This window comes from Dinoroseobacter sp. S124A, assembly GCF_049801015.1.
Lineage (GTDB): Bacteria > Pseudomonadota > Alphaproteobacteria > Rhodobacterales > Rhodobacteraceae > Dinoroseobacter.
Genome location: NZ_JBNAGD010000007.1, coordinates 111,716 through 156,527, shown reverse-complemented (window position 1 = coordinate 156,527; position 44,812 = coordinate 111,716). Strand labels below are relative to the sequence as shown.

Sequence of the window (44,812 nt, the reverse complement as noted above, 5' to 3'; positions counted from 1 at the left end):
ACGGCCCGGGGCGCGCCGCCACCCCCGGGGGGGGGACCGGCCGGGGGGGGGCGCCCCGCTGGGGGCGCCCGCGGACCCGCTCAGCGCATCCGCTTCGCCACAGATACCGACGACAGTCCAATAGCCCGCAGAAGACCTGCTCGCGCGTCCGCCGCGCGCTGCCGCAGGCAGGGCGCGGCCACCGGGCTTCCCTGCCCGCCAAAGGCTCAGCTGTCGCCGGGATCGGAGCCCGGCGTCTCCGGCTTGGGACGCCGCATCACCAGAGCCCAGACCACAACCGCCGCATAGGCCAGGCACAGAATCACAAGGGTCGTCCAGGCAAAGGTGAACACAGCCGCCACTACCGCCACGAAGCCCACGAGGAAGAATTTCACGTTCTCCCGCGAGACCCGCGTGGTCTTGAAGGACCATGTGGGGATCCGGCTGATCATCAGGTAGCCGATGATCATCATGTAGATCATGATCACGGGCCCCGGAACGATGGGCGCATCGGCCACCGCGAAAGAGGCAAACATCGGCAGCATCACCAGCATCGCCCCCGCAGGCGCGGGTACGCCGGTGAAGAATTCCGACAGTTTGCTCGCGCCTTCATCCGCCTTGCTCGTGGCGTTGAACCGTGCCAGCCGCACCACGCAGCACACGGTAAAGACCAGCACCGAAATCCAGGCCGCGCCCCGCATGTCCTGCAAGGCCCAGAAATAGATCAGGAGCGGCGGCGCCACCCCGAAATTCAGGAAATCGGCCAGACTGTCGAGCTCGGCCCCCATCTCGCTGTCACTGCCCAGCGCGCGGGCCAGGCGACCATCGAGCCCGTCCAGAACCGCGGCAAACAGGATGAGCAGCACCGCGCGCTCGTAATTGCCGTCCACCCCGAAGCGGATCGCCGTCACCCCCGCGCAGATCGCCGCAACCGTCAGCATGTTCGGCAAGAGCTGAACGATGGCGAACTCCTTGCGGGGCTTGCGCGGCGGGCGGGTCATGCGGGCTGCTCCTCCGCCGCCATCGGCGCGCCAAGATCGGCCAGCACGGTTTCTCCGGCGACCATGGTCTGTCCGACCATCACCGAGGGTTCGACCCCCTCGGGCAGGTAGACATCGACCCGGCTGCCGAACCGGATCAGTCCGAACCGGTCCCCGGTGGCGAGTGCCTCGCCGCCGGAGACGAAGCTGACGATCCGCCGCGCCACCAGCCCGGCGATCTGGACCACGGCGACTTCACGTCCATCGGCCATCTCGAGGCAAAGGGAGTTGCGCTCATTGTCTTCGGACGCCTTGTCGAGCGAGGCATTCAGGAACTTGCCCGGGCGATAGGCCACAGCCTTGACCGTGCCCGGCACGGGCGCGCGGTTCACATGGCAGTTGAACACGTTCATGAAGACACTCACCCGGGTCAGGGGCGTGTCCGCCATGCCCAGTTCGGCAGGCGGCACCGCAGGCTCGATCAGCGACACGACGCCATCGGCCGGGCTGATCACCAGCCCGGGGCGCGGCGGCGTGACCCGCTCGGGGTCCCGAAAGAAATAATAGCACCAGACGGTCGCCCCGACCCCGATCCAGCCGAGCGGCTCCCATAGCAGAAACAGCGCCAGCGCCACGGCGGCGAAGATCGCCACGAATTTCCGGCCCTCGGGATGCATGGGCTTGATGAAGGTATCGGTCATGCGCATGGGCGCTTCGTGCTCCGTTCGGGGTCCAGTCGCCCCAAGCGCTAGGGCCAAATCGGCCCTATTGCAACCGCGTTTGACGCAACGGAGCCCCCGTGGCGCGCCCCGCCCGACCTGCGCCTTGTGCGCCAAGCCCTTGACGTGGCGGCGGATCTGCCCCATCTACGCCACAGCGAAACTGGTCCTGCCGCGTGAGCAGAGCCGTCGGCCTCGACCCGAAGACCTTCGACGGACACCAGATCGCCACCCACCGGTTCCCATTCACGCCTGGGCCCTGCGGAGAGTTGACGGTCCGGGGAGACGCCCCGCCGCCCTTCGCACCCACCCGTGCCATGCGCCGCCCAGACCGGGCCGCATGGACCCAATGCCTGCGCCCCAACGGCGCGGAAAGGACATGATCCTTCATGGATTTTGATATGCTGGGGCTCTCGCCCCGTCTTGTGGCCGGCCTCGCCGCCCAGAACATCACCGACCCGACCCCGATTCAATCCCGAGCGATCCCGCACGGGCTGAACGGGCGCGACGTGCTCGGTCTCGCCCAGACCGGCACCGGCAAGACCGCCGCCTTCGGTCTGCCCCTGCTCGACAAGCTGTTGAAAGAGGGCACCAAGCCCGCCCCGCGCACCTGCCGGGGCCTGATCCTCGCGCCGACGCGCGAGCTGGTCAGCCAGATCTCCGAGAGCCTGCGGGGCTTCACCGAGGGCAGCCATCTGCGGATCAACCTGATCGTGGGCGGCGTCTCCATCAACCCGCAGATCAAGCGTCTGGAAAAGGGCGCGGATCTGATCGTGGCCACCCCGGGCCGGTTGATCGACCTTCTGGACCGCAAGGCCGTGCGCCTGTCGGACACCCGCTTTCTGGTGCTGGACGAGGCCGACCAGATGCTCGATCTCGGCTTCATCCATGCCCTGCGCAAGATCGCACCGCTTCTGCCGAAAGAGCGTCAGACGATGCTCTTCTCGGCGACGATGCCCAAGCAGATGGAAGAGCTGAGCCGCGCCTACCTGACTGATCCAGTCCGGGTAGAGGTCTCGCCTCCGGGCAAGGTCGCGGACAAGATCACCCAATCGGTGCATTTCGTGGACCAGAGCGAGAAGCCTTCCAAGCTGATCGAGCTGCTGGCCCATCACCGCGATGAGCTGGCGCTCGTCTTTGCCCGGACCAAGCACGGGTCCGACCGGCTGGCCCGCAAGCTTGCTGCCGCGGGCTACGAGGTCGCCGCGATCCATGGCAATCGCAGCCAGGGCCAGCGCGAGCGCGCGCTCAAGGCGTTCCGCGAGGGCACGCTCAAGGTGCTGGTCGCCACGGATGTGGCCGCGCGCGGGATCGACATTCCCGATGTGCGCTTCGTCTACAACTACGACATGCCGAACGTGCCCGAGAACTTCGTGCACCGGATCGGGCGGACCGCCCGCGCCGGGCGCGACGGACAGGCTGTGGCCTTTGTCGCGCAGGACGAGATGGGCGAGTTGCGCGCCGTTCAAAAGGTGATGGGCCTCACCCTGCCCGTGGCCGGTGGCTCCCCGTGGGAGCGGGATGAGGAACGCGCCAAGCCCAAGCGCAACGGCGGCGGTGGTGGTGGCGCAGGTCGCCGCCGCGGCGGTCCCGGCGGCAATGGCGGCGGGCAGAAGCGCAAGACCACAGCGGCCACGCCGAACCCGGGCCGCAGCGCCAAGGGCACCGGCGGGCCAGGCAAGGCCCCGGGCAAACCCGGCAACAAGCGTCGGCGGCCGCGCCGCGCGCGCAGCGCGGCCTAAGCCCTGCGCCCGCCTCAACAGGCGGGCACGGGCACGCCCTCTGCGATCAGGTCCAGCCGCGGCGCGACCGGCACGAACGGCCGGTCCGGCGCAAGCTGTATGAAAACATCCACAATTTGCGGCCCCTCGGCGCGCGCCCCTGCGATGCAAGGCGCCGCAGAGACCGAGAGCTGGCCAGCCGTGTCCGGATCCTCGGCCTTCAGGGCGAGGATCGCCTGACGCGTATCCTCCAGCCGGGCCGCGTCTTCCTCTGCGACCCCGAAGAGCCAGCGCGCCCCCTCAGCCGCGCGGCGCTCGTCGAGGATGAACTCCTCTGACACCGCGCGCCCATCGGACGCCGCCGCGCGCAACAGCATCACCGCCCCCTCGGGCGCCACGCGCAACCCATCGCTCACATCCACCGCGACCGTCACCGCCGCCAGATCACTGGAAAGCGGGTCAAAGCGCGCAAGCTCCACCATGCTCATCACGGGCACCTGCCCACATCCGGCGAGCCCGATGGCCGCCACCCAAGTCAGTTGTCGCATCGACACCTCGCTAGACACGAATCATTTATTGTTTTACATTAAACTATCACTGCGAGGATTGAAAACATGGGATCTGCTCTTCCACCAAATCTGGGGCGTCTCTGCCGGGGGCTCTCCCATGGCTGCGCGTTGGGCTGTGCCGCGCTGATTGCCGCCTATGGCGTGGTGCTGGCGGATCCATCCGCGTTCCTGCCGCCGATCGAGACCGCGACCGGGATCACCCCGGGCAAGTGGCGCGCACTTGCCCTGCTGACGGCGGTACTCTTTGCGCCTGCGCTCATCGCGCTCTGGACCGCGCGGGGTCTTTTCGCCCGCTATGGGCGCGGCGACGTGTTCAGCGCCGGGAACGCGCGCGCCATCCGGCGGATCGGGGTTGCCCTGCTGGCCGGCACGGGGCTGGCGATCGCCGGGCGGACGGTGGCGATCCTGATCCTGACCCATGACAACCCACCCGGCGCGCGGTCGCTGACAGTGTCGCTGGCCAGTCACGACCTTCTGCTGGCACTGCTCGGGGCGCTGTTGCTGGTGGTGGGCTGGGTCATGGCCGAGGCGACCCGGCAGGCGGATGAAAACCGGCTTTTTGTCTGAGATGGGGATTGTCGTCACCCTCGATGTGATGCTGGCCCGGCGCAAGATGCGCTCGCGCGAACTGGCCCGGCGGATCGGCATCACCGAACAGAACCTGTCGCTCCTGAAATCCGGCAAGGTGAAGGGCGTCCGCTTCGAGACGCTGGCCGCTATCTGCGCCGTGCTGGAGTGCCAGCCGGGGGATCTGTTGACATTCGAGGGCGATCCGGCGGCCGGGCCCTCTGGCCAATCCTCCCCATCCGCTCCATAACACCTATATGTGTCCAGCGGCCCCGCCGCATGGCCCCTCTCACGACACGCAGGCTCCGATGTCCAAGCCCGACAATCCCGTTGAACCGTTCAAGAAGGCGCTGGCCGAGGCGACCCGTGTGCTCGCCGATGATCCGGATATCGCCGTCACCTATTCGGTGGACCCGCCCGGCATGACCTCGGACGCCATGCGGCTGCCCCAGATCAGCCGCCGGATGACCCGGGACGAGGTGCTCTTTGCGCGCGGCACAGCGGATGCCTATGCCATGCGGCGCAAGTATCACGACGCGGGCACCCATGTGAAATATGAGCCCGCCGGGCAGATGGCGCGCGACCTCTATGAGGCGATGGAAACCGCCCGCTGCGAGGCCATGGGCGCGCGCGCCATGCCCGGCACCGCGGGCAATATCGACGCCAAGATCGAGGCCGAAGCGACCCGCAAGGGCTATGACCAGATCACCCAGGCCTCCGAGGCCCCGCTGGCCATCGCCGCGGGCTACCTGATCCGTCATCTGGCCACCGGGCGCGACCTGCCCGAGGGGGCGCAGAATGTGATGGATCTGTGGCGCGATCACATCGAGGACCAGTGCGAGGACACGCTCGCCTCCCTGCAGGAGGATCTGAGCGACCAGGCCGCCTTCGCCAAGCTCGCCCGGCAGATCATCGACGATCTGGGCTATGGCGATCAGCTGGGCGATGACCCCGACCAGCAGGAGGAGGAATCCGAGGACAGCTCCGAGCAGGAGGAGCAGGAAGAAAGCGCCTCGGATGAAGGCAATGATGGGGACGAGCAGACTGAGCAAGGCGAAGCTGCCCCCGACCCGACCGACATGCAGGAGATGGACCCGGCCCAGGCCGAAGTCGCCATGGATGACTTCGCGGATATGGAGCTTGGCGACGAGGCCGAGCTGCCCGAGGGCGAAGCCCCGCTGGACCCGCCACCCCCGCCCGCCCATTCCGATGCGGATCCGAATTACATCGTCTTCCAGACCGAGCATGATGAAGAGATCAAGGCCGAGGAGCTGGCCGAGGCGGCCGAGCTCGAACGCTTGCGCGCCTATCTCGACCAGCAGCTGGAACCGCTCAAGGGGGCGGTCTCGCGTCTGGCCAACAAGCTGCAGCGGCGGCTGCAAGCCCAGCAGAACCGCAGCTGGAAATTCGACATGGAGGAAGGCATCCTCGATGTGGGCCGCCTCGCCCGTGTGGTCGCCAACCCGACCACCCCGCTCAGCTTCAAGGTCGAGCAGGACACCGAGTTCCGCGATACGGTTGTGACCCTCCTGCTGGACAATTCCGGCTCCATGCGCGGGCGTCCGATCTCGATCGCGGCGATTTGCGCGGACGTGCTCGCCCGCACGCTGGAACGCTGCCAGGTCAAGGTCGAGATCCTCGGCTTCACCACCCGCGCCTGGAAAGGCGGGCTGAGCCGCGAGAAATGGCTCGCCGATGGCCGCCCGCAGCAGCCCGGACGCCTGAACGATCTGCGCCACATCATCTACAAGCAGGCCGACGCCCCCATGCGCCGGACCCGGAACAATCTCGGCCTGATGATGAAAGAGGGCCTTCTGAAGGAAAACATCGATGGCGAGGCGCTGGAATGGGCCCACCGCCGGATGCTCGCGCGGCCCGAGGCCCGCAAGATCCTGATGGTGATCTCGGACGGCGCGCCGGTGGATGATTCCACCCTCTCGGTGAACCCGGCCAATTACCTCGAAAAGCACCTGCGCGACGTGATCGCCATGGTCGAGAAACGCCGCGCGGTGGAGCTCATCGCCATTGGCATCGGCCATGACGTGACCCGCTACTACGACCGCGCCGTGACCATCACCGATGTGGAACAGCTCGCCGGGGCCATGACCGAACAACTCGCCGCGCTCTTCGACACCAATCCCCGCGCCCGGGCCCGGGTCATGGGCATGAAGCGCGCGGGCTGACCGCTCAAAAACCGCCAGACGGAGGAGACGCGCGCCCGGACTGGGCAGCGCGCCCTCCCCCTCATTGTTCCTGAAATACTCACATCCCGACCGTGCCGCCGCCGCGCCCGCCAGACGCGGCGCGCCGCGGACCCGCATGTGATAGGCTAAAGGCACCGCGCCCAAAGGAGCCGTTCACATGACCAAATTTCGCCTGTGCAGCTTCAACATCGAGAACCTCTTCACCCGGTTCGACTTCTCGGCCTTCTCCGACCCGGATGCCGCGCGCTACCTCTCGCCCATCGTGCAGTTCTACGGCGATTTCGGCGATGACGACCTGACAAAATTCGACGCCTTCAAACGCATGGTCGAGACCGCCGCCATCGCGCAGGATGACGACAAGCGCCAGCAGACCGCGCTCGCCATCGCCGAGGCCGACGCGCATCTCTACTGCCTGCAAGAGGTCGACGGCTTCGGCCCGCTGACCCGCTTTCTCGAGGCCTATGTGAAGAAGACCATGGGCGAGAGCTTCCACAACCGGGTGCTCCATGAGGGCAACGACATGCGCGGGATCGATGTGGCCGCGATCTCGGTCCGGAAATTTCCGTTCTACAGCCGCAGTCACGCCTGGCTCACCGGATCGGTGATCGACGACACCCCCACGGGCCGGGCCCTTCTGGAGGCCTACCCCCTTGCCAAATCGCGCGCCCGCTCCTTGCGCGCGGCGCGGGTTTTTCGCCGCGACTGTCTCGAGCTGGAACTGGCCGTGGGTGACGATCGCCTGTCGCTCTTCAACTGCCATTTCAAATCCATGGGCGGGCGCGACGCAGAGAAATCCCTCGCCACGCGTCAGACCGAGGCGATCCTCGTGCGCGAGCTGATCACCCGCAAATTCGCGGATCCGGCCACGGCCCTCTGGGCGATTTGCGGCGATCTCAATGACGCGCTCGACTACCGCTTCGTCAGCTCGGTCAAACAGCCCGATGGCAGCTTCAACGAGACCCGGAAAGACAAACCGCCCTCGGGCGAGGACGGCTCGGGCGTCGCTCCGCTGCTCGAGGACGGGTTCGGTATCAACCTCGTGGCGTCCCAGCCGGAGGCCGAACGCTGGACCCATTATTATGCAGGCGGGCGCTCAAAGACACAGCTTGACTACATCATCGTCTCGCCCGCGCTGGCCCAGCGCGTCCGTGGCACGCCCGAGATCCTCCGGGCCGGCATGCCCCACAGGGTCCCGAACCTTGCCACGGCCCGTTATCCCCGCATCGGCTGGGACCGCCCCAAGGCCAGCGACCACTGCCCGGTGGTGGTTGAGTTCGACATCTAGGGCACGCGGCACCGCGCAACATCCCGCAGACCGCGCCCTGCCGGGCGGCGGGGACCGCGCGACACCGGCCGGACCGATTGGCATGGCAGTTTCCTCGCGAAACGCTATCTTAGAACCTCTAGCACAAGACGTCGGACTCCATGTTTCAATCCTTTTCTGCCACCACCACGCCCGAGCAAGGGCCACCCCGGCTTGCCGCCCTGCGCGCGGAGATGACCCGCGCCGGGGTCGATGCCTTTCTCATTCCCCGGGCCGATGCCCATCAGGGGGAGTATGTGGCCCCGCGCGACGACCGGCTGGCCTGGCTCACCGGGTTCACGGGCTCGGCCGGGTTCTGCATCGCGACGGCCAAGACGGCCGGGGTTTTCGTGGACGGGCGCTATACGCTGCAGGCGCGCCAGCAAGTGGCGACGGAGGCCTTCACACCGGTACCCTGGCCCGCGACCCAGCCCGGGCCCTGGCTGACCGAGACGTTGGGCACGGGGGTGATCGGCTTCGACTCCTGGCTGCACACCCATTCCGAGATTGCGCGGCTCGGCAAGGGGCTGGGCACGGGGCTCAGCCTGCAGCGGGTCGAGAACCTCGTGAACCGGATCTGGCCGGACCAGCCCGCGCCCCCGCAAGGTGCGGTCATCATCCATCCCGACGCGCTGGCCGGACGCAGCTCTGCCGAGAAACGCGCCGAGATTGCGGCGACCCTGCGCGAGGACGGCGCGACCGCGACCATCCTGACCCTGCCCGACAGCCTGTGCTGGCTGCTCAACATCCGTGGCTCGGACATTCCCCGCAATCCGGTGGTCCATGCCTTCGCGATCCTGCATGCGGATGGGACCTGCGATCTGTTCATCGATGCAGCAAAACTGTCCGATGCGCTGCATGCCCATCTGGGTCCGGATATCCGGATCCATTCCCCCGACAGCCTGAACGCCGGGGTGATGGCGCTGACCGGTCCCGTACGCGTGGATCCGGCCACCGCCCCCGTGGCAATCTTCGATCTGCTCGAGAGCGCCGGGATCGAGGTCCAGCCAGCCGAGGATCCCTGCATCCTGCCCAAGGCCTGCAAGACCAAGGCCGAAATCGCGGGCACCGCCGAGGCGCATCTGCGCGATGGCGCGGCCATGATCGAGTTCCTCGCATGGCTGGATGCGCAGGATCCGGCAAACCTGACCGAGATCGACGTGGTCCGCGCGCTCGAAGGGTTCCGCGCGGCGACGGGTGCTCTGCGCGACATCAGCTTCGACACGATCTGCGGCGCGGGTCCCCATGGGGCGATCGTGCACTACCGAGTGACCGAAGACACCAATCGCGCGGTCACCCCCGGAGATCTCCTGCTGGTGGATAGCGGCGGGCAATATGCCGATGGCACAACGGATGTGACCCGCACCATGGCCACGGGCACTCCGCCCGAGGGGGCCGTGGCCGCCTTCACCCGGGTGCTGCGCGGGATGATCTCCGTCAGCCTTGCGCGCTGGCCCAAAGGGCTGGCCGGGCGTGATCTGGACGCGCTGGCCCGCGCGCCGCTCTGGCAGGCCGGACAGGATTACGACCATGGCACCGGGCACGGGGTCGGCGTCTATCTCTGCGTCCATGAGGGGCCGCAACGGCTCAGCCGTGTCAGCGAGGTGCCCCTGCGCCCGGGCATGATCCTGAGCAACGAGCCCGGCTATTACCGCGAAGGCGCGTTCGGGATCCGGATCGAGAACCTCGTCGTGGTCACCGAGATGCCCCCGCCCGAGGGCGGCGATCCCGCGCGTGAGATGCTGGGATTCGAGACACTGACCTATGTGCCCATTGACCGGCGGCTGATCGATCTCGACCAGCTGGCCCCGGCTGAACGCGCCTGGCTCGATGCCTATCACACCCGGGTGCGCAACCATCTCGAGGCCCGGGTATCCCCCGCGGCCCGGGATTGGCTGTTTCGCGTGACCGAACCGCTCTGAGCGGGACCGGCCAGACCATCGCAACAAAACTGATACAGTCCGCGTCCTACTACACGGGATACGGAGAACCGAAGGAAGGGGAGTGCCATGAGCGACCATATCAAGATCCACAAAGCCGAGGGGGTCTGGACCGTCCGGGCGGATGGGGCCGTTCTGGCAGAGAGCGAGAATGCCCTGGAGCTTGTGGAAGGCAGCAGTGATCCGGTCATCTACTTTCCGCGCGCCGATATCGGCATGGCCTTCCTTGAGCCCTCGGAGACCCGCTCCCACTGCCCGTTCAAGGGCGATGCGAGCTATTACTCGATCCACGCCTCCGCCGGGCTGATCCCGGATGCGGGCTGGTCCTATGAAAGCCCCAAGGACGGGGTGGCGCGTATCCGCGACCACATCGCGTTCTACCCGCATAAAGTAACCGTCGAACGCATCTAGTCTGACGGCCTCGCGGCCTGCTACGGGGTCGCGGGGCCGGATCAATGGGCCCAGAGCCGAAAGGGGGGAGTCGCGCCGCGCGCGACGGGGGCATCGCCCCCAAATCTGGCACGCAGTGCGCATGGACTTGCGCCGCAGGCGCGCATTTTGACAGCCCTGCCAGCCCGCGCATCCGGTGTTGCGATCAGGTCTCCGGGTCGTCCTTTTCCAGCGAATACCGCTCCAGCATCCGCGCCTGCGCGATGAAGAACGCAAACAGCGCCGCGGGCAGAGCAAAGGTTTCGAACTTCACCCAGAACTCGGTATCCATGGTCCGCCAGACGATCTCATTGGCGATGGCCATGGCCGCGAACATCGCCGTCAGGCGCTTGGTCAGCCGCATCCAGCCCTCCTGCGCCAGCGGCATCAGATCTTCCATGACGAAGGCCAGATAGGATTGCCCGCGCAGCAACCCGATCCCGAGGATCGTGGCGAACATGCCGTAGACGATGGTGGTCTTGATCTTGAAGAAGGCCTCGTCATTGAAGATCACCGTGAGCCCGCCGAAGACGATGACCAGCACGGCGGTCATGATCTGCATCCGGCTGAGCTTGCCCGTCAGCTTCCACAGGATCGCGATCGACAGAAGCAGAACCGGCACGAAGCCCGCGGTTGCGACGATGAACCCGTCATAGTCGCGGCCCCAGATCGGATAGACCTCATCCTTGATCCGCATATAGACGATGAAGAAGCCCAGAACGGGGCCCAGCTCCAGGGCCATCTTGACCCAGGGGTTGATCGGTTTCTGCTCTGCCATCGGGCCTCTCTCACTCATCCTGCGACTTCCACTATCACAGCCCCCGCCGCAATCAATGCCATCAGGCCCATCCGGCGCGGGCCCACGGTCTCCTTCAGGAAGACCCAGCCGATCACGGCCGCAAAGACGGTGGAGGTTTCGCGCAGGATCGCGGCCTCTCCCACCTTGTCGAGCCGCGTGGCCAGCATGATCGAGCCGAAACTGCCGATCGCAACCACGGCACCGATGGCCCCGCGCAGGGCGAGCGGTCCGAGTGCGGGCGCCGCCGCCATCCGGCGCCAGCGCAGGGCAGCCACCCAGGGGAACACGAGGCTATCGATGAAGAAGAACCAGGCGAGGAAGGTAAAGGGATCCGCCGTCGCACGAATGCCGTAAGCGTCAAAAGTCGTGTAGAGCGCCACGAAGAGGCCCGTCGCCACCGCCAGCCCCAGCGCCGGCACAAGCGTGTCCCGGTCCAGCTCGATATGGACCAGATTGTAAGCCGCAAGCCCGAAGATCCCCGCTAGCAGCACCGCCACCCCGACCCATTGCAGCGGGGCGAAGGTCTCGCCGAAGATCAGATAGGCCCCGAACACCGTGAAGAGCGGTCCTGTTCCGCGCACGACCGGGTAGACCACCGTGTAGGCCCCCTTGGAATAGGCAAAGCCCTGCAGGATCTTGTAAGCGGTGTGGATCAGGAACACGCCCGCGAAGATCGGCCACATATGGGCCTCGGGCCAGGGCACGACGAAGAGGGCGATTGGCGTTGCGATGACGAAGAGGGCCGCGTCGATTGCGCCCCGGGACAACCAGGGATCGTGGCGGCCCTTCTGCAACGCGCCAAAGATCGCGTGCAGGAGCGCCGCCGTCAGGGCAAGCATCAGGGCAAGGGACTTGCCGTCTGCGGTCCCTTCGAGGCTGATCAGCCAGTCGCTCACCGGTTAGTCCTTGCGGCGGGGGACGGAGGGGGGCTGTCTGCCCCCCGCGCGGGCAAGCCGCGCCCCCCCGAGGATATTTCGAGACTTAAGACCTCAGCGCTCGAGACCGGTGAGCGCATCGGCAAACTCCTCCGGGTCGAAGGGGGCGAGATCGTCGATCTGCTCGCCGACGCCGATGGCGTGGATCGGCAGGCCGAACTTGTCGGCCAGCGCCACGAGCACGCCGCCTTTGGCCGTGCCATCGAGCTTGGTCATCACAAGGCCCGACACATCTGCGAGTTTGCGGAAGGTTTCGACCTGGCTCAGGGCGTTCTGTCCCGTGGTCGCGTCCAGCACAAGCAGGGTGTTATGGGGCGCGGTCTCGTCGACCTTGCGGATCACCCGCACGATCTTGGCGAGCTCCTCCATCAGGTCCGCGCGGTTCTGCAACCGCCCGGCCGTGTCGATCATCAGAAGATCCGCGCCGGTGGACTGCGCCTGTTTGATGGCGTCAAAGGCGAGCGAGGCCGGGTCCGAGCCTTCGGGCGCGGTGAGCACCGGCACACCGGCACGATCCCCCCAGACCTGCAGCTGTTCGACTGCCGCAGCGCGGAAGGTATCCCCGGCGGCGATAACCACGGATTTTCCAGCGGCCCGGAACTGGCTTGCCAGCTTTCCGATGGTCGTGGTCTTGCCCGATCCGTTGACCCCGACCACCAGGACGACCTGGGGGCGTTTGGGATAGATCGGCAGGGGCCGTGCCACAGGCTCCATGATGCGGGCGATCTCATCCGAGAGGATCCGCTGGATATCAGCCGTGGAGACTTTGCGCCCCATCCGGCCTTCGGCGATATTCGCACTGACCCGCAGGGCGGTGTCCACGCCCATATCCGAGGCAATCAGCACCTCCTCGAGGCTTTCCAGCATGGAATCATCCATGACGCGGCGCATGGTCGGGCCGCTTGGGGTTGGCGCAGGAGCGGGCTCAGGGGCGGGTTTGGGGGCTGCTGCCTGCGGGGTTTCGGGGGCGGGCTGCGCTGTGCCTCCGCCGAAAAGACGACCCATGAGACCGGGTTTGCGTGCGGGCTCGGCCGTCGGGGCCGGTGTCTCGGGGATCTCAGGCTCAGGCTCAGGCTCAGGCTCAGGCTCAGGCTCAGGCTCAGGCTCAGGCTCAGGCTCAGGCTCAGGAGGTGTCGCGCGCTCTGGGCGGGGCGCAATCTCTTCGACAGGATCCGCGGGCGCGGGCAGCTCTGAGTCCGCGGCACCGGGCTCGGGCGCGATGGGCTGGTCCGCTGTGGCAGGGTCCGCCGTGGCAAACGGGGGCTCGGGGGTGATCTCCGGCTCCGGGATGGGCGCTGCGGGCGCGGGCGGCTTCGCCGTCTCGGCCTCTGGCGCGGGCACGGGGGGCGGTGGGGTCGCGTCAACCTCGCCCCCGTCCTCGACGATCGCGTCCAGCCCTTCCTCCAGCTTCGAGGAGGATTTGAACATCCGGGTCTTGAGCTTCTTGAAAAACGACATCGGGGGCCTTCTCGCGGGGTCTACACCTCTGGCTCACACCTAATCCCCCCTGTCCCGGAGGAAAAGCCCGCAGCCCGCTTCTGCGTGGATTCGCCCGGGCCTGATGCGGCCCTGCCGCCCGCATCGCCCCGCGCGCCAACAGGGATCGACGGATGCCGGGCGCATTGCTAGCCTGCGGTCATGCTGCGCGCGCTCTGCCTTTGCCTGATCACGGCCCTTCCTGCCACGGCCATGGCGGAAACGCCCCTCTCCGGGGTGGATTTCGCGGCGCGGGTGACAGGCAAGACCATCTATTTCGAGCAATACGGCCGCGCCTATGGCGCCGAAACCTATCGCGGCGACGGGTCGGTCACCTGGCGGTTCTCAGGGGAGGAGTGCCGCGAAGGACACTGGTACCCGGAGGAAGATGCCATCTGTTTCGTTTATGATTACGCACCGGACGCGCCGCAGTGCTGGCATTTCTTCGATCAGCCCGAGGGGCTGGTGGGGCGGCTGGTCGGGGCGGATCCGCTGGATGACCTTACGGGGCGTCGCGAGAGCCCCGCGCCGCTGATCTGCGACCAGCCCTATCTCGGGGCGTGACCCCTAGAAGAGCGAGCCCTGATCCGGTGCCGGTGGCTTGCGTTTGCGCGCGGCGGCGGGCTTGGGTTTGGGCGTGACCGGCTCTGCCGGGGGCGCGTCGCCGGTGGCCACGGCGAGGCGTCCATCCTGGAACTGGATCTCGAGCGCTGACGCCTTTGCCGCCCCGGCCCGGGTCGTGACGATCGCCTCGCCGGCGCGCACCACTGCATAGCCCCGTTTCAGCGTCGCCTCATAGCCCACGGTGGCGCGCACGCGCTCGAGCCCCTCAAGCGCCGCGCGCCAGCCAGAGACCTGGGCCGCAGACACCCGCGCCAGCCGGGCCGAAAGCGCGTCGAGCCGCTCGCCATCGCGACCCAGCTGCCGGGAGAGCACCTCGGGGCGCAGCCGTGCTGCGCGGGTCGTCAGGCGCTCGGATTGCAGGGTGACGACCCGGGGCAGCGCGGTATCGAGCCGCGTGCCCGCCTGCGCCGTCCGCTGCGCGCCCGTCTCGATCTGCGTGCGCAACAACCGGGGACGCAGGGCGGCCCCCGCCTCGGCCAGCGCGCCGCGCTTGGCCTGGGTTGCACTGCGCAAGGCGGTGGGCAGCCGCGCCGTCGCATGGTCGAGCCGCTGGGAAGGCGTGCTCAGCAACTCCTCGGCGCGCGGCAGGGCCCGGGACAGGTCGCGCACCCGCTGGCCCCGGGCGCGCACGCCCCCGGTCAACCCGGTCAGCATCCGCGCGCCCAACGTGTCGAGCCCCGCCAGCAGGTCGAGCCGCACGGGCACGGCCCGCTCGGCCGCCGCCGTCGGCGTGGGCGCGCGCAGATCCGCGGCATGGTCGATCAAGGTCGTGTCGGTCTCGTGCCCCACGGCCGAGATCAGGGGGATGTCGCTTTCGGCCGCGGCGCGCACCACGGATTCCTCGTTGAACCCCCAGAGATCCTCCAGGCTGCCCCCGCCCCGCGCCACGATCAGCAGATCGGGTCGCGGCAGCGCTCCGCCCGGTGTCAGCGCATTGAAGCCGCGAATGGCGTTCGACACCTCGGGCGCGCAGTTCTGCCCCTGCACCGCCACCGGCCAGATCAGAACCTTGCGCGGGCAACGCTCGCGCAGGCGGTGCAGGATATCCCGGATCACCGCGCCGGAGGGGCTGGTCACCACGCCGATCACCTCGGGCAGAAACGGGATCGGACGCTTGCGCCCCTCGTCGAACAGCCCCTCGGATGCGAGCTGCTTGCGCCGTTTCTCGAGCATCGCCATGAGCGCGCCGACCCCGGCCACGGCGATGCGGTCCACATTGATATTGTAGCGGGACGAGGGCGCATAGGCGCTCAGCTTGCCCTCGACCACGACCTCCAGCCCCTCTTCAGGCATCACGCCGAGGCCTGCCACCTGACCTTTCCAGGTGGTGCAATTGATCACCGAACGGTCATCCTTGAGGTCGAAATAGAGATGGCCGGACTTCGCCCGCATCACCCGGCCCAGCTCACCCTTCACGCGGACACGGCCAAACTCCCCCTCCAGCGTGCGCTTGATCGCGCCCGAAAGCTCCGAGACCGTGAATTCCGGCGCATTCTGGCCCGGCTGGGGATCGTCGATCAGATCGAAATCGGACATTTGGCCTCGCTTGCCTCGCTTTGCGTCGCATCTTAGAACGCGGCAACCTCGGGTAAAAGTCAAAGGACGCGGCAGATCATGAACATCCTCATTCTCGGCAGCGGCGGTCGTGAACATGCCCTGGCCTGGGCGGCATCCCAGAACCCGAAATGCGACCGGCTGATCGTGGCACCGGGCAATGCGGGCATGGCCGAGATCGCCGATTGCGCCGCGCTGGATATCGAGGATCGCAACGCGGTGGTGAGCTTTGCCGAGGAAGCCGCCATCGATTTCGTGATCATCGGGCCCGAAGCGCCCCTGGCCGCCGGGGTCGCGGACCGGCTGCGCGAGGCGGGGATCCTGTGCTTTGGCCCCTCGGCGGCGGCGGCCCAGCTCGAAGCCTCCAAGACCTTTACCAAGCAGGTCTGCGATGCGGCGGGCGCGCCGACGGCCGCCTATGCGCATTTCACCGAGGCCGCCGCGGCCCGGGCCTATATCGAGGCGCAGGGCGCGCCCATCGTGGTCAAGGCCGATGGTCTGGCCGCCGGCAAGGGCGTGATCGTGGCGATGACCGAGGCCGAGGCGCTCGCGGCGGTCGACGACATGTTCGGCGGGGCCTTTGGCGGGGCCGGAGCCGAGGTCGTGATCGAGGAGTTCATGACCGGTGAAGAGGCCTCCTATTTCGTGCTCTGCGATGGCGAGACGGTTCTGCCCATCGGAACGGCGCAGGATCACAAGCGCGCCTTTGACGGCGACAAGGGGCCGAATACGGGCGGCATGGGGGCCTACTCCCCCGCCCCGGTCCTGACCGATGCCATTGCCCAGCAGGCGCTGGACGAGATCATCCGCCCCTCCATGGACGAGATGGCCAAGCGCGGCATGCCCTATCAGGGGGTGCTCTATGCCGGTCTGATGATCGAGAACGGGCGCGCGCGGCTGGTGGAATACAATGCCCGCTTCGGTGATCCGGAATGTCAGGTCCTGATGATGCGACTCGGGGCGCAGGCGCTGGATCTGATGCTGGCGTGCGCCGAGGGCGAGCTGGCCGAGGCCAAGGTCAACTGGGCCGAGGACCATGCCCTGACCGTTGTGCTCGCCGCCGAGGGCTATCCCGGGTCCTATGAGAAGGGCACCGAGATCCGCGGGGTCGAGGATCTGCCCGAGGACAGCGCCAACATGGTCTTCCATGCGGGCACCCGGCGCGAGGGAGGACGGCTTCTGGCCAATGGCGGGCGGGTGCTCAACGCGACAGCCCGTGGCGCAAGTCTCGCCGAGGCGCAGGCCAGGGCCTATGCGCTGGTGGACGGGATCGACTGGCCCGAGAGCATGGTGCGGCGCGACATCGGCTGGCGCGCGCTCTGAGGCGTGCTCAGGGCGCGCAGCGCAGCGCCTCGGCAAAGCCCGCCGGGGTGGCCGGATAGGGCAAGGCCTGCCGCGAAAGCTGGCCTGCGGTGAACCGGACAGCAACCGTGCCGGACCAGTTCGCCTCGGCCACGATCATCTCCAGCGCACCGGCGCAATCGCGCACCCCACCCGAGATGAAATCTTCGCCGATCCGGTGATTGGTGACGCCAGGCATGGCGGCAACTTGGGTCAGGGACCGGTTCTCGTAGCGCCAGAGCAGCAATGTCTTGGCCAGATGCGGACGGTCGATATAGCCGATCTCCACCGCGCCATCGCCATCGAAATCCGCCGCACCAATGGGCGCAAGCCAGCGATTGGCACGCCCGATATGAGGCGTGGCGGCAATCTTGCCCTTGGGGCCATAGATCGCGAGTTGCCCGCCGAGATCCCGGTGGCTCTCGACCACCACGACCTCCGCCGCGCCATCCCCGTCGAGATCCACCACCCGCGGGGCCAGATCCTCGAACACGGAATGCTCCGGCAGCACGATGCGCAGGCGACGCCCGCGATCCGTCACGATGGACAGGCTGCCATATTCGATGGCATCGCCCAGAACACCATGGGCATAGCGGGTGGTCTCATCCCCATACTCGGCGGACACTACCCCCTCAGCGGCCTGAGCCGCGCCGGAGGCCAGCCAGGGGGCGGCCATCGCCACAAGCGCGGCGGCCCGCAACGCGCCGCGGGCCCGCGCGGCCCACAAGCGCGCCGCCCGACGCGGCGCCCGGTGGATCATCAGATCTGCTTCTCGGGCATCTGCACCACGAGACCGTCAATCGCATCGCTCACCTTGATCTGGCAGGTCAGGCGCGAACGCGCGGGATCCGGCTCGAATGCAAAATCCAGCATGTCCTCTTCCATGGCTTCCTTGCCGGGGATCTTCTCGACCCAGTCGGGATGGACATAGACATGGCAGGTCGAACAGGCACAGGCCCCGCCGCAATCGGCCTCGATGCCGGGGATGTTGTTGTCCCGTGCGCCTTCCATGACGGTCAAACCATTGGCCACCTCGACCACATGCTCCGTCCCATTATGCTCGATATAGGTGATCTTCGCCATTCTGACCGTCGTCCTTTGCTCTGCAAAACAAGTGTTAACTCTCACATAGATCAGCCATGCAGAATTGGCCAGCCTTGCGAAACCCGATAGATGTTCTACTTATGTTCTCATGCCGCCATCCAGCGACCTCCCGGCCCCTGCGCAGCCCCCCTGGCCCCGGCCCCCGGCCTGTATCCCGGCGGACCTGATGCACCGACCGCCCAATGGCGCGCGGGTCTGCGTGGCCGGGCTGGTCCTGCTGCGCCAGCGGCCGGGCACGGCCCATGGCGTGATCTTCATCACGCTCGAGGACGAGACCGGCACAATCAATGTGGTGGTCTGGAACAAGATCTACGAGCGTTACCGCCGCGCCGTGATCGCCGGGCGGATGCTGCGCGTTCGGGGCCGGATCCAGCGCGAGGGCGCGGTGCTCCACCTGATCGCCGATGAGATCGAGGATTGCTCCGACATGCTGGACGCCCTGCTCCGCCCCGAGATCTGCCGCGCCGCCGACCAGCCCTGAGCCCACGAAAAACGCGCCCCCGGTCTCCCGGAGGCGCGTCTGTCTCTCACGTCGAGACCTCGGTCTCGCGCGGCTCAGTTCAGTGCGAGCGCCACGAAGCGCGGCTCGTTATCCCGCCGCACCAGCAGCAGGATCGAGTTGCGCCCGGCCTCTTTCGCGGCGTCGATACGCGCCTCGAGATCATCTGCCGAGGCGACCTTCTCCTGGCCGGCTTCGGTGATCACATCCCCTGCCCGCAGACCCTTTTCATAGGCCTGGGAATCTTCGTCGACATCGCTGACCACCAGACCGGCAAGGCTGTTGGTGATCCCGAGCTGCTCGCGCAGCTCATCGTTCAGCTCGGTCACGGTCAGCCCCATGATCTCCCGCTCGATGGGCTCATCGGCAGGGGCCGAGACCGGCACGGCCCGCTCGGCATCCTCGCGGCGACCCAGGGTCACCAGCAGGGTCTGCGTCGCGCCGGACCGGAACACGACCACGCGCACGGCCTTGCCGACGGCGGTGTTGCCGACGATCTGCACAAGCTCGCGCGTATCTTCCACATCGCGCCCGTCAAAGGTCAGGATCACGTCACCCGCTTCCATACCGGCATCGAGGGACGGGCCATCCGGCACATCCGTGACCAGCGCCCCGGCGGCCTTTTCGAGGCCCAGCGCCTCGGCCACGTCATCGGTGACATCCTGAATGCGCACGCCCAGCCAGCCGCGACGGGTCTCGCCAAACTCCTTGAGCTGGTCGACCACATTGGTCACCACGCCCGACGCCATCGAGAAACCGATGCCGATCGAGCCGCCATTCGGCGACAGGATCGCGGTGTTTACCCCGATCACGTCTCCATCCATGTTGAAGAGCGGACCGCCCGAGTTGCCCCGGTTGATCGCCGCATCGGTCTGGATGTAGTCGTCATAGGTCCCGGACAGGGCGCGGTTGCGCGCCGAGACGATCCCGGCAGACACCGAGAAGCCCTGGCCCAGCGGGTTGCCCACGGCCATCACCCAGTCGCCCACGCGGGCCGCGTCGCTGTCGCCGAAGCTCACGAAGGGCAGCGGTGTGTCACTCTCGACCTTCAGCAGGGCGATATCGGTGTTGGGGTCGGTCCCGATCACTGTCGCTTCGAGCTCTTCACCAGAGAAAAACTCGATCAGGATCTCATCCGCCTGCTCGATCACGTGGTTGTTCGTGACGATGAAGCCATCCTCGGAAATCACGAACCCCGAGCCCAGCGCGTTGGAGCGGCGCTGACGCGGGGCGGGACGCCCCTCTTCCTGCTGGCGGTCCATGAAGTCGCGGAAGAAATCTTCCAGCGGGGAGCCTTCGGGCACGATGGGCTGCGGACCACCGGGAGTGGCCACATTGGTCGACGTGGTGATGTTGACCACTGCCGGGCTCACGCGCTCGGCCAGATCGGCAAAGCTGCCGGGCATGTCGCGCGCCTGTGCGACGAGGGTCTGTGCCAGCACCAGCGCGAGGGCCAGCAGAGCTGCCGCCATCGCGTGAAGTGGGGTTACCCGCCGGGACGCGGGGGTCGCGACTTGCGCAATGACCTGCGGCTCGCGTCGCTGTAATTCGTGTCTGTTCACTCTTGGGGTCCTCCTGAACATCCGCCACGGGGGAGCGGGTCTTTAGGTCTCGTCACGGGACAGAGCCCATGCTGTCCCAGATGTTTTCATTGCCTGCGCCATATTCAAGCGGTCTGACTCTCGCGCGCCGTCACGTAGACGTGACCTGCTCGGGCGGAAGTCTTCCATGGGACGGCTATGCGGCCAAGCTCTTTCCCACCCAAACCAAGATAGTACCTAGGGCAATCGCGCCCAAACCCAAGCCGCGTCGTGTGGTAACGGGCATCCGGGCAAATGCGGCCAACAGATCCTCGATACGCGAAGGGGCCAGTGCGAACACCAGCCCCTCGATCACGAAGACCAGCCCGAGGGCGGTCAGCAGCGTTTCCATCACCGATCGGCGCGTGCCGCAGTGCCGTCCAGATAGTCGAAGAACTCGCTGTCGGGTGCGATGACCATGGTCGAGTTCGAGCCTTGCAGCGCGCGCTCATAGGCGGTCATGGAGCGGTAGAATTCAAAGAATTCAGGATCCGCGCCAAAGGCCCCGGCAAAGATGGCGTTCCGACGGGCATCCGCCTCACCTCGGGTGATGTCGGCTTCCTTCTGGGATTCCGAGACCAGCTCGACCACGGTCCGGTCGGCCTGGGCGCGCACCCGCTGGGCGGCTTCCTCACCACGCGCGATCTCGTCCGCGGCTTCCCGTTCCCGTTCCGCCCGCATCCGGGCGAAGGTGGCATCCAAGTTCTGCGTCGGCAGGTTGGTCTGCTTGAGACGCACATCGACCACGTCGAGGCCGATATCAAGCGCACGCGCCCGGGCGCCGGCCGTGATCCGCGCCGTCAGCGCGCCACGATCCGAGGACAGGATAGTGTTCGAGGTAACCCCGTCCGAACCGAGTACGGCCCGGATCTGCGGGTTGAGAATGGCTTCGAGCCGCTGCTCGGCCACCCGCATCCCGCCCACGCCGACCGCTTGCCGGAACTGGACCACGTCCGAGATCCGGTACCGCGCAAAGGCATCGACGACCAGACGCCGGTCATCCGACGGCGTAACTTCGATCGGTTGGGTGTCGAGGCTCAGGATCCGGTCGTCATAGCGCACGACCTCCTGAATGAAGGGGATCTTGAAGGCGAGACCCGGGTCTTCCTTGACGGCCTTGATCTGACCGAACTGGAGGACGAGGGCTTTCTCGCGTTCATCCACGATGAAGAGCGAATTGACCGCGACGAAGACCACGGCTGCAGCCGCGATGAGGGCGACAGGACCTTTTTTCATCAGTTCGTCCCTCCGGCCGGACGGCGCAATTCGTTCAGGGGCAGATAGGGCACGACACCCTGGCCGCCGCCATCCACATTATTGTCGAGGATCACCTTGTCGATCCCGCCCAGAACACGCTCCATCGTTTCCAGATAGAGACGCTTGCGGGTCACTTCCGGGGCGTTCTGATACTCGGACAGAACCGCCGTAAAGCGGCTGGCTTCACCTTCGGCCTCGTTCACGACCTGCGCGCGGTACGCTTCGGCCTGTTCCAGAAGCTGCGCTGCTTCACCACGCGCGCCCGCGAGAACACGGTTGGCATAAGCGTCGGCCTGACGTTCCAGCCGGTCCCGCTCCTGCTCGGCGGCCTGCACTTCGCGGAACGCATCGATCACCTGCTCGGGCGGGTCGGCCCGGTCGAGGTTGAGACGGACGATGTTGATGCCGCTGTCATAGCTGTCGAGGGTCGTCTGGATCAGATCCTGCACCTGTTGCGCGATCAGTTCGCGGTCCCGGTTGAGGATCGGCGCCAGTTCGGACTGCGCGATCACTTCGCGCATGGAGGCCTCGGACACCGCGCGCACGGTCTGCTGACCATCCCGCAGGTTGAAGAGGAATTGCGCCGGATCAGAAATGTTCCAGACCACATCGAAGTCGATATCGACGATGTTTTCGTCTGTCGTCAGCATCAGACCATCTTCACCGCGCGCGCTGCTGGTGCGGGATGTGCCGATCTCCTCGGTGTTTTCCCGCGTCACCGGCAGGACCTCGGCGGTCACCAGCGGCCAGGGGGCGAAGTTCAGACCGGGATTGCCCACGGCGGAGAACTCTCCAAGGAACAGTTCGACCGATTGTTCTTCGGGCCGCACCGTGTAGAGCGACGAATACACCCAGAGACCCACCGCAGCCAGAGCGGCCAGGGCCACCGTGCCCTTGGTGATCTTCGGGCCACCGCCGCCACCGCCCGGGCCACGCCCGTTGGTGCCGCCGCCGCGACCGCCCATGAGGACGCGCAGCTGCTCCTGGCCCTTTTTCATGATCTCGTCGATTTCCGGGATCTGACCGTTGTCACCGGGGCCACCGGGCCGTCGGCCGCCGCGATTGTCACCGCCTCGGTTGTCGCCACCGTTGCGACCACCCCCGCCGCCCCAGGGTCCACCGTTGTTATTCGCCATCCGTTTTCCTTGTCGTCTGCATATCGTCGTAACTCCCCTCAGGACATGGTTGCGCACGCCCGGATATCAAGCGCTCCGCATCGGTGATTTCATCGTGACCAACTCTTCGGAGATGGTCGGATGCACCGCGCAGACCCTGTCGAAATCTGCTTTTGTCGCGCCCATTTTCACCGCGATCCCGGCAAGCTGGATCATCTCGCCCGCGTGATCCGCAACGATGTGGCAGCCCAGAACCTTGTCCGTCGCCTGACTAACGACGAGCTTCATCAGCACCCGGTCGGACTTGCCGGCAAAGGCGCCCTGCATCGCCCGGAAGGAGGTGCAATAAATATCCACCGGCTCCTGTTCGCGGGCCTCTTCCTCGCTCAGACCGATCGTGCCCAGCTCGGGCTGGGTGAAAATCGCCGAGGGAATAAGCTCGTGATCGGGCTTGGTGGGATTGCCTTTGAAGACCGTCTCGACGAAGGCCATGCCCTCGCGGATGGCCACGGGTGTCAGCTGCACCCGGTTGGTGACATCGCCGATGGCATAGATCGAGGGGATGTTGGTCTGGGAATAGTCATCCACGACCACCTCACCGCGCCGCCCGACAGCGACCCCGGCCTCCTCCAGGCCGAGCCCGGATGTGGACGGGCTGCGCCCGGTGGCGAACATCACCTGATCATAGACGCCCTCCTGACCATTGGTGGCCTTGACCCAAACCGGACCACTTCCGGATCCCGCCTCGGTCAGCGCCGCCGTGTCCTGAGCTGCGCCTCCCATGGCCGGGTCCGTGCTCGTCAGGATCTGCGCGTTTTCGGCATCGGAGGCCGCGCGCATCTCGACGATATTCGTGCCGAGATGCAGGTTCACGCCCTTCTCGCGCATGGCCTCGGCCACCAGCCCGCGCGCCTCGTCATCGAACCCCCGCAGGATTTGCGCCCCGCGATAATACTGCGTGACCTCCACGCCCAACCCGTTGAGAATGCAAGCAAACTCGCAGGCGATGTAGCCACCGCCAATGATCAGAACCGATTTCGGCAGGCTCTCGAGCTGAAAGATCTCGTTCGAGGTGATGCCCAGATGTGCGTTCGGCAGATCCGGGCGCACCGGGTGCCCGCCCGTGGCGATCAGGATATGCTTGGCGGTCTTGGTCTCGCCCGTGGCAAGCTTCACCGTATGCGGATCGGCGAGGGTTGCGCGGCTGTCGAAAATCTCCACATCCGAGCCGTTCAGAAGACTGCGATAGACCTCCTCCAGCCGGTTCAGTTCGGAATTCAGCTTGGTCCGAAAGGGCAGCCAGTCGAAATCGCCATCCTGGATGTCCCAGCCATAGGCGCGCGCCTCCTCGGGCATCTCGCCATAGCCGGAGGCAAAGACCATCAGTTTCTTGGGAACGCAGCCCCGGATCACGCAGGTCCCGCCCATGCGATACTCTTCGGCAAGCGCCACCTTGGCCCCTTCGGCCGAGGCCACGCGCGCCGCACGGACGCCGCCGGAGCCCCCCCCGATGACGAACAAGTCGTAGTCAAAACTCATGGGGTCGCTCCTGTCTTCCACGCCGGGCCCACCCGGCCCGGTCGTTACAGGTCGGAGAATACGTTGCCCGCGCCGGGGACTTCAACCTGCTCTTGGTGCACGCTTCCGGCATTGATATCGCGCAGCTCGACGGATCCGTCGCCCTTGCCGATCACCACGACGTCGCAGATATCGAGGAAAAGCCCGTTCTCCACCACGCCCGGCAACTGGTTCAGCACCAGCGAGAGCTGGCGAGCGTTTCCAATGCGTTGCAGATCGAGATCGACGATGACATTGCCTTCATCGGTGATATAGGGCGCGTCTCCGTCCATCCGCAGGCGGGTTTCCCGCCCCGTCACATCGATATTGACCAGCGTCTCCTCGATCAGGGTCTTGGTGGTCTCCCACCCGAACTTGATCACCTCCACCGGGAGCGGAAAGGCCCCGAGCGTCGCCACGGCCTTGGACGAATCAGTGATGACGATCATCTGGTCCGATGCGGTTGCCACGATCTTCTCCTGCAGCAACGCGCCCCCGCCGCCCTTGATCAGGTTCAGGCTGGGGTCGAACTCATCCGCACCATCAATGGTCAGGTCGAGCCATTTGACATCGTCGAGGGTCGTGACCGTCAGGCCCAGTTCGCGCGCCAGCTCCGCGGTGCGCGTGGAGGTCGCAACGCAGGTGATCTGCATGCCCTCCTCAGCCACCACTTCGGCCAGATGGCGCACCATCCAGGCCGCGGTTGAGCCGGTGCCAAGGCCGACGCGCATACCATCTTCGATGAACTCGACTGCGCGTTTGGCCGCGACGTATTTGGCGCGATCAATGGGGGACAATTCTCCGGACATAGGGCCTGCTCCTCGACGGTCACGGGCCGCTTATGGGACAAAAGCGCGCGATGCGCGAGACCGGTCCGCGATTTTCCTGAAATTCTCGTGATCCTCCGCGGATTCATGCGCGTTTTTCAGGCCAACCCTCCGATTGCCGCCGGTATTCGATCAGTTCCGCGAGGTGTTCGGCGGGCGCGATCACCAGACAGGCCGGGTCCGAGGCCTCGATTGTGACTCGCGGCGCGTCCACACTGTTGGACGTGCCGATGCGGTCATGCGGATCCAGCCACTCCGCCGTGAGGGGCCAGCGCAGCCCGGTGGTCGTCATCCGCACCGGCTGCATCGGAAAGAGGGACAGGCGGGTCTTTTGCGGCAGACGCAGCACAGCGCGCGGCGGCGCCAGGGTCACCACATCAGTCTCCGAAATCAGCAGGACCTTGCGATGGGCATGGCGCAGAAGAGTGTGAAAACAGGCCAGCTCGTGATCCACCCGCCCCCCGAGAAAGCCGACGCCCAGCGCCAGATCCGCCGGGACCGTGCGCAACGCCTTGTCGAAATCCGTGCTCTCCTGCTCGGGAATATGCGTCACTGGGATGTCCGAAAACGCAGGCGGCAGCGCGTCGGGCTGGCTGTCGAGATCCCCGAGGATATGGCTCGGAACGGCACCAAGTGCGGCTGCATGGGCGACGCCACCATCCACCGCGATGAGAATCGGTGCCTGGGCCAGCGCCGCCTGAATCACGGGAATCGGCGCAGGCCCAGCACCCAAATATGTCACGAATGTGGCGGAATTTTTCGGGAGTTGGGCCATTTCATGACCATTTTCCGAGGCTTGCCAAACTTCAACCATAATTGCTGAAAATTAGGGAATTTTTCTTGTTTTTGTTTGTGAAATGGAAATTGCAGCCCGTATTTTATGTCAGCTGGCTCGGGGGAAGGAAGTGAGCAGGCACATGCAAGATTCGAACAAGATCCTGACGGTCTCTTACGGGACCTTCTCCTGCACCCTTGAGGGGTTCGAGGATCCGTTCTCGGCGATGAAGGACATCGCCGAGTATTTTCGCGATCTTGCCGCCGAGGATCGGTATTTCGGTGCCGAGCCTCCGACGCCCGATGCGCAGATGCTTCAGAACATCGCCCAGCGCCGCGCCACGACCGACGTGAATGCGGATCTGCGCGACGGGGGCGTTCATCTGACACAGGCGCAGCCGGACCCCAGCAGCGACCTGGCCGAGGATGAGATGCCTTCCGAGACCGAAACGGTTTACGAGGATGCCGTCGCCCCGACCGAGCCCGACATCGCAGCGGCCGTGTTCGCGGATCCGATCGTGACTGCCCATGAGGAACCTCCGGTCTTTGCCGAGGATCCGACGCCCCTGCAGGACGCCGAGGCATGGCGCGGTGTCGAGGATGTGAACGCCTTTTTCCAGATCCCCTCAACCGAGTTGCCCCGCCCCAGCGTCCCTGCGGATGCCACACCGGATCTGACCGCCACCGGCCTCAGCGCCTCCAGCATCGCCGCCAAGTTGCAGCGGATCCGCTCGGTGGTGGCCGCAAATGTCGCCGACAGCACTGCCGACCTCGAAGCGCGGTTCGAGGTCGAGGATAGCGACGACCTGACAGACGATGTCACCTATGTCCTGCCGTCTCAGGACAGTAGCGCCATTGTGGAACCGAAGCCGGCTGAGGCTGAGGCTGAGGCTGAGGCTGAGGCTGAGGCTGAGGCTGAGGCTGAGGCTGAGGCTGAGGCTGAGGCTGAGGCTGAGGCTGAGGCTGAGGCTGAGGCTGAGGCTGAGGCTGAGGCTGAGGCTGAGGCTGAGGCTGAGGCTGAGGAAACCTCGCGCGCGCCCCAATACGACACAAGCCCGGAAGTCGACCACGAAGACGAAACCGAGGCACTCCTCGCCCGGATTGCTGGCGACAATACCGAGCTCGTGGACGCTTTCGATGCGGATCTTCGCATTGATCACAACGATCCCGCTGAGGACAGCATCGCCGAGAAGGCGCAGTCAGACGCCCCCGTCGAGGACGCGCTGTCGGATGACGTGGAGCAAGACGTCATTGCCGCGACCCTCGCCCAGCTCAGTGAAACCGAGAAAACTCCGGAAACCGCCACAGCGCCGGAGCGTTCCACCCCCGTGGCACAGGCAGACCCCACTGATGATGTCGCAGAAGAGCAACTGGCTGAGGATACTGACAGTGCTGCGGAATCGGACACCATTCCGCCCCTCGGCATCCAACACTCCGATCTCGAAGCCGCCGTTTCCCTTCTGCGAGGGCGCGATGCTCAGCGTCCGCAGGCGTTCCGGCGCGATACGGACGCTCAGGAGGACGTGCCAGCGGATCCCGAGCCGGTCCTCGCGGATGACATTCTCTTCGACGAGGCGCCCGCGCCCGAAGACCGCTCTGCGCTGTTCTCACCCGTTGATGATGCCGAGACCGTGGACCGGATCCTCGCCAAGACCGATGATGCGCTCAACGAGGAAGGCGCGCAGCATCGCCGCAGTGCCCTGAGCCATATTAAGGCCGCGGTGGCCGCGACATTTGCCGAGCGCCTTATCCCGGGCAAGCGCAAATCCAAGACCGAGATGGACGCTGAGGTGCACGACCAAGGCTTGGAGCTGGATGATGCGACAGCCGCCCCTGAGCCTGCGGATAGCGCGGAAACGGCGCCGCAAGCCGACATCACGGATCTCGAGGACGCGATTGGCGCGGCGGAGATCAAACACAGCAGCCCCGCAGCACAGGACAGTCCCCCGCCTCTGATGCTGGTTCCTCAGGCACGGGTGAATTGGGAGGACACGGATCCCGCCGTCCGTCCGCGCCGGATCACCCGCACCGCCATCGCAGGTCAGGACAAAACCCGCGCGCAGGACACAGGGTTCGCGACCTACGCAGACTCCGTCGGCGCCACCGAATTGCACGAACTGCTCGAAGCCGCAGCGGCCTATCTGAGCGTCGTGGAGGGCAAGACCTATTTCTCGCGTCCGGAGGTCATGCATATGGTCATGCGCCACGACCACGATCGCAGTTTTTCCCGCGAGGACTCCTTGCGGAGTTTCGGGGATCTTCTGCGCAATGGCACGATCGAAAAGATCGAGCGTGGCCAGTTCGTGATTTCAACGGACTCGCGTTTCGTGGCGAACGGCTAGGATGGCGCGAGCCAGCCAGACAGACCCGCACGGTTTGGAACCAGACACAGCCGCGGATGCCTCATCTTTCCGATGCATCCACCCCGCCCTGCGTCGTCAGGCGTCGTCCCGCGGCTGATCCGGATCAGGCTGCCCGATCCCTTTGAACACGAACTTGAACGGCACCGCCCAGATGATCCCGAGCCCGACATAGACGCTCAGTTCAACCCAGAAGGGCGGACGGTCCAGCAGGTTCAGGATCGTCACCGCCGCCACGATATAGGCTGGCAATCCCAAAAGTAGGATCACCAGCGCCCATCGTCGCCGCGCCTTGTAAGATAACGCCATCTCTCTGCCCGTGTTCAGTCCGCGAAAGGGTCGGTCACGAGGATCGTGTCATCTCGTTCCGGTGATGTGGAAAGTAGCGCCACCGGGCATTGGATCAACTCCTCGATCCGGCGTACATATTTCACCGCGTTGCCCGGCAGGTCGGCCCAGCTCCGCGCGCCTTCCGTGCTGTCGGACCAACCGGCGATTTCCTCATAGACCGGCTTGCACCGCGCCTGGGCATCCGCCGCCGTCGGCAGGTAATCCAGCGTTTCTCCGTCCAGCTCGTAGCCGACACAGATCTTGAGCGTGTCGAACCCGTCCAACACATCGAGCTTGGTCAGCGCGATCCCGTTGACCCCAGATGTCGCGCAAGTCTGGCGCACCAGCGCCGCATCGAACCAGCCGCAGCGGCGCTTGCGCCCGGTGACGGTGCCGAATTCACGACCACGCTCGCCCAGACGCTGCCCCTCCGGCGTGTCGAGCTCGGTGGGGAACGGCCCTTCGCCCACCCGGGTGGTATAGGCCTTCACGATCCCCAGCACATAGTCGATGGAACCGGGCCCGATCCCGACCCCGGTCGCGGCCTGACCGGCGATCACATTCGAAGACGTCACGAAGGGATAGGTGCCGAAATCGATGTCCAGCAGCGCGCCCTGCGCCCCTTCGAACAGGATCCGGCGGCCCGCCTTGCGCTTCTCGTTCAGAACCTTCCAGACCGGAGCCGCGTATTCGAGAATCGCCGGCGCGATCTCCTGCAACTGCGCGATCAGCGCATCACGGTCCACGGGCGAGATCCCCAGCCCCTTGCGGAGCGGATCATGGTGCTGCAGCGCGCGATCGACCCGCGCCTCGAGCGTCGCGGCATCGGCCAGGTCCGCCACGCGGACCGAGCGGCGCCCGACCTTGTCCTCATAGGCGGGACCGATTCCACGCCCGGTCGTCCCGATCTTGGTCCCCTTGGAGGCCGCCTCCTCGCGGGCGCGGTCCAGCTCGCCATGGATCGGCAGGATCAGCGGCGTGTTCTCCGCGATCATCAGCGTCTCGGGCGTGATCTCGACGCCCTGCGAGCGGATCTGCGCGATCTCCTTCACCAGATGCCACGGATCGAGCACGACCCCGTTGCCAATCACCGAGAGCTTGCCGCCCCGCACCACGCCAGAAGGCAGCGCGTTCAGCTTGTAGACCTCGCCATCAATCACAAGCGTATGACCTGCGTTATGTCCGCCCTGGAAACGTGCGATCACATCCGCGCGTTCCGAGAGCCAGTCCACAAGCTTGCCCTTGCCCTCGTCGCCCCATTGCGCGCCCACGACCACTACGTTCGCCATCTCGGCCCTCACTTCGTGTTTCAGGAAACCCGCGCCGGTATATCCATGCTGGTCCGGTGGGGAAACCGCAAAATGCGCGGCGCGGGCGCGCAGCACTGGACGCGCGGGGCGGTATTTGGCAGCACGGGCGCAAAGGCGCGCCAAAACGAGGGACAAAGATGGACATCCTGATCCGCTGGCTGGCGGCATTCCTGCTGCTGGCTGCCACCTATAATCCGACGGATTTCAACTATATTCGCTGGGCTTTGGGCAATCACGAGGCGCAATTGTCGGTGGTGGTCCTGCTCGGGCTCCTGCTGAGTGTCGGCTATATCATCTTTCTGCGCGCGACCCTGCGCTCCATCGGGCTTTTCGGGATGATCCTGATTACCGCGATTTTCGCCGCTCTGATCTGGGTTCTTTATGATCTGGGCTTGCTGCGGCTGGAGAATCCCGGGGTCCAGACCTGGCTGGGCATTCTCGCGCTGTCCATCGTTCTGGGGGTCGGGCTGAGCTGGAGCATCGTGCGCCGCCGCCTCAGCGGGCAGGCGGATGTGGATGACGTGGACGCCTGAGACATCTGAGGGCTTGCGAGCCGGTCCCGGACGCCTTAGGTAGCCGGGGTCCGCATAACGAGGCCGAACCGTCCATGGAAAACGTCATCCTGATCGTCCACCTGCTCCTGGCGCTTGCGCTGATTGGCGTGGTGCTCCTGCAGCGCTCCGAAGGGGGCGGTCTGGGTATGGGTGGCGGTGGTGGCGGCGGCGCCATGACCGGACGGTCGGCGGCGACCGCCCTCGGCAAGATGACCTGGGTTTTGGCCATCGCCTTTATCGGCACGTCGATCACGCTGACGATCCTCGCCGCGGCGAATTCCAACAACGCCTCCGTGCTGGACCGGCTGACCGATCAGCCCGTTCCGCCCCCGGTGGAGCAGAACGACCTGCTGCCCCCGGCCTCGGACCTGTTGCCGCCCGCGTCCAGCGACCAGCCCCTGCTGCCGCCGCGCGCGGAGTAAACCCTAGTCCTAGGGAAAAAGTTAACGCGGACCGCAGGATATAGCGGTCCGGTTGCCAAAGCGGGACGAATCCTTTACAGGTTAAATCCCGTGGAGACACGGGTTCAGGGGCCACGATTCCCCTGCATCCTTTCCAAAATTTTGCAAGATCCCCAGGGAAACGGGGATGGACGGGAGAGCCGAGCCCAATGGCACGCTATGTTTTCATCACGGGCGGGGTTGTCTCTTCGCTGGGTAAGGGACTGGCCTCTGCGGCCCTCGGCGCACTGCTGCAGGCGCGCGGATTTTCGGTCCGCCTGCGCAAGCTGGATCCGTATCTGAACGTGGATCCCGGCACCATGAGCCCGTTCGAGCATGGCGAGGTCTTCGTGACCGATGACGGGGCCGAGACCGATCTCGACCTCGGCCATTACGAGCGGTTCACCGGCGTCGCGGCGCGGCGCACCGATTCCGTCAGCTCGGGCCGGATTTATTCAAATGTGCTCGAGAAAGAGCGGCGGGGCGACTACCTCGGCAAAACGATCCAAGTGATCCCCCATGTCACCAACGAGATCAAGGATTTCATCGATATCGGCGATGACGAGGTCGATTTCATGCTCTGCGAGATCGGCGGCACGGTCGGCGATATCGAGGGGCTGCCCTTCTTCGAGGCGATCCGCCAATTCGGACAGGACAAGCCGCGCGGGCAATGCATTTTCATGCATCTCACGCTGCTGCCCTGGATCGCGGCCTCGGGCGAGTTGAAGACCAAGCCGACTCAGCACTCCGTGAAAGAGCTGCGCTCCATCGGCATCGCGCCCGATGTGCTGGTCTGCCGCTCCGAGGGGGTAATCCCCCAGAAGGAGCGCGACAAGCTCGCACTGTTCTGCAATGTCCGCCCCGAGAGCGTGATCGCGGCGCAGGATCTCAAATCCATTTACGAGGCGCCGCTGGCCTATCACCGTGAGGGGCTCGATCAGGCGGTGCTCGACGCGTTCGGCATCTCGCCCGCCCCGAAACCGGACCTGAGCGTGTGGCATGACGTGGCCGACCGGATCCACAACCCCGAAGGTGAGGTGACCGTCGCGATCGTGGGCAAGTACACCCAGCTCGAGGACGCGTATAAATCCATCGCCGAGGCCCTGACCCATGGCGGCATGGCGAACCGGGTGCGCGTGAAATCCGAATGGATCGACGCCGAGATCTTCGAGCGCGAGGACCCGGTGCCGCATCTTGAGAAATATGATGCCATCCTCGTGCCGGGCGGCTTTGGCGAGCGCGGCACCGAGGGCAAGATCAAGGCCGCGCAATTCGCCCGCGAGCACAAGATCCCCTATCTGGGGATCTGCCTCGGGATGCAGATGGCCGTGATCGAGAGCGCGCGGAACCTCACGGACCTAACCGATGCAGGCTCCGAGGAGTTCGATCACGAGGCGGGCAAGCGCCGCTTCACGCCCGTGGTCTATCACCTCAAGGAATGGGTGCAGGGCAATCACAAGGTCGAGCGCAAGGTCGATGATGACAAGGGCGGCACCATGCGGCTCGGGGCCTATACCGCGCAGCTTGTCGAGGGCTCCAAGGTCGCCGGGATCTATGGCAGCACCACGATCGAGGAACGGCATCGCCACCGCTACGAAGTGGACATCAAATACCGGGATCAATTGCAGGCCGAGGGCCTGATCTTTTCCGGCATGTCCCCCGATGGCCGCCTGCCCGAGATTGTCGAGGTCAAGGACCATCCGTGGTTCATCGGCGTCCAATTCCATCCGGAATTAAAGTCTAAGCCGTTCGAGCCGCATCCTCTCTTTGCGGATTTCGTGCGGGCCGCCAAGGAGAACAGCCGCCTCGTCTGAGGCGCAGGGTTTGGCGCAAGGTTTGGTGCGCGGGAGTCTGGGGGCTCTGCCCCCGGCGCGATGCGCCTCCCCCGGAGTATTTCCGGAACAATGAGAGGCTGCGATGACGCTTCCGTTTCATGTCTATGACGTGTTCACCGACACACCGTTCACGGGCAACCCGCTGGCCATTGTCGAAGAGGCAGACGGGCTGAGCACGGCGCAGATGCAGATCATCGCGCGGGAGTTCAACCTGTCCGAGACGATCTTTGTCCAGCGGTCGGAGGATGCGACACAGACGGCGCGGGTGCGGATCTTCTTTCCAACCGGTGAGATCGACTTTGCCGGACATCCGACCATCGGCTGCGCCCTGCATCTTGCGGCACAGCGCGGTCTCGATCAGGTGGTGCTGGGCGAGAACGCGGGCCCTGTGCCGGTCGAGATTGCCGACGGGCGCGCCACGCTCTCGGCGCCGGTCCTGCCCCACCCGCATGGGCCAGAGTGTGATCCAGCGCTGGCTGCGCGCGCGGTCGAGCTGGACGGTGTGGGCTTCGGGCGCCACCGTCCCGGCGTGTTTGCCGGGGGACCGGCCTTTGCTTATCTTCCCGTGGCGGATCGCGCGGCCCTGCGGCGCGCCCGCCCGATCGAACCCTATTGGTCCGAGCTGATGACCGCCTGCGACGTGGACAGCGCTTATCTCTATACCCCGACGCCAGAGGGCTATGCCGCGCGGATGTTCTCGCCCACTGCGGGGATCCCCGAGGATCCTGCGACCGGCTCGGCCAGCGCGATCCTCGCCGCGCAGTTGCTGGTTTCTGGCGCGTTGCCCGAGGGTACCACGCGCCTCAGCCTGACCCAGGGCGAGGATATGGGGCGGTTGAGCCGGATCGGGTTCGAGGCCCAGGTGACCGATGGCGCCCTGTCCTGCGTGCGGATCAGCGGGCAGGCCGTGCCGATCTCGCAGGGGCGCATCTGTCGTCCCTGACCGCTTTGGCCGCCGGCCCGAACGCAGAAAAGCCGCGCTGGCCCGCGCGGCTCGTTCCCGTGTCCAGAGACCGGAGAGTTCGCCCGAAGGGCGGGCGTTGTCAGAAGATGACGCGGATCAGCAAGAGGTTCGGCACGATCATCGCGAACCACAGAACGAACCATTTCGACGCGCCGGCCACCTTGCCGAATTTGCTGCCGCCCTGAACCGCTTCGCCATATCCCGCAGCTGCCGCCATCCAGGCGTAGCCCGAGGCTTCCTTGCGGCGCTTCTCGGCCTCGATGGACGCGAGGGCCGCGGCGTGCTTCTCTGCGTAGGGGTTGTCGATATAGGCGCGCTGGCGATCTTCGAGATTGGACATGGTCTCTCCATAAGGTCTGGTAGGGGGGTACATGTGGCGCACATGCGCAGGGTCAAGTTTCCGGGACCCCTACTTGTTGAAACGCGCTGATCCGGGCAAGGTTCCGCCATGACGCTCCTGCCCGCTGAGACCCCGCATTTCTTTGGCTATGGCTCGCTCGTGCATCGCGGCACCCATGACTATCCGGTGCGCATGCGGGCAGAGGTACGGGGCTGGCGTCGGGTCTGGCGGCACTCCCGCCATCGCAAGGTCGCCTTCCTGACGGTCACGCGCGCGCCGGGCGCATCCATCGCCGGGCTCGTTGCGGCCGTGCCGAACGCGGATTGGGCGGCTCTGGATGCAAGGGAGCGGGCCTATGACCGGATCCGGCTTGGGCCCCATGAGCAAGCCGAGGCGACCGCGCTCGACCTGCATGTTTATGAGGCCAGTCCCCACCATGTCGCGGATCCGGACCAGCGCCATCCGATCCTGCTGAGCTATCTCGACACGGTGATCGGCGGGTATCTTGCGGAGTTCGGGCGCGCGGGTGCCGAGGCCTTCTTCGAGACGACGGATGGCTGGGATGGTCCGGTGCTCAACGACCGGAGCGCGCCGATCTATCCGCGGGCCCGCCCCTTGCAGGACGCGGACCGGGCGCTTGTCGACAGCGCCCTCGCCGCCCTATCGGCGCAGGTGCAACAGCCCGAGGAGACGGGCCTGCCGGGCGAAGGGCGCGCGCTCTGAGCTGCCGGGCTGGGCCATGACCCGCCGCGCCAGCCAGATGGCCAGAAGCCCGAAGAGAATTCCGCCGACCGCCTGCCCGATCAACACCCCCAACGCCCCGAACCAGAGCGCGCCGAGCATCACGAACGGGATCGTGCCGACCGTGTGCCGCCCCCAGTTGAGCCAGGTCGAATAGAACGGGTGGCCGAGGTTGTTGAAGGCCGCATTGGCCACGAAGAGTGCGCCGTTGAAAAAGAAGGTCAGCGCCAGGGGACCGCAGAACAGGTAGACCAGCGCCCGCGCCTCGCCCGTGGCCTGAAACAGGTCCGCCAGCGGTGCCCGAGCCAGATAAAGCAGCAGCGCCGCCGCGACCACATAGAGCGCCGTGAACAACAGCCCGTCGCGAAAGGCCCGCCGCACCCGGTCCGGCTGGTTTGCGCCGAAATTCTGACCGATGATCGGCCCGATCGCCCCGGACAGCGCGAAGATCACGCCGAACGCCACAGGTGTCAGGCGCGAGACCATGGCCAGCCCCGCCACCGCATCCGGACCGTAGGCCGCCATGGCGCGGGTGACATAGGCCTGCCCCAGCGGTGTGGCGAGCTGGGTCAGGATCGCCGGGGCCGCGATGGTCAGATGCGGCCCGAAATCCTGCGCGAGACGGCGCAGGCCGGGCCGGATCAAGCCGCCATATTCTTGGAAGATCGGGCGCAGGGCGACTGCGGCAATGGCGATCCGCGCCGCCACCGAGGCGAGCGCTGCACCGACCAGCTCCAGGTCCAGGACGAAGATCAGGATCGGATCGAGCACGCCATTGACCAGTGAGCCCCAGATCGTCGCCATCATCGCCGCGCGCGCCGCCCCATGGGCGCGCAGGATCGCGCCCCCGGCCATCCCGATCATCAGGAGCGGGAGGCTCGGCACCACGATCTGAAGGTACAGTACCGCAAGATCCGCCGTGGCCCCCTCTGCACCGATGAGATGCACCAGCATGTCGAGATTGACCCAGACCAGGGCCGCAAAAAGCGCCCCGAACAGCACCCCGTAGATCAGCGAGGTCGAGGCCCGTTGCCGGGCGAGGTCTTCATCCCCGGCCCCCAGCGCCCGGGCGACCAGCGCCCCGGTGGCGATGGCCACACCGATCCCGAAGGAGGTGGTGAAGAACAGGATCGCCCCCGCATAGCCCACCGCCGCGGCCAGTTCCGCCTGCCCCAGCATCGCGATGAAGATCATGTCGAGGAAATCGACAAAAAACACCGCGACCAGCCCGACCGACGCGGTCAGCGACATCACGGTGACATGGCGAAAGAGATTGCCTGTCAGGAATTTGGCAGCTTCGGCCATCGGGCCTCCGGGGTCACGCGAGCGTAGCGAGCCCGGAACCGTCTGTCCAACCCGAAGGTCTGGCGCGCGCATCCGCGGCAGGCCCGGCCAACCGCCGGGCCCAAGCCGGGCCGGATCCGCTCAGAGCGTCGGTTTTTTCTGCAGCAGGCGCATCACATCGGCCATCTCGGGACCGCGGTCGAGCCCGGTCACCGCCCGGCGCAGCGGCATGAAGAGACCCTTGCCCTTGCGGCCCGACGCGGCTTTCACCTCGGCGGTCCAGCTCGACCATGTGTCCGGGCCATAGGGCGGCTCCGGCAGGCGGGCGAAGGCATCGGCGACGAAATCGCGGTCTTCCTCGGCCACTTTGGGGGCCCCGCCATCGCGGAAGAGATGCCACCAGCCCGGCAGATCCGCGCGCGTGGTGATATTGGCGCGTGCAACCTCCCAAAAGGTTTCGGCCAGATCCGCCGGCACACCCAGCGCCGCGATCTCGTCGGCCATCTCGGCAAACGGGACTCCGTGCAGGAACCGCGCCGTCAGCGGCAGCAGATCGTCACGGTCGAATTTGGTGGGCGCGGATCCAAAACTGCTCAGATCGAACCCTTCGATCAGCGCATCGAGACTGTCGACCAGCTCCACCGGCTGGGACGAGCCGAGCCGCGCCATCAGGCTCAGAAGCGCCATGGGCTCGATCCCGTCGGCGCGCAGATCGCGCAGGGCCAGCGTGCCGAGCCGCTTGGACAGCGCCTCGCCCTGCGGGCCGGTCAGCAGCGAGTGGTGGGCAAATTCCGGATGGCCATGACCGAGCGCGGCCATGATCTGGATCTGGGTCGCGGTATTGGTCACATGGTCCGAACCCCGCACCACATGGGTCACGCCCATTTCGGTGTCATCAACCACCGAAGCAATCGTATAGAGCACCTGACCGTCGCCTCGGATCAGCACCGGGTCCGAGACCGATGCCGCGTCGATGGACAGATCCCCGAGGATCCCGTCCGTCCAGGCGATCCGCTCGTGATCTAGCTTGAACCGCCAGACCCCCTGCCCCCGCTCGGCCCGCAGCGCGGCCTTCTCGTCCTCGGACAGGGCCAGCGCCGCACGGTCATAGACCGGGGGCTTGCCCATGTTCAGCTGCTTCTTGCGCTTGAGGTCCAGCTCGGTCGGCGTCTCGAATGCCTCATAGAACCGCCCCGCCGCGCGCAGGGCATCGGCGGCCTCCGCATAGCGATCCAGCCGCTTGGACTGGAACTCGATCCGGTCCCAGGTGATCCCGAGCCAGCTCAGATCCTCCTGGATCGCGTCCACATATTCCGGCTTGGAGCGTTCCGGATCCGTGTCATCGATGCGCAGGATGAACGTCCCGCCGGCCTTGCGGGCAATCATGTAGTTGAACAGCGCGGTGCGCAGATTGCCCACATGAAGGTAGCCGGTGGGCGACGGCGCGAAACGGGTGGTGGTCATGGTGGTCTCCTTGCCCGGTCCCTTTCCATACTCCCGCGCCATTGTCCACGCAGTATGCCGCAGGCCGCGCCCCGGGCGGGTGTTTGACAATCGCGGCAAGTTCCCGTCCCATAGCGCTGCCGAACTTTGGGAGGAGGGAGGACATGGGCGCTGAAACAGGCGACCGGACGTGACGGGGTTCTTGCATGATCTGATCGCTGCAGCCCCGGACACATCTCACTGGACCCGGGACGGGCACAGCTATGGCAACCTGCGCGCAGCGGTATCGGCACTGGCCGAGACGCTGGCGCGGCATGGGGTGCATCCCGGCGACCGGGTGATGCTGATCACCGAGACCTGCCGCCCGGCCATTCACGCGATCCTCGCGCTCAGTCGCCTTGGTGCGACGGTCGCGCCGGTCAATGCGCGCCACACCCCCGCCGAGATCGCAGCACTCCGGACACATCTGCAGCCGCGCGCCGTGCTGATCACCCCCGACAGCTCGCCCGAGGCAGCAAACCATGGCACAACGCTGGGCGCGCACCCGCTGGCAGACGGGCTGGACATGACCCCGCCCGAGCCCGTGCCCCCCTCGGCCTGCCCCGCGCGGCCCGAGGACCGGATTGCCGCGATCCTTTACACGACCGGCACGACACAGACCCCCAAGGGCGTGATGCTGAGCCATGCCAACCTGTGCTGGAATGCCCGGACCTCCGCCGACCTGCGGGATATGGTGCCGGGGGATCTGGTGCTCGCGGTCCTGCCAATCACCCATATCTTCGGCTTTGCCTCGGTGGTGCTCTCGGCGCTGGCCACTGGCGCGCGGCTCTGGCCCATGGCACGGTTCGATCCCGCCCGCGTGGCTGCCGCGCTGGCCGCGGGGGTCAGCGTCTTTCCCGGCGTGCCCCAGATGTTTGCCCGGCTGATCTCCGAGACGACCGCGGGCTCCGCGCCGGATCTGCGGTATCTCTCGGCCGGGGGCGCACCGCTCGATCCCGATTGGAAGACGCGGATCGAGTCGCGCTATGGCCTGCCCCTGCATAATGGCTACGGGATGACCGAGGCCAGCCCGGGGATCTGTGCCACGCGCCCCGCCGCGCCGCGCGCGGATATCTCTGTCGGCACCGCCCTGCGCGATGTGCACCTGCGGCTCGATCCCGAGGGCGCGCTGGAACTGCGCAGCCCCGGGGTGATGCGCGGGTACTTCCGCGACCCGCTGGCAACACGTGCAGCCCTGACCCCCGATGGCTGGCTGCGCACCGGCGATCTTGCAAGGATCGACCCCGATGGCGCGGTGCATATCCTTGGCCGCGCGAAGGAGCTGATCATTCGCGGCGGCTTCAACATCTACCCGCCCGAGGTCGAGGCGGCCCTGTCGCTCCACCCGGATGTGGCCCAGGCCGCGGTGATCGGGCGCCCCCGCGCCGGGGATGAAGAGGTGCTCGCCTTCGTCCAGACCACCGCGCCTGTGCGCGAGACGGCCTTGCGCGACTGGTTGCGCGCGGACCTGGCCCCCTACAAGATCCCGGCGCGGATCCTCGTGGTCGACAGACTGCCCACCGCCCCCACGGGCAAGATCCTGAAACACAAACTGCTGGACATGTTCGCCCATGACCTGCCCCATGATCTGCCCCCCGAGACGGAGACCCCATGCCCGGCCCAGTAACCACGACGCGCAGCGGACAGGTCGCGCTGGTCGCCCTCGACAATCCACCGGTCAACGCCGCCTCGCACGGGCTGCGCAGCGCATTGGTCGAGACCCTGCACACCCTCGATGCGGACCCGCAAATCAGGGCGATCGTGCTCTACGGTGTCGGGCGCGGCTTCATCGCGGGTGCGGATATCCGCGAGTTCGGCAAGCCACCGCGCGACCCGCTCCTGCCCGAGGTCTGTCTCGTGCTGGAACGCTGCGTGACGCCAGTGATCTCGGTTCTGCATGGCGCGACCCTGGGTGGCGGGTTCGAGGTGGCGCTTGCGACCCATGCGCGGGTGGCCCTGCCCGGTGCGCTTTTCGGCTTTCCCGAGGTGACGCTCGGCATCCTGCCCGGCGCGGGCGGCACCCAGCGCGCGCCGCGGCTCGCGGGTCTGGCCCCGTCGCTGGAACTGATCACCACCGGGCGGCGCATCGGCGCCGAGGAGGCGCTGGAGCTCGGCCTGATCGACCGGATCTGTGAAGGCGCACCGGCGGAGATCGCCCTGCAGATGGGCGAGGCCGTCCTCGCGGGCGATCTGGCGACCCGGGTCACCGGGGCCTGCGACGTGCCCCCTGATCAAGCCGCGCTGGAGGCCGCGCGCAGCAAGGCCGCAGCCTCGCCGCTCTTTGCGCCGCTGCGCTGCGTGGAGGCGGTGGCGGCCAGTGCGCTGCCGCTCGACGCAGGGCTCGCGCAGGAGCGCACCCTGTTCAATGACTGCATGGCCTCGCCCCAGCGCGCCGCCCTGATCCACGCCTTTTTCGCAGAACGCGCCGTGGCCAAGATCCCCGAGGCCGACGCCACCCCCCGCGACATCCAGAGCACCGGCGTGCTCGGCGCGGGCACCATGGGGCGCGAGATCGCGGTTGCGCTGCTGATGGCGGGGCTGCCCGTGACGCTGGTCGAGCCCAAGCCCGCGATCCGCGCCGAGGCCGAAGACTGGATCATGAGGACGCTGGACGGGGCGGTCGCGCGCGGCAAGCTCAGCACCCCCGGGGCCGAGGCCGCGCGGGCAGGATTGCGAACCGCCGAAGACCTGAGCGCGCTGGCGGAGGTCGATCTGGTCATCGAGGCCGTTTTCGAGGATCTCGACCTCAAGCAGGAGGTGTTCCGCGCGCTCGATGCCACCTGCAAGGCCGGGGCGATCCTCGCGACCAACACCTCCTACCTCGATATCGACCGGATCGCGGCGGCCACGGGGCGCCCGGCGGATGTGATCGGTCTGCATTTCTTCTCGCCCGCCCATATCATGCGGCTGCTGGAGGTCGTGGTGGCCCGCGACACCGCGCCCGAGGTGGTGCGCACGGGCTTCGCGCTCGCCAAGCGGCTGCGCAAGGTGGCCGTGCGCGCCGGGGTCTGCGACGGGTTCATCGGCAACCGGATGCTGGCCCGGGTCCGGGCCGAGGCGGACGCGCTGGTCCTTGAGGGCGCCACCCCGTGGGAGGTAGACGCCGCACTCGAAGCCGCAGGTTTTGCCATGGGCCCCTTCGCCGTCTCGGATCTCGCCGGGCTCGATATCGGGCAGGCCGGGCGTCAACGGCGGGGCGAGGTGGCCCCCGTCTCGGACGCGCTCTGCGACAGGGGCTGGTTCGGGCGCAAGACCGGGAGGGGCTATTACCTGCACAAGGGCAAGTCTCGGGTGCCGAACCCGGATGTCACCCCGCTGATCGACGCCGCGCGTCACACCCCGCCGCGCAGCTTCACGCCTGAGGAGATCACCACCCGCTACCTGACCGCCATGGCCGCCGAAGGGGCGCAGATCCTCGCCGAGGGGATCGCCCTGCGCCCGATCGACATCGACGCGGTCACACTCTTTGGCTACGGCTTCCCGCGCCATCTGGGCGGCCCCATGCATTGGGCCGACACAATGGGGCTCGGGACGTTCATCGACCGGCTCGGCGGCAGCGCACCCGAGATCCTGCAGCAGCTCCATCTGGAGGGCCGCAGCCTCGCCGATCTGAACTGAGCCCCGCTCAGTCCACGGGCAGGCCGCTCGGCACGGTCTCAGGACGCCCGAGCGGCCGGGTCTCAGCACTCTCTCCGGTCAGCGCATGAAGAAAGGCGACCAGATCCGCCACCGCCGCATCGGACAGGGTCACGGGCGTGATATCGAGAACCGCCGCCTGACGCGCGATCTCGGCCCGGTCCGACCGAATGACGAAATCGATCTCGGCCAGCCAGGGCACCTCGGGCAGTTGCGCCACCGCAGGGGTCCACCCGGCGCGCGCCGCGGCCGGGTCGAGATGATGGCGCAGGATCCCCTCCAGCGTCGGATAGGCGCCGTTATGCCCATAGGGCCCGGTCAGGGCGACATTCCGCAGGGGCGGCGTGCGGAACCGGTACGCATCCTCGAGCCGGTTGCTCTCCCCCACCCGGCCCATATCGCGCGGGATCGGATCCCATTGCCGGGTCCGGCCGGGGCCAAAGGCGGGCAGGCCAAGGGCGTGGAATTCCTGATCCGTCAGAAGCGGGCCGGAATGACAGGTCGCGCAACCCGCATCGCCAAAGAACAGATCCATGCCCCGGGCCGCCTCGGGGCTGAGCGCGTCCGTGTCACCGGCCAGATAGGCGTCAAAGGGGCTGTCGAAATTGGCCCATTCCGTGCCGATAAACGCAGCCAGCGCATTGGCGATCTCGACAATCGTGACCTGCTCGGGCGCGTCGATATGGTCAAAGCTCGCCACGAACATCGCGCCATAGTCCGGGATCGTACGCACCCGTTTGGCGAGGATCGGCCAAGCCGCGTCGATCCGGTCATGGACCGCGCCCGCGATCTCGTTCTCCTTGGGGTTCCCGGCCATCTCGAACTGCGCCACCAGCGGCAGCACGGCCTGCGCGGCAAGAATGCTCTCGAAGCCCTCGGGCAACCACTCCTGCGCGGGTGAGTTGAATCCGTTTCCATAAAGGTCCGAGACCTCCAGCCGCCCGTCATGGAAGAGAACCTCCACATCGCGATGCCCGAGGTTCCACAATGCCGGCGCATTGCGCGGGATCCGTTTGCGGATCCGGTCGTCGCCCCTCCCCGCCGTGCGCTTGGGCCCGACCCCGGTCCCGCCTTCGCCGATCCCGAGGCTCAGCCCATCCGCGCCCCCATGGTCATGGTGATGGCAGGTCCCGCAAGAGATGTTTCTGTTGCCCGACAGGATCTTGTCATAAAACAGAAGCTGACCGATCCTCGCATGATCGGGATCGAACGGATGAAAATCCCCCGGCCCGAGAGGATCCGGAAGCTCCGCCAGAGCGGGGCCTGCGAAAAGGAAAGCGACAAGATGAAGGCAGCGCTGCATGGGGCGATTTTGGCGCTCTTTATCGGAGTTTCAAGTCCAGCTTTCGCCGATCTGGAACCTGCGCGCGATCTGATGGAAGAGGGCCGCTTTGCCGAAGCCAAGGATCTGCTCTGGCCCGCCGCGCGGTCCGGCAATGCCGAAGCCGAGGAACTGATCGGGGTGATGTACGCGCTGGGGCTTGGTGTCGATCAGGACTACACCCGCGCCTTCGAGTGGTATCTGCGCTCGGCCATGAAAGGGCATCCCGGCGCGCAATCGGGGGTCGGGTGGTATTACGAGGTGGGTCTGGGGATGCCCGGCCCGGATCTGGTGCGGGCCTATATGTGGTACGTCCTGAGCGCGATTGGCGGCGACCCGGATGCCGCCGACAGCCAGGAAGAGGTCCGCAAGAAAATGACCGCAGATCAGGTCGCCAAAGCCCATGAGCTGGTCGATGACTACAAGGTCTGGATGTACCCCTTCCGGTGAGTGTCACCGAGCCAAACGCGCAGGAGGACCAGCATGCCAAACTGCATCGCATGCGATCAGAACATCAGTGAAAACGCCCGGATCTGCCATATCTGCGCGACACCGCAGAAAACCTTCTGGCGCAGCTTGGGCCGCATCGTTGCTATCGCGTCAGCGATCTCCGTGGTCGGCTCGGCCCTTACGGTCGGCGTGACCTTCTACCCGCAAGCGCGCGCGCTCTTTGTTCCGCCCCGACTGGAGCTCTACCAGGTCGAGATTCTCCCGGTGCCGCGCCGCTCGACATCGGAGCCTGAGCGCGAGCGCTGGGAGTTCTCGGTGGCTAACAAGGGACGCACGGATCTGTTTTTGACGCGCATCGTGATCGCGCCAACGGGCATCGCGCAAGACTACATACGCGGCAAGAACTTCGTTGTGAATCAAGAGATCAAGCAGGGGGAGAACCACGTGGTCCGGCTCGAGGTCGCAAAACCGGATCCGAGGTTTCAGCCTCTCTCTCAAACCGCATTCGACCAGTTTGCCGAGACACGGGGCCCACTCGATGGGCGGCGCTGCATGACCTTCAGGGTCCGCCCCGCCGACCTCTTTGGCTCGGAGGCGCCGCGTGAGATCCGCGTCACGAATTCCGAGATAGACCTGCAATCGACGCTGTTGGTGAGTTCGATCAGTACGGGTGGCGATCTCGACCCGCAGGTCCAAGAGCTCGCGATCAAGGGCATCCGGGTCGGCCTGAACCGTCCCGGATGTATCGACTAGGGCCCATCGCGACCTGCGCGATGGACCCTATTTTGCTCAGTTCAGATCTGCGGCACGGGCGGCGTTGATCTCGGCCTCGGCCTCTGCCACGGCGGAGTTCAGCGCCTCGAACACCTCTTCGCCACGGCCGACATTGGCTTTGAACCAGTCAAAGACCGGAGCGGCCGCTTCCTTGAAGGCGGCCTTTTCGTCCGGGGTCGGCACATAGAGGTCGCCGCCACCGGCCACGAATTCCTCATAGGCGGCGATGGACTTCCGCTTCGGCGAGGCGAAGGTCGCCTGCTGTAGCGCATAGAACCCGTCCACCACGACGCGGCGCATGTCTTCGGGCATCTCGAGGAAGCGCTGATTGCTCATCCACCAGAGCGCACCCATATAGGCATGCCCGTCGAGGGTCACATACTGCAGGCCCGCATCGGGGAACTTCATGCCCATGATGTCGGTGATGCCGTTCTTGGACCCCTCGACCACACCGGTCTGGAACGAGGTGAAGAGCTCCGGCCACGGGATCGGGGTCGGGGACGCGCCGAGCGCCCGGACCAGCTCCTGCGGCAGGTCGGCGACCACGGTGCGGATCTTGAGGCCTTCCATGTCGGCGGGTGCGGCCACGCGGCGCTCGGTATTGGCAAAGTTGCGCCAGCCGCCGGTATTGCCCACGGTCATAAGGCGGATCGTGTCGCCGCTGTCTTCGAGCGCCATCTGGCGCAGCTTGCGGGTGAAATCGCCCGCCAGCACGGCCTCGGCAACCCGGTCATCGGCCATCAGGTAAGGCAGGTCAAGAACCTGCACGTAAGGAAAGATCCCCGAGGCCCCGCCCGAGGTCGAAATGTAGATATCGATCGAGCCATCGGCCACGCCCTGCAGGCATTCCGCGCCGTTCGAGCACAGCTGCGTGCCGATAAAGAGCTCGACCGCGATGGCGCCGTTCGACGCGCTCTCGACGAAGTTCTTGAAGACCACGAGGCCGTCATAATCCTCGTCGTTTTCGTTGGAATTCGCCGTGGCGCGCAGGGTGTAGTCCTGTGCGGTCGCTGCCAGCGGGGTGGCGATCAGCATCGCACCGGCCAGAAGAGCCTTCAGGGTGTTTTTGTACATTGTGTACCTCCTCAGTTGGTCGTGTTCTTTGCGGTTGTTATGTCGTGTGTCTCTCCGACGCCGT

The 44,812-nt window shown here is 66.2% G+C and carries 44 protein-coding genes (1 of these 44 only partly in view); 20 read left to right on the top strand and 24 right to left on the bottom strand.

Annotated elements, in window-relative coordinates; all coding sequences use genetic code 11:
* Positions 1 to 206: 206 nt before the first annotated feature.
* Positions 207 to 980 carry a CDP-diacylglycerol--serine O-phosphatidyltransferase gene (gene pssA / locus ACP15I_RS17410; protein WP_424976054.1) on the bottom strand — a complete coding sequence of 258 codons (774 nt, stop codon included), beginning with the start codon at positions 978 to 980 and terminating at the stop codon, positions 207 to 209.
* Complete coding sequence (locus ACP15I_RS17405) at positions 977 to 1,666, bottom strand: phosphatidylserine decarboxylase (protein WP_424976053.1); 690 nt, start codon at positions 1,664 to 1,666, stop codon at positions 977 to 979. Before ACP15I_RS17405 ends, pssA begins: the two co-directional genes overlap by 4 nt.
* A gap of 401 nt (positions 1,667 to 2,067) precedes the next feature.
* Between ACP15I_RS17405 and ACP15I_RS17400 the strand changes: the two genes are divergently transcribed.
* On the top strand, positions 2,068 to 3,420 hold the full coding sequence (locus ACP15I_RS17400; RefSeq protein WP_424976052.1) for a DEAD/DEAH box helicase: 1,353 nt from the start codon (positions 2,068 to 2,070) through the stop codon (positions 3,418 to 3,420).
* Between the two features lie 14 nt (positions 3,421 to 3,434).
* Here the strand turns inward: ACP15I_RS17400 and ACP15I_RS17395 are convergent, their stop codons facing one another.
* Positions 3,435 to 3,947: a hypothetical protein gene (locus tag ACP15I_RS17395; RefSeq protein ID WP_424976051.1), complete on the bottom strand. Its 513-nt coding sequence runs from the start codon at positions 3,945 to 3,947 to the stop codon at positions 3,435 to 3,437.
* A 66-nt stretch (positions 3,948 to 4,013) separates the two neighbouring features.
* On the opposite strand from ACP15I_RS17395, the gene ACP15I_RS17390 reads away from it, so the two are divergent.
* From ACP15I_RS17390 to ACP15I_RS17365, 6 genes are all read left to right on the top strand, one after another.
* Positions 4,014 to 4,535, top strand: coding sequence for a DUF2975 domain-containing protein (locus tag ACP15I_RS17390; protein WP_424976050.1), 522 nt, complete (start codon positions 4,014 to 4,016; stop codon positions 4,533 to 4,535).
* A 1-nt stretch (position 4,536) separates the two neighbouring features.
* Complete coding sequence (locus tag ACP15I_RS17385) at positions 4,537 to 4,785, top strand: helix-turn-helix domain-containing protein (RefSeq protein ID WP_424965574.1); 249 nt, start codon at positions 4,537 to 4,539, stop codon at positions 4,783 to 4,785.
* Positions 4,786 to 4,843: 58 nt separating this feature from the next.
* Positions 4,844 to 6,718, top strand: a complete 1,875-nt coding sequence (gene cobT / locus ACP15I_RS17380; RefSeq protein WP_424965573.1) for a cobaltochelatase subunit CobT — start codon at positions 4,844 to 4,846, stop codon at positions 6,716 to 6,718.
* A 178-nt stretch (positions 6,719 to 6,896) separates the two neighbouring features.
* Positions 6,897 to 8,024, top strand: a complete 1,128-nt coding sequence (locus tag ACP15I_RS17375; protein WP_424965572.1) for an endonuclease/exonuclease/phosphatase family protein — start codon at positions 6,897 to 6,899, stop codon at positions 8,022 to 8,024.
* Positions 8,025 to 8,164: 140 nt separating this feature from the next.
* Positions 8,165 to 9,964, top strand: a complete 1,800-nt coding sequence (locus ACP15I_RS17370; RefSeq protein WP_424976049.1) for an aminopeptidase P family protein — start codon at positions 8,165 to 8,167, stop codon at positions 9,962 to 9,964.
* An 87-nt stretch (positions 9,965 to 10,051) separates the two neighbouring features.
* Positions 10,052 to 10,393: a DUF427 domain-containing protein gene (locus ACP15I_RS17365; protein ID WP_424965570.1), complete on the top strand. Its 342-nt coding sequence runs from the start codon at positions 10,052 to 10,054 to the stop codon at positions 10,391 to 10,393.
* A gap of 184 nt (positions 10,394 to 10,577) precedes the next feature.
* Here ACP15I_RS17365 and ACP15I_RS17360 read toward each other — a convergent pair whose 3' ends face one another.
* From ACP15I_RS17360 to ftsY, 3 genes are all read right to left on the bottom strand, one after another.
* Positions 10,578 to 11,189, bottom strand: a complete 612-nt coding sequence (locus tag ACP15I_RS17360; protein ID WP_424976048.1) for an inner membrane-spanning protein YciB — start codon at positions 11,187 to 11,189, stop codon at positions 10,578 to 10,580.
* Between the two features lie 14 nt (positions 11,190 to 11,203).
* Positions 11,204 to 12,106: an EamA family transporter gene (locus tag ACP15I_RS17355; protein ID WP_424976047.1), complete on the bottom strand. Its 903-nt coding sequence runs from the start codon at positions 12,104 to 12,106 to the stop codon at positions 11,204 to 11,206.
* A 93-nt stretch (positions 12,107 to 12,199) separates the two neighbouring features.
* A complete protein-coding gene (gene ftsY, locus ACP15I_RS17350) occupies positions 12,200 to 13,603 on the bottom strand; it encodes a signal recognition particle-docking protein FtsY (protein WP_424976046.1) in 1,404 nt (467 codons plus the stop codon).
* Between the two features lie 180 nt (positions 13,604 to 13,783).
* Between ftsY and ACP15I_RS17345 the strand changes: the two genes are divergently transcribed.
* Positions 13,784 to 14,185 carry a hypothetical protein gene (locus ACP15I_RS17345; RefSeq protein ID WP_424965566.1) on the top strand — a complete coding sequence of 134 codons (402 nt, stop codon included), beginning with the start codon at positions 13,784 to 13,786 and terminating at the stop codon, positions 14,183 to 14,185.
* Between the two features lie 3 nt (positions 14,186 to 14,188).
* On the opposite strand, the gene xseA is transcribed toward ACP15I_RS17345, so the two are convergent.
* Positions 14,189 to 15,781 carry an exodeoxyribonuclease VII large subunit gene (gene xseA / locus ACP15I_RS17340; protein WP_424976045.1) on the bottom strand — a complete coding sequence of 531 codons (1,593 nt, stop codon included), beginning with the start codon at positions 15,779 to 15,781 and terminating at the stop codon, positions 14,189 to 14,191.
* Between the two features lie 78 nt (positions 15,782 to 15,859).
* Here xseA and purD point away from each other — a divergent pair, with 78 nt between their 5' ends.
* Positions 15,860 to 17,122, top strand: a complete 1,263-nt coding sequence (gene purD, locus ACP15I_RS17335) for a phosphoribosylamine--glycine ligase (protein ID WP_424976044.1) — start codon at positions 15,860 to 15,862, stop codon at positions 17,120 to 17,122.
* A 7-nt stretch (positions 17,123 to 17,129) separates the two neighbouring features.
* On the opposite strand, the gene ACP15I_RS17330 is transcribed toward purD, so the two are convergent.
* Positions 17,130 to 17,900, bottom strand: a complete 771-nt coding sequence (locus tag ACP15I_RS17330) for an FG-GAP repeat domain-containing protein (RefSeq protein ID WP_424976043.1) — start codon at positions 17,898 to 17,900, stop codon at positions 17,130 to 17,132.
* A complete protein-coding gene (locus ACP15I_RS17325; protein ID WP_424965562.1) occupies positions 17,900 to 18,223 on the bottom strand; it encodes a 2Fe-2S iron-sulfur cluster-binding protein in 324 nt (107 codons plus the stop codon). Before ACP15I_RS17325 ends, ACP15I_RS17330 begins: the two co-directional genes overlap by 1 nt.
* A gap of 109 nt (positions 18,224 to 18,332) precedes the next feature.
* On the opposite strand from ACP15I_RS17325, the gene ACP15I_RS17320 reads away from it, so the two are divergent.
* Positions 18,333 to 18,725 carry an OB-fold nucleic acid binding domain-containing protein gene (locus ACP15I_RS17320; RefSeq protein WP_424965560.1) on the top strand — a complete coding sequence of 131 codons (393 nt, stop codon included), beginning with the start codon at positions 18,333 to 18,335 and terminating at the stop codon, positions 18,723 to 18,725.
* A 74-nt stretch (positions 18,726 to 18,799) separates the two neighbouring features.
* Here the strand turns inward: ACP15I_RS17320 and ACP15I_RS17315 are convergent, their stop codons facing one another.
* The 7 genes from ACP15I_RS17315 to ACP15I_RS17285 form a co-directional block, all read right to left on the bottom strand.
* Positions 18,800 to 20,215, bottom strand: a complete 1,416-nt coding sequence (locus ACP15I_RS17315; RefSeq protein WP_424976042.1) for a Do family serine endopeptidase — start codon at positions 20,213 to 20,215, stop codon at positions 18,800 to 18,802.
* A 265-nt stretch (positions 20,216 to 20,480) separates the two neighbouring features.
* Entirely contained in the window at positions 20,481 to 20,675 is a 195-nt protein-coding gene (locus tag ACP15I_RS17310; RefSeq protein ID WP_424976041.1) for a DUF2065 domain-containing protein, read from the bottom strand.
* Positions 20,675 to 21,559: a protease modulator HflC gene (gene hflC / locus ACP15I_RS17305; protein WP_424976040.1), complete on the bottom strand. Its 885-nt coding sequence runs from the start codon at positions 21,557 to 21,559 to the stop codon at positions 20,675 to 20,677. The genes ACP15I_RS17310 and hflC overlap by 1 nt, the downstream gene beginning before the upstream one ends.
* Positions 21,559 to 22,716, bottom strand: a complete 1,158-nt coding sequence (gene hflK / locus ACP15I_RS17300; protein WP_424965556.1) for an FtsH protease activity modulator HflK — start codon at positions 22,714 to 22,716, stop codon at positions 21,559 to 21,561. Before hflK ends, hflC begins: the two co-directional genes overlap by 1 nt.
* A gap of 66 nt (positions 22,717 to 22,782) precedes the next feature.
* Positions 22,783 to 24,234 carry an FAD-dependent oxidoreductase gene (locus tag ACP15I_RS17295; RefSeq protein WP_424976039.1) on the bottom strand — a complete coding sequence of 484 codons (1,452 nt, stop codon included), beginning with the start codon at positions 24,232 to 24,234 and terminating at the stop codon, positions 22,783 to 22,785.
* A gap of 44 nt (positions 24,235 to 24,278) precedes the next feature.
* Positions 24,279 to 25,061, bottom strand: a complete 783-nt coding sequence (gene rpiA, locus ACP15I_RS17290; RefSeq protein ID WP_424965554.1) for a ribose-5-phosphate isomerase RpiA — start codon at positions 25,059 to 25,061, stop codon at positions 24,279 to 24,281.
* Positions 25,062 to 25,164: 103 nt separating this feature from the next.
* Positions 25,165 to 25,821 carry a thiamine diphosphokinase gene (locus tag ACP15I_RS17285; protein ID WP_424976037.1) on the bottom strand — a complete coding sequence of 219 codons (657 nt, stop codon included), beginning with the start codon at positions 25,819 to 25,821 and terminating at the stop codon, positions 25,165 to 25,167.
* Positions 25,822 to 25,996: 175 nt separating this feature from the next.
* Here ACP15I_RS17285 and ACP15I_RS17280 point away from each other — a divergent pair, with 175 nt between their 5' ends.
* Positions 25,997 to 28,195, top strand: coding sequence for a hypothetical protein (locus tag ACP15I_RS17280; protein WP_424976036.1), 2,199 nt, complete (start codon positions 25,997 to 25,999; stop codon positions 28,193 to 28,195).
* Between the two features lie 96 nt (positions 28,196 to 28,291).
* Here the strand turns inward: ACP15I_RS17280 and ACP15I_RS17275 are convergent, their stop codons facing one another.
* Positions 28,292 to 28,522, bottom strand: a complete 231-nt coding sequence (locus tag ACP15I_RS17275) for a DUF2842 domain-containing protein (RefSeq protein WP_424965551.1) — start codon at positions 28,520 to 28,522, stop codon at positions 28,292 to 28,294.
* A 14-nt stretch (positions 28,523 to 28,536) separates the two neighbouring features.
* Positions 28,537 to 29,832: an adenylosuccinate synthase gene (locus ACP15I_RS17270; protein WP_424965550.1), complete on the bottom strand. Its 1,296-nt coding sequence runs from the start codon at positions 29,830 to 29,832 to the stop codon at positions 28,537 to 28,539.
* A gap of 158 nt (positions 29,833 to 29,990) precedes the next feature.
* Here ACP15I_RS17270 and ACP15I_RS17265 point away from each other — a divergent pair, with 158 nt between their 5' ends.
* The 4 genes from ACP15I_RS17265 to ACP15I_RS17250 all read left to right on the top strand — a co-directional run bounded on the left by ACP15I_RS17265 (position 29,991) and on the right by ACP15I_RS17250 (position 33,625).
* Entirely contained in the window at positions 29,991 to 30,386 is a 396-nt protein-coding gene (locus ACP15I_RS17265; protein WP_424976035.1) for a DUF6524 family protein, read from the top strand.
* Between the two features lie 74 nt (positions 30,387 to 30,460).
* Positions 30,461 to 30,829, top strand: coding sequence for a preprotein translocase subunit SecG (gene secG, locus ACP15I_RS17260; protein ID WP_424965548.1), 369 nt, complete (start codon positions 30,461 to 30,463; stop codon positions 30,827 to 30,829).
* Between the two features lie 188 nt (positions 30,830 to 31,017).
* Entirely contained in the window at positions 31,018 to 32,661 is a 1,644-nt protein-coding gene (locus ACP15I_RS17255; RefSeq protein ID WP_424976034.1) for a CTP synthase, read from the top strand.
* A 103-nt stretch (positions 32,662 to 32,764) separates the two neighbouring features.
* Positions 32,765 to 33,625, top strand: coding sequence for a PhzF family phenazine biosynthesis protein (locus ACP15I_RS17250; RefSeq protein ID WP_424976033.1), 861 nt, complete (start codon positions 32,765 to 32,767; stop codon positions 33,623 to 33,625).
* Between the two features lie 100 nt (positions 33,626 to 33,725).
* On the opposite strand, the gene ACP15I_RS17245 is transcribed toward ACP15I_RS17250, so the two are convergent.
* Positions 33,726 to 33,986: a hypothetical protein gene (locus ACP15I_RS17245; RefSeq protein WP_424965544.1), complete on the bottom strand. Its 261-nt coding sequence runs from the start codon at positions 33,984 to 33,986 to the stop codon at positions 33,726 to 33,728.
* Between the two features lie 108 nt (positions 33,987 to 34,094).
* Here ACP15I_RS17245 and ACP15I_RS17240 point away from each other — a divergent pair, with 108 nt between their 5' ends.
* Positions 34,095 to 34,709, top strand: coding sequence for a gamma-glutamylcyclotransferase family protein (locus tag ACP15I_RS17240; protein ID WP_424976032.1), 615 nt, complete (start codon positions 34,095 to 34,097; stop codon positions 34,707 to 34,709).
* Here ACP15I_RS17240 and ACP15I_RS17235 read toward each other — a convergent pair.
* Both ACP15I_RS17235 and gltX read right to left on the bottom strand, forming a co-directional pair.
* Positions 34,647 to 36,032, bottom strand: a complete 1,386-nt coding sequence (locus ACP15I_RS17235; RefSeq protein ID WP_424976031.1) for an MATE family efflux transporter — start codon at positions 36,030 to 36,032, stop codon at positions 34,647 to 34,649. The genes ACP15I_RS17240 and ACP15I_RS17235 overlap by 63 nt on opposite strands.
* A 120-nt stretch (positions 36,033 to 36,152) precedes the next feature.
* Complete coding sequence (gene gltX, locus ACP15I_RS17230) at positions 36,153 to 37,475, bottom strand: glutamate--tRNA ligase (RefSeq protein ID WP_424976030.1); 1,323 nt, start codon at positions 37,473 to 37,475, stop codon at positions 36,153 to 36,155.
* A 169-nt stretch (positions 37,476 to 37,644) separates the two neighbouring features.
* Between gltX and ACP15I_RS17225 the strand changes: the two genes are divergently transcribed.
* Both ACP15I_RS17225 and ACP15I_RS17220 read left to right on the top strand, forming a co-directional pair.
* Positions 37,645 to 39,120: a class I adenylate-forming enzyme family protein gene (locus ACP15I_RS17225; protein WP_424976029.1), complete on the top strand. Its 1,476-nt coding sequence runs from the start codon at positions 37,645 to 37,647 to the stop codon at positions 39,118 to 39,120.
* Positions 39,105 to 41,111, top strand: a complete 2,007-nt coding sequence (locus tag ACP15I_RS17220) for a 3-hydroxyacyl-CoA dehydrogenase NAD-binding domain-containing protein (RefSeq protein ID WP_424976028.1) — start codon at positions 39,105 to 39,107, stop codon at positions 41,109 to 41,111. The genes ACP15I_RS17225 and ACP15I_RS17220 overlap by 16 nt, the downstream gene beginning before the upstream one ends.
* Before the next feature lie 7 nt (positions 41,112 to 41,118).
* On the opposite strand, the gene ACP15I_RS17215 is transcribed toward ACP15I_RS17220, so the two are convergent.
* The gene (locus ACP15I_RS17215) at positions 41,119 to 42,432 is read right to left on the bottom strand and encodes a cytochrome-c peroxidase (RefSeq protein WP_424976026.1); all 1,314 of its coding nucleotides are present in this window, start codon (positions 42,430 to 42,432) and stop codon (positions 41,119 to 41,121) included.
* Here ACP15I_RS17215 and ACP15I_RS17210 point away from each other — a divergent pair.
* Positions 42,415 to 42,900 (top strand): tetratricopeptide repeat protein, encoded by a 486-nt coding sequence (locus ACP15I_RS17210; RefSeq protein WP_424965536.1) that lies wholly within the window; start codon positions 42,415 to 42,417, stop codon positions 42,898 to 42,900. The genes ACP15I_RS17215 and ACP15I_RS17210 overlap by 18 nt on opposite strands.
* 33 nt (positions 42,901 to 42,933) lie before the next feature.
* Positions 42,934 to 43,653 carry a hypothetical protein gene (locus ACP15I_RS17205; RefSeq protein ID WP_424976025.1) on the top strand — a complete coding sequence of 240 codons (720 nt, stop codon included), beginning with the start codon at positions 42,934 to 42,936 and terminating at the stop codon, positions 43,651 to 43,653.
* A 36-nt stretch (positions 43,654 to 43,689) separates the two neighbouring features.
* On the opposite strand, the gene dctP is transcribed toward ACP15I_RS17205, so the two are convergent.
* Together dctP and ACP15I_RS17195 are read right to left on the bottom strand one after the other, a co-directional pair.
* Complete coding sequence (gene dctP, locus ACP15I_RS17200) at positions 43,690 to 44,748, bottom strand: TRAP transporter substrate-binding protein DctP (RefSeq protein ID WP_424976024.1); 1,059 nt, start codon at positions 44,746 to 44,748, stop codon at positions 43,690 to 43,692.
* Between the two features lie 63 nt (positions 44,749 to 44,811).
* Position 44,812, bottom strand: a 1-nt sliver of a protein-coding gene (locus ACP15I_RS17195; RefSeq protein ID WP_424965533.1) for a TRAP transporter large permease. It continues 1,289 nt past the right edge of the window; only 1 of the gene's 1,290 nt is visible here; its start codon lies off the right edge, out of view; only part of the stop codon is in view: it crosses the right edge, with 1 base visible at position 44,812.

Coding starts and splice junctions, on each gene's coding strand:
- pssA (WP_424976054.1), bottom strand. CDS start 980: ATGACCCGCCCGCCGCGCAAGCCCCGCAAGGAGTTCGCCATCGTTCAG.
- ACP15I_RS17405 (WP_424976053.1), bottom strand. CDS start 1,666: ATGCGCATGACCGATACCTTCATCAAGCCCATGCATCCCGAGGGCCGG.
- ACP15I_RS17400 (WP_424976052.1), top strand. CDS start 2,068: ATGGATTTTGATATGCTGGGGCTCTCGCCCCGTCTTGTGGCCGGCCTC.
- ACP15I_RS17395 (WP_424976051.1), bottom strand. CDS start 3,947: ATGCGACAACTGACTTGGGTGGCGGCCATCGGGCTCGCCGGATGTGGG.
- ACP15I_RS17390 (WP_424976050.1), top strand. CDS start 4,014: ATGGGATCTGCTCTTCCACCAAATCTGGGGCGTCTCTGCCGGGGGCTC.
- ACP15I_RS17385 (WP_424965574.1), top strand. CDS start 4,537: ATGGGGATTGTCGTCACCCTCGATGTGATGCTGGCCCGGCGCAAGATG.
- cobT (WP_424965573.1), top strand. CDS start 4,844: ATGTCCAAGCCCGACAATCCCGTTGAACCGTTCAAGAAGGCGCTGGCC.
- ACP15I_RS17375 (WP_424965572.1), top strand. CDS start 6,897: ATGACCAAATTTCGCCTGTGCAGCTTCAACATCGAGAACCTCTTCACC.
- ACP15I_RS17370 (WP_424976049.1), top strand. CDS start 8,165: ATGTTTCAATCCTTTTCTGCCACCACCACGCCCGAGCAAGGGCCACCC.
- ACP15I_RS17365 (WP_424965570.1), top strand. CDS start 10,052: ATGAGCGACCATATCAAGATCCACAAAGCCGAGGGGGTCTGGACCGTC.
- ACP15I_RS17360 (WP_424976048.1), bottom strand. CDS start 11,189: ATGGCAGAGCAGAAACCGATCAACCCCTGGGTCAAGATGGCCCTGGAG.
- ftsY (WP_424976046.1), bottom strand. CDS start 13,603: ATGTCGTTTTTCAAGAAGCTCAAGACCCGGATGTTCAAATCCTCCTCG.
- ACP15I_RS17345 (WP_424965566.1), top strand. CDS start 13,784: ATGCTGCGCGCGCTCTGCCTTTGCCTGATCACGGCCCTTCCTGCCACG.
- xseA (WP_424976045.1), bottom strand. CDS start 15,781: ATGTCCGATTTCGATCTGATCGACGATCCCCAGCCGGGCCAGAATGCG.
- purD (WP_424976044.1), top strand. CDS start 15,860: ATGAACATCCTCATTCTCGGCAGCGGCGGTCGTGAACATGCCCTGGCC.
- ACP15I_RS17330 (WP_424976043.1), bottom strand. CDS start 17,900: ATGATCCACCGGGCGCCGCGTCGGGCGGCGCGCTTGTGGGCCGCGCGG.
- ACP15I_RS17325 (WP_424965562.1), bottom strand. CDS start 18,223: ATGGCGAAGATCACCTATATCGAGCATAATGGGACGGAGCATGTGGTC.
- ACP15I_RS17320 (WP_424965560.1), top strand. CDS start 18,333: ATGCCGCCATCCAGCGACCTCCCGGCCCCTGCGCAGCCCCCCTGGCCC.
- ACP15I_RS17315 (WP_424976042.1), bottom strand. CDS start 20,215: ATGGCGGCAGCTCTGCTGGCCCTCGCGCTGGTGCTGGCACAGACCCTC.
- ACP15I_RS17310 (WP_424976041.1), bottom strand. CDS start 20,675: ATGGAAACGCTGCTGACCGCCCTCGGGCTGGTCTTCGTGATCGAGGGG.
- hflC (WP_424976040.1), bottom strand. CDS start 21,559: ATGAAAAAAGGTCCTGTCGCCCTCATCGCGGCTGCAGCCGTGGTCTTC.
- hflK (WP_424965556.1), bottom strand. CDS start 22,716: ATGGCGAATAACAACGGTGGACCCTGGGGCGGCGGGGGTGGTCGCAAC.
- ACP15I_RS17295 (WP_424976039.1), bottom strand. CDS start 24,234: ATGAGTTTTGACTACGACTTGTTCGTCATCGGGGGGGGCTCCGGCGGC.
- rpiA (WP_424965554.1), bottom strand. CDS start 25,061: ATGTCCGGAGAATTGTCCCCCATTGATCGCGCCAAATACGTCGCGGCC.
- ACP15I_RS17280 (WP_424976036.1), top strand. CDS start 25,997: ATGCAAGATTCGAACAAGATCCTGACGGTCTCTTACGGGACCTTCTCC.
- ACP15I_RS17275 (WP_424965551.1), bottom strand. CDS start 28,522: ATGGCGTTATCTTACAAGGCGCGGCGACGATGGGCGCTGGTGATCCTA.
- ACP15I_RS17270 (WP_424965550.1), bottom strand. CDS start 29,832: ATGGCGAACGTAGTGGTCGTGGGCGCGCAATGGGGCGACGAGGGCAAG.
- ACP15I_RS17265 (WP_424976035.1), top strand. CDS start 29,991: ATGGACATCCTGATCCGCTGGCTGGCGGCATTCCTGCTGCTGGCTGCC.
- secG (WP_424965548.1), top strand. CDS start 30,461: ATGGAAAACGTCATCCTGATCGTCCACCTGCTCCTGGCGCTTGCGCTG.
- ACP15I_RS17255 (WP_424976034.1), top strand. CDS start 31,018: ATGGCACGCTATGTTTTCATCACGGGCGGGGTTGTCTCTTCGCTGGGT.
- ACP15I_RS17250 (WP_424976033.1), top strand. CDS start 32,765: ATGACGCTTCCGTTTCATGTCTATGACGTGTTCACCGACACACCGTTC.
- ACP15I_RS17245 (WP_424965544.1), bottom strand. CDS start 33,986: ATGTCCAATCTCGAAGATCGCCAGCGCGCCTATATCGACAACCCCTAC.
- ACP15I_RS17240 (WP_424976032.1), top strand. CDS start 34,095: ATGACGCTCCTGCCCGCTGAGACCCCGCATTTCTTTGGCTATGGCTCG.
- ACP15I_RS17235 (WP_424976031.1), bottom strand. CDS start 36,032: ATGGCCGAAGCTGCCAAATTCCTGACAGGCAATCTCTTTCGCCATGTC.
- gltX (WP_424976030.1), bottom strand. CDS start 37,475: ATGACCACCACCCGTTTCGCGCCGTCGCCCACCGGCTACCTTCATGTG.
- ACP15I_RS17220 (WP_424976028.1), top strand. CDS start 39,105: ATGCCCGGCCCAGTAACCACGACGCGCAGCGGACAGGTCGCGCTGGTC.
- ACP15I_RS17210 (WP_424965536.1), top strand. CDS start 42,415: ATGAAGGCAGCGCTGCATGGGGCGATTTTGGCGCTCTTTATCGGAGTT.
- ACP15I_RS17215 (WP_424976026.1), bottom strand. CDS start 42,432: ATGCAGCGCTGCCTTCATCTTGTCGCTTTCCTTTTCGCAGGCCCCGCT.
- ACP15I_RS17205 (WP_424976025.1), top strand. CDS start 42,934: ATGCCAAACTGCATCGCATGCGATCAGAACATCAGTGAAAACGCCCGG.
- dctP (WP_424976024.1), bottom strand. CDS start 44,748: ATGTACAAAAACACCCTGAAGGCTCTTCTGGCCGGTGCGATGCTGATC.